This is a genomic window from Idiomarina tyrosinivorans, assembly GCF_003987475.1.
GTDB lineage: Bacteria > Pseudomonadota > Gammaproteobacteria > Enterobacterales > Alteromonadaceae > Idiomarina > Idiomarina tyrosinivorans.
The window spans coordinates 230,422-271,163 of the sequence record NZ_PIQH01000004.1 but is presented as its reverse complement, the minus strand read 5'-3'; the positions used below and the strand labels follow the sequence as shown (position 1 = coordinate 271,163).

Here is a 40,742-nt window from a genome sequence, read left to right as displayed (position 1 = left end):
AGAGGAAGCCTAGGTATGTTATTCAAAGAAAACCGACCGAGGCCATCAAGACCAAGGTCGGTTAAACTATCCAAAACCCGCTATCCGGTGAATCGCAATGCTGCTCCGCTTAAGTGAACAGCATTGCGCTGCTATAGCGGGCTTTTCGTTGGCGAGTCGCGAGTTAGGCGTCTAACACCGTGTCGGTTTTCGCGGCCATAATAAAATCGTTCTTGTGCAGGCCATTGATAGCGTGCGTCCACCAAGTCACTGTCACTTTACCCCATTCGGTAATCAATTCAGGGTGGTGCTTTTCTTGTTCAGCAATTTCACCCACACGGTTGGTGAACGCCAGCGCTTGTTTGAAGTTTTTAAAGGTGTACTCACGTTGTAGCATCATCACCCCATCTTTGGTGACAGGTGTCCAATCTGGGATTTCCCGCAGTAGTGACGCTAACTCGTCGTCGCTAACCTTTGGTGCGTCGGCGTGGCAAGCTTCACACTTCATGCTGTCTAAATCAGACATTCGATTTACTCCTCGTTATGTTCAATAAATACGTTATGCCGCGTCTTTAGGCGGGAACTTCGGCTCAAACAACCCGAGTTCCATGGCTTCACGAACCAGCGCCATGATATCCATGTCGGCAATTTCGAATAGCTCATCTACACTGTGAATGGTGTAGTAGACAGGCTGAATAATATCAATCCGGTAAGGGGTGCGCAGCGCATCCAACGCTTTTAAAGGATGGCGCTCTGGCTTGTCGCTGTTCACCGCGTACTCGGTTTCCGCCGGTGAAGACAAAATGCCACCGCCATAAATGCGCGTACCTTGCTCGGTTTGCAGCAGCCCAAACTCAACCGTAAACCAGTATAGGCGCGCCAAGTAGACCCGCTCTTTCGGGCTCGCCGCATAGCCTAACTTACCGTACTGGTGAGTAAAGTGGGCAAACGCCGGGTTGGTCAATAGTGGGCAATGGCCAAATATTTCGTGAAAGATATCCGGCTCTTGCAGGTAATCAAATTCTTCCCGCGTACGGATAAAGGTTGCTACCGGAAACTGCTTATTCGCTAACAGGCGGAAAAACTCATCAAATGGAATGAGTGCGGGCACCGCCGCAACTTGCCACCCCGTTTCACGCTCTAACACTTCGTTTAGCTCGTGTAACTGTGGAATCCGGTCACGCGGTAAGTCGAGTAACTCAAGTCCTTTCATGTACTCATCACACGCCTTCCCTGGAATACACGCTAACTGCCGTTCAACAAGGTCGTGCCATACTTGGTTTTCCTCGTCGCTCCAATGAATGATGCCGTCGGCATCCGGCTGCTTTGAGACATATTTACTTTGTTTACCCATAAAGTTGCCCTGTTGCTTCCTCTTGTTGTTAGAAAATTATTGTTATTATTCGTTCAATATTTATTCAGGTTACCAAATTTTGCTTCTACTTTCCTGCTAACGCCTGCTGCAGATCATCAATAATGTCATCTGCAGCTTCCAGTCCGACGGAAATCCGTACCAGCGTATCCGAAATTCCTGCTTTCGCTCTTGCCTCTGGCGTGTACGGAGAATGCGTCATCGACGCCGGATGCTGAATTAAGGTCTCGGCATCGCCCAAACTCACCGCTAAGGTGATTAATTGTAGCTTATCGAGAAATGCCCTTGCGGTGGCTTCATCGCCTTTGAGTTCAAAGCCGATGACGGCGCCAGCCGAACGCATTTGCGGATTGTCGCCCTGCATCAGTTTCTGCCCGGCATGGTCACTGCACCCAGGGAAGAACAAGCGCTCTACACTGTCGTGATTACGCAAAAAATCGGCGACAAATAACGCGTTCTCACAATGCCGTTGCATCCGCACATCAAGGGTCTTTAAGCCCCGTAAAATTAACCAGGCATCGTGTGGGCTCATGGTGGCGCCCATATCTTTTAACGTGGTTGATTTGATTAACGCGATATCGTCTTCGCTACCACAAATAACGCCGGCAACCACATCACCGTGACCATTCAAATATTTGGTCGCACTGTGAATCACAATATCGGCACCAAACAGCGCCGGCTGCTGGTATAGCGGCGTCAAAAACGTATTGTCGACCACCATCCGAATATCACGGCCCGCAATGGCTTTTTTCACCGCGGCAATATCGACCACTTTTAAATGGGGGTTGGCCGGTGTCTCTAAGAACACCAGCTTGGTATTTTCCTTGACCGCCTGCGCAACGTTATTGGCGTCGGTCATATCGACAAAATCGACGCTAATGCCAAAACGGGTAAACAGTTCAGAGAATAGCGCAAAACTGCAGCCGTAGATTGCTTCGGAAATTACCACATGGTCACCGTGGCGCAAAAATGCCAGCATGGCAGCAGAAACAGCCCCCATACCGGTTGCTGTTGCGGCAGCCGCAGGCAACCCTTCGAGCGCGGCAACCCGACGCTCTAGCTCGGTCACTGTCGGATTCCCTAAGCGACTGTAGATATAGCCGTCAGCTTCACCCGCAAATCGCGCTGAGCCCTGCGCAGAAGAATCAAAAGTAAAAGTAGAGGTTTGGTACAGTGGCGACACTAAGGCGCCGTGCGGGTCATCGTGAACGGCGCCCGCGTGAATGACTTGAGTCGCTGCTTGCCATTGTGAATTATGATTATTGTTTTTATTGGCCATAATAGCGCTTAACCTACCACGTTATTGTGCTGAGAATCGGGCTAAAGATTGCAGTGTTGCGCAGCCGATAGCAATTCCTTTCAGCGTTTCCCTGTCAACAATAACTGTAACGGTTATTTTCCACTATTATCCGCGTTGCTACGCGCCCGCCAAACTTGCGGTAACGCATTTTTCAGCGCGCCCAAGAGTGATGTTTGCACATCTGTCAAACGCGCTCGGCGTTCTTTCGGCACCGGCAATGGTCGGCATAATTGCCGGGCAGCGTAGCCTAAACGTGCAGTCAATAGGCCAGCACCCAAGCCCTGCCCCGCACGCATGGACAACTTAGCGGCCAATTCAGCGCTAAGAAGCTGGCTTCCAGCATCCGTTAACAACTCGCTGACGCCGGCATAGGCGATATTGGTGAGGATCATTCGCCACAAACGAATGCGACTAAAATATCCCAGCTCAACGCCATAAAGCGCGGCAACCTTACTGATCATGCGCTGGTTGCGCCAAAGCATGATCACGGCATCTAACAGACTATTACCACTAACCGCGACTAACACCGCCGTTTCGCTCGCCGATTTATTGATCACTCGCTGCGCGTCGCGGTCGACATTTTGCATAATATCCTGTTGCAACCTTTCAGCCCGCTCTTGCGGTTGCCAGTAGTCCTCATCTATACGTTGCCATTCACGCAATAAATCCGTTCGCTGTAACTGCTTCACCAGAGCTTGTGCGTAATCCGAGGTGCATTCATCGTGGCGCTTCAATTGCCTCCGATGCTTTAACCGGTAAAGCAACACACACTCGCGAATGACCCAATAACCCGATACAACGACCAAAATCACAATCGCCGCTAACCATAGTGCGCCGAGCCACCAGTGCGATTGCCACGCCTGATAGATTTGTAATACCGACTCGGCCAAAATCGCTGCAATCAGCAACCCAACGCCGAGTATCAACCAACGCCCACGTCCTGATTTTTGCTTGGCTGTTAGCGGTTCTTCAGCAACGACAAGCGTTTCCTGCTCGGGCTCGACATCAATCTCTTGCATAGGCTGCTGTGGATTAAATTCAAGCATTTCCTGCTCATCACTCATGTCAATTTATCTCCCACAAGATACTGCAACACCTTGTCTAAGCGCTGATGAGGCAACGGTATCTGTTGGCGACTAAAGTTGGGGGCGAAACGTAAATATTGGAAGCCTTTCTGCCACTGCTGCGCCATCGGTGTTGATTGTGGCAAAGCCGACGGCGCCACCCGACGTGTTTGGCCATTTTCGTCAACCCCTTGCACCACTTGTTGGCCATCCACTTCACCCGCGCTTGTCGCCGCCAATGAGGCCACGCTGAACACCTCGTGAGGAACGTTATCAAACTGCCATTGGCGTCGTTTATCCAGCAGCAACTGCCGCAACAGTTCGGCTAACGCGTGATGCTGATTCGGCGGCACTTGGTCAGCTTTCGTCGCCACCAAGGCGACGCGTTCAATGCGTGCCGAGAACAAGCGGCGGAGCCAATGGTTTTCCCCATAGCTAAAGCTTTCTAAGAGAGCGGCAAGGGCCTCTTGTCGGTCGGCAAAGGCTTGTTCACCCGCCTGCAGGGCATCGAGTAAATCCACTAATATCACTTGCCGATTAAAATGGCTGAAATAGCTTTGATAAAATGGCTTAATCACCTGTTGCTGATAGTGTTGATAACGTTTAACGAGCAACCGTTGCCAATGCTCTGGGCAAGAAAACTGTTGCGGCCACGGGAAGAAATGTAACGCTGGTGCGCCAGCTAACTCTCCCGGCATTAACATTCGTCCAGGTTGTAAAAAGCATAACTGTGATTGATCACGACAGGCGGCCAGGAATAGCTGATATTGTTCAGCAATGCGGCGAATACTCTCGTCAGCAGAATGCTCAGAAGCCAGTTCACTGCGAATACTCTGCAGCCATGCCTGAGCGTGTTGTTCACGTTCAGGACGTTCCAGTAACGTGCTTTGTTGCTGACTCCACGCCTCATAATCTAGGCTTAATAGGGGTAAATCCAGGAGCCATTCGCCAGGGTAATCGACAATATCTAAGGTTAGATCGCGATATGATAGCCAGCGCGAATACCAGTGTCCGGTTGGCTGATAGCGCAGGGTTAAACGTATTTGACTGAGACTATTGGTCGATTCTGGCCAACGCGAAGGTTGCCCGCAAAGGGCTTCTATAGCCTGTTCGTACTTAAACCGTGGTATTTGCCATTGCGGCGATGGGGTTAACTGGCTCGCCACTAACCGCCCTTCTCTGACCACGTCAAAGAAGCCTAGCGCAGCGCCTTCGTTAGCATGCAACAATTGCTCAATCAGGCCGGTAATAAATGCGGTTTTACCCGCTCTGCGTAATCCAGTTACCGCCAATCTTACATGACGATCAAGCCCACGGTGCAGAGCATCGTGGGCTTGTTGTTTAATACTGTTAGCAGTGCTTGTTACTGTGCTCTTCACTACAGCTGTTTAAACTCTCTGTTTAAGGTGAATTCGCTAGAGGTGACATAACGTTCCATCTTTTGTAGCGATTGTTCCATCTCTTGAAAATCTTGATAGATTTCCTGGAACGCTTGCTTGGGCGGCTCACCGGCGGCCCAAATTTTGTCCTTTACCCGAATTGGGCCATGCCCTTCACTCTTGTTATCAAACACGCTAGGTCCTTTATCCAAGATAAACCATAGCGCGAAATAAAGTACTGCAAAGAAACCGCTAGAGAATATCAGGCCGGTAAAAAACACTACCCGCACTAACCAAGTTTCAATGTTAAAGTAGTCCGCTAAGCCTGCACATACACCAGCAATTTTTCCTTTGTCCTGACGCCGTCTTAACTCGCGTTTGGGTAGTTCAAAGTTCATGCTTTTTCCCTCCACTGTGGGGCCTCAGCATCAAGAATCAGTTCCAGCGACTTAATGCGTTCGCGCATTTTTTCAGCCTGTACCGCGAGTTCTCGCAACTGGGCGTGTTCAGACTCCGACAAGCCTTGGTTCACCTGGCGTTTACTACGGTAATGCATGATGACCCAAAACGGCGCGACAAAAATCATAAATAAGATAATTGGCGCAATTAACATGCCGACGATTGACTCGATATCCATACCCTTTCACCTTAACGCGAGTAACGCGTATTACTCTGATTTGTTTGATTTCATGCGAGCTTTTAACGCTGACAACTCGTCTTCAACTTTGCCTTCGTTTTCTAGCTCTGCAAACTCGTCACGCAACGACTTTTTGCCTAAATCATAAGCATCGACTTGGGCTTCTAGATCGTCAATCTTCGATTCATAACGTTCAAAGCGGTACATAGCATCGTCAACTTTGCTGCTATCCACTTGCTTTTTCACTTCCAAACGTGAACTCGCCGCACGCTGACGCATAACAATGGCTTTTTGCCGTGCTTTAGCATCCGCCAGCTTTTCTTGTAGCTGAGCAATCTCATCGTTCATTTTACCCAAGCTATCATCAATCCGTTGCTGCTCGTCTTGCAGTTGGCGCACCGCTTGCTCCGCTTGTTGCTTCTCGACTAATGCAGCCCGAGCCAAATCTTCGCGCGCTTTGCTGAGTGCCAATTCTGCTTTATCTTCCCAATCCTTCACTTCCTGTTGCAGGCGTGTTTGGCGACGTTCAAATTCTTTTTTCTCGGCCAAAAGTCGAGCTGATGTTGAACGAACCTCTACCAACGTATCTTCCATTTCCTGAATAATCAGGCGGACCATTTTTTCTGGATCTTCCGCTTTATCCAACAAAGAGTTGATGTTGGAGTTCACGATGTCACTAAAACGTGAAAAAATACCCATCGTAATTACCTCTCATAGTTAACTTCATTGCGATGAATTGAGACGGGCGATGCCTGTCTTTGGCATAGAACATTCAGGAATCACGCCAACTTTCATATTTTTGTAACCATATGAATATAAAAGATTTATCCAGAAAATAAAGAATGCTTTATTTGTAAAGAATAATGAAATAGACTAACTCTTGGTGAAAGATACTAATAATTAGGTGAATTAATGAGTCGGTTCCGTCAAGCGGATAACGTCATTGGTCAAGCCAACAGTTTCGTTGAAGTGTTAGAACAAGTTTCACAAGCGGCACCGCTCAGTAAACCGGTACTGATTATCGGTGAGCGCGGTACCGGTAAGGAGCTCATTGCCGCGCGGTTACATTTCCTCTCGCAACGCTGGGAGCAAAACTACATTAAGCTCAACTGCGCAGCATTGAATGAAAGCTTGTTAGAGAGCGAATTATTTGGTCATGAGGCCGGAGCATTTACTGGCGCCAGCAAACGCCATGAAGGTCGATTTGAACGAGCCGATGGTGGCTCGCTGTTTCTCGACGAACTCGCGACAACCTCGGCACGTATCCAAGAAAAATTATTGCGCGTTATAGAATACGGTGAATTTGAACGCGTGGGTGGCAGCCGCAGTGTTAAAACCGATGTGCGTCTTATTGCGGCGACCAATGAAGACTTACCCACCCTTGCTGAACAAGGAAAATTCCGCGCCGACCTACTCGACCGTTTGGCATTTGATGTGATTACCCTGCCACCACTGCGAGAGCGACGTGAAGATATTATGCTATTGGCGGAGCACTTTGCCGTGGCGATGGCACGTGAACTGCAGTTTGAATTGTTCAGTGGCTTTACCGAAAAAGCCAAGGCGACATTACTGGATTACGATTGGCCCGGTAACATCCGCGAACTAAAAAATGTGGTTGAACGCGCGGTCTACCGCGTCGCCAGTGGGCATATGCCGGTTAATGATATTATCTTGGACCCGTTCGATAGCCCTTATCGACCGAAGAACAGCGCGCCAGCAGCAGCTTCAGAAGAAGCGCCAGTTGCCGCTGACAATGCACCGAAAAACGCGCAGAGTGAACCCCAACAGACACCAACACATTCCGCTTCTACGCCGCAGTTAGCATTGAAAGACCCCATAGATTTCAAGCAACAAAGCCAAGACTATGAAGTGAAAATGCTTAATCAGGCACTCAAACTTAACCAGTTTAACCAAAAGAAGACGGCAGAATTCCTTGGCTTAACCTACCATCAACTGCGTGGCTATTTAAAAAAATACCAATTGCTTGAAGGAACGAATAGTTAAATGCGTGAGCTGTTAGCACATCAGCGCTTAGCGTTAGGCGCACTCACTATCGTCTTCGGACTCACGGGTTGCCAGCCGGACACACCGCCAGCACCGTTACAAAATGGTTTGATCTATTGCTCAGAAGGCAACCCAGAGAGTTTTAATCCGCAACTCGATGCCTCCGGTACCACTGTCGACGCAACGGCAGCACAACTTTATGACCGTTTGATCGATTACGACCCAGAAAGCAAACGTTTCGTACCGGCGTTGGCAACAAAATGGCAAGCCTTAGATAATGGTACCCGATACCGCTTTACCCTGCGCCAACACGTTGCCTTTCATAAAACCGCATACTTTACCCCTAGTCGCACCTTTAATGCCGACGACGTGGTGTTTAGTTTTAATCGTTGGTTAAAAGCTAGTCATCCCTACCACGATGTAAATGGTGGTACTTACCCGTTTTTTACAGCCACCGGCTTGGACAAATTGATCACCGACGTCGAGCGCATTAATGCATATACTGTTGATATTAAACTAGCTCGCCCTGACAGTTCTTTTCTGGCAAACCTCGCCACCGACTTTCCTATTATTTTGTCGGCAGAGTACGCTCAACAACAGTTGGATAAAGGCCATCCGGAAAATATTGATCGCTTCCCTATTGGTACCGGTCCGTTCAAATTTGTCGAATACCGTAAAGATATTCTTATCCGTTACCTGCGTAACGAAAACTACTGGCGCCAACCGCCAGAGATTGAGCAGTTGGTGTATTCCATTACCCCAAATGCCAATAAACGCATGCTGAAGTTGCTCACCCGTGAGTGTGACGTCATCCCCTACCCATTGGTGAACGAACTGACGGCAATGAGCCAAGAAGAAAATATTCGTGTGCTCAGCGAGGTAAGTCCCAATGTGGCATTTTGGGCGTTTAATACTCAGCATCCGCCTTTTGATGACCCAAGAGTGCGACGAGCGCTGAGCCACGCCATCAATCGCGCCGCGATTGTGCAAGCGATCTATTTTGGCAATGCGCAGTTGGCAAGATCGATTTTACCACCGACTTCCTGGGCCTATACCGACGTCAATGCGTCTTACCAGTATGATCCCGCCAAGGCTCGCGCCTTGTTAAAAGAAGCCGGCTACGCCAATGGCTTTAGTATGGACATTTGGGCGATGCCAGTGCAGCGAGTTTACAACCCTAACGCCCAACGGATGGCAGAACTGATGCAAGCCGATCTGGCTCAAGTCGGTGTCGAAGCACATATTATCAGTTATGAATGGAATACCTTCCGTCGGCGCTTGGCCGAAGGCGAGCACGACTCAGTATTGATTGGTTGGTACGCCGATAATGCCGATCCTGATAACTTCTTTCGACCATTGCTGAGTTGCGCCGCCGTGCGAACCGGTAGTAATCGTGCCAATTGGTGTAACAAGTCATTCGATGAACTGTTAATTAAAGCCATTAGCGTGAACGATAACGACGCCCGTGCTGAAATCTATCGTCAGGCACAGCAGGTACTGCGTGAACAACAACCGTTATTGCCAATCGCGCACTCGGTACGCTATCAAGCGCAGCAGGACTATATTCATGGGGTTAAATTACCCCCCTATGGTGGCATTAGCTTTCGTAACGCCAGTAAAGACTTGGTAAAGAAGGCGGAGGATAAGCCATGATACGCTATACCTTGCGGCGCTTCCTGTTGTTTCTTTTTACACTGTGGCTCCTGACAATAGTAACCTTTAGTCTGGGCTTCTTATTTCCCGAATTCAAACATAGTGATCCAACTGTTGGTTCCTATTTGGCCTACTTGAGCGCAATCTTACATGGCGACTGGGGGGTATCTATGAGTACGGGCCAAGACGTTACTGAGCAGCTGTGGATCCACCTAGGTGCGACGATCGAGTTGTCGTTTTTAGCCATGCTGTTGTCGCTGGTTGTCGCCATTCCGTTAGGGATTTTAGCGGCAATGAATCAACGCTCAATGTTTGATCGTTGGGTGGTATCAGCGGCGATGACTGGGTACTCCATTCCAGTGTTCTGGTTAGCACAGTTATTGATTTTATTGTTTGCCGTGCACTATGACTGGTTTGCCATTACCGGACAAATCACTCCTTTGTACGATATTCCGACTCGCACCGGTGCGGTGCTCGTTGATGTCATGCTCTCCGACTCAGCCAATGCCAGCTTGGCATTTTGGGATGCGGTAAATCATATGGTTCTGCCGGTCATTGTCTTAGCCATGATGCCGCTAACCATGTTAATTCGCATCATGCGTGATGCAACTTTAGATGTACTGGATAAAAACTATATTAAAGCAGCACGTGCGCGGGGCTTAAGTGAGCTCAAACTGATGCGCCGCCACGCCTTACCGAACGCCATGCAACCCCTAATTAGGCAATTGGGCCTACAATTCAGTGTGTTGATGACCAACGCCCTACTCACCGAAGTCATCTTTAACCGCTTAGGTATCGGCAGTTGGTTGGTAAAAAGCATTTATGAACGGGACTACCCAGTGCTGCAAAGCGGGTTATTGGTCTTTGCTAGCTTTATCCTGCTCATCAACCTGTTGGTCGAGCTCTATCACGCGTGGCGTTATCCGCAAGTAAGGCAGGAACTCTATGCTGAATACTAACCTTTACTACCAAGAGCGTAATCCGTCACCGACGCAACAGCTTTGGCGCCATTTTAGTGCTAATTTGGCAGCTATGATTGCGCTATCTTTTCTGGCACTGGGTTTGTTGGTCATGTTGTTTTCGCCTTGGTTAGCGCCCTATGATGCTAATCAACAGTTTGCTCAAGCGTTGTCGATTCCACCTTCGTGGACGGAACCTGGCGATATGCGTTTTATTCTTGGCACCGATGACATAGGCCGCGACCTGTTGTCGCGGATCATCACGGGGATGCGCTATAGCTTGGGTTATCCGTTAGTGATTGTACTGGTGGCCGCTATTGTCGGCATCACTATTGGGGCTTTCGCCGGAATTACTCGAGGACTGCGCGCTTCAGCGCTGAACCATTTGCTTGATGTACTACTCAGTATTCCGTCGCTACTGCTGGCGTTGGTGGTCATTGCTATCCTCGGACCGGGCTTAGAGAATGCGGTTATCGCAACCACGCTGGTGTTAATTCCCCAATTCGTTCACAGCGTTCGCAACAGCTTTCACGACGAATGGAACAAAGATTACGTGATTGCTTCACGCTTAAATGGCTGCCCGACGTGGTACCTGATGCTGCGCGTCATCATGCCAAATATTACGCCGATGATAGTGATGCAAATTACCTCCGCACTGTCGATTGCGATTTTGGATATTGCCGCACTGGGCTTTTTAGGATTGGGCGTACAAGCCCCTGCGCCGGAGTGGGGGACTATGCTCGCGCGGTCGTTGGATCAAGTCTATCTATCGCCTTGGTCGATGATTCTGCCGGGTATGGCACTGTTTGTTTTAGTGTTGTGTGTGAACGTTGTTGGAGACAGTTTACGCACCGCCATTAAAGAACGGACGGAAAACTAATGTACCTTTTGGATATTCGCAACCTCAGTATTGAAATGACTTCGCCAAAAGGTAAACGGGTGAAGATTCTAGACAAGGTGAATCTGCGCGTACACGCTGGTGAAATTCATTCCGTGGTGGGTGAATCAGGGTCCGGTAAAAGTTTACTGGCAAAAGCTATTCTCGGCTTTATTAACCCGCGTTGGACAGTGACTGCCGATCGCCTTTGGTGGAATGGTAAAGATTTATTGAGTTTAACGCCGAAGCAACGGCGCCAAGTGTCTGGCCGCGATATGGCGATGATTTTCCAAAATCCGAATAGCTATTTAGACCCGAATAGTACCGTTGGCGAACAATTAGCGGAGGCAATTCCTGCGGGCGACGTTCGCGGGACGTTTTTACGCCGGCGCGTCGATCGTAGAACTCGGGTTAAGCGGCTGTTGCACCGGGTCGGCGTGCGCGACCATGAAGGTATCATGGAAAGTTATCCGTTTGAGCTTTCCGAAGGCATTGCGCAAAAAGTGAGTATTGCAATGGCAGTCGCTCACCGACCCAAATTATTGATCGCTGATGAACCCACTACCGCGATGGAATCCAGTACCCGTGGGCAGATATACAAACTGTTAGCGCGGTTGAGCTATTTGCAGGACATGTCAGTGTTGTTGATCACGCAAGATATTGGTTCAATCATCCCAGAGAGCCAGCACGTGACCATGCTGTACTGTGGGCAGTTAATGGAGTCAGGACCAAAAGACGCAATTCTCAATAATCCGCGCCATCCCTACACCGATTCAATGATACGGATGTCGATGCAACGTTTAGACGATTTACCGCACAAATCGCGCTTACCCACATTGCCCGGCTCTATTCCTACCCTCGAGCATATGCCCATTGGCTGCCGTTTAGGGCCGCGTTGCCCCAAAGCTCGCAAAGAATGCGTGCAAGTACCAAGGGTCAGCAAACATGAACAACATAGCTTTCATTGCCACTTTCCGTTAGCGGAGGATGATTCATGAGCCCCCTGCTGGAAGTCAAAAATCTGAGTAAAAATTATACCCATAAGGCGCACTTCTTACCGGGCAAGCAAGTCAGTGCCCTCAGTGATATTAGCTTCACTCTGGCGCGGGGTGAAATCCTCGCCATTATGGGCGAAACCAGTTCCGGCAAATCAACCTTAGCGAAAATCGTTGCCGGTGTCGAAACCCCGAGTAGTGGCGATATTTGGGTCAACGGTCAGCGCTTGGAAAAGCATAATTACCGTCAACGCTGTCAGGTTATTCGCATGGTGTTTCAAGACAGCGATGCCTCTCTGAACCGGCAATTAACCATTGGCGAACAATTAGATGAACCTCTGCGTTTTAACACCGACTTAGTCGCGACTGAGCGGCGCCGACGGATCCGAGAAGTACTGCAACGCGTAGGACTGTTAGCAGAGCATGCGGAATTTTTTCCGCACATGCTTGCGACAGGACAAAAGCAACGGGTCGCAATCGCCCGCGCAATCCTGTTAGAACCACAGATTGTGGTCGCTGATGAAGCACTGGCTGCATTGGATCCATCAGTTAGAGCACAAATTATTAATCTGCTATTGGATCTTCAACAAGATATGGGAATTTCATACATTTTCGTTTCTCATTCGGCGGAGATCGTGAAACATATTGCAGACAAGATTTTAGTGCTTCAGCATGGTAAAATAGTTGAGTTCAAAGAAACAGCGGCCCTGTTTGATGCACCAACAGATGATTATATTGAGCGTTTACTGGTGACCAGTGGGCATATCAAACAGCAGGTCGATAAATACGCAAAAGAACAGTGACACGTGCGCTAGACGTCACTATCAGAGCAACCAAAACAGGAGTTTATTGTGGAAACAGGCACGCTTATTTCTTTAGCGCTGTACTTTATCGCGATGCTCGGCATCGGCTTATACGCCTATAAGAAATCAACCGACGATGTCTCTGGCTATATGCTAGGTGGTCGTGGTTTAGGGCCAGCAGTAACGGCACTCTCCGCAGGCGCATCTGATATGAGTGGGTGGATGTTAATGGGCCTACCCGGGGCAATTTATATTGCCGGGATATCACAGTTATGGATTGCCGTCGGTCTACTGATCGGTGCTTACCTTAACTACATCATCGTTGCACCACGGTTACGGACATATACCGAGGTCGCTAACGACTCCATTACTATCCCAGACTACTTTGCTAACCGCTTCGATGACCGCAAACGTCATCTACGGCTATTTTCGTCAGTGGTAATTATTATTTTCTTTACCCTATATACCTCTGCTAGCTTAGTCGCGGGCGGTAAGCTATTCGACAGTTCATTCGGCATGGACTACAGCACTGGCTTGTGGGTTACCGCGGGGGTAGTTTGTGCTTATACCCTTTTCGGCGGTTTCCTCGCCGTGAGCATGACGGACTTTGTGCAGGGTTGTATCATGTTCGTCGCCCTAGTGATGGTGCCTATCGTGGCATATATCCACCTCGGTGGCATTAGCTCAGTGAATGAACAGGTCAGCGCAATTAACCCGGACTACCTTAAGTTCTTTACTGATGCGTCAGTATCCGACCCGCTACTGAAAAACATCTCAATACTAGGCGTGATTTCACTGTTGGCTTGGGGACTTGGTTACTTCGGCCAACCGCACATCATTGTTCGGTTTATGGCTATCCGCTCGGTACGCGACATCAAGAAAGCGCGCCGTATCGGTATTAGCTGGATGTTCGTCTCAATTATTGGTGCCATGGCAACCGGCTTTGTGGGTATCGCTTACGTGGCGGAAACTAAAATGACACTCAGTGATCCAGAAACGATATTCATTATTTTTTCACAGTTTTTATTCCACCCATTAATCGGTGGTTTTTTGCTCGCTGCGATTTTGGCAGCAATTATGAGTACGATTTCTTCGCAATTACTGGTGACATCAAGCTCTTTGACAGAAGATTTTTACAAAGCGTTCTTGCATAAAGACGCGAGTCAGAAAGAGCTCGTTTTTGTTGGTCGTATTTCGGTGCTCGTGGTATCTCTGGTGGCCATTGCGCTGGCTTGGAACCCACAAAACACGATTTTAACCTTGGTTAGTAATGCGTGGGCAGGTTTTGGTGCCGCATTCGGTCCAGTGATCATCCTCAGCTTGTTCTGGAAACGCATGAATCGTCAAGGTGCAATGGCTGGTATGTTAGTGGGGGCAGCAACGGTCTTATTCTGGATCTATGGCCCAGTAATGATAGATGGTCATCCTCTATCTGCCTACCTCTACGAAATCGTGCCAGGATTTATCTTAAGTACAATCGCTGTTGTAGTCGTGAGCCGTATGACTGAAGCACCTAATAAAGACCTTCAGGATACCTTTGAAGAGATGGAACGCGTTATCGAAACGCATGCAAAATAACCATCTCGGTAGGCACTGAAAACAACAATGCCAGTCAGGTTTCCCTGACTGGCATTTTTTAATCGCCATACGCTAGGTTTAGCGAATGTAGCTTAACCTCGGCGCTCTCGGTAAAGTTCAATTTCGTCTTGAATAAGGTCCTTCATTCTTGTGGTGGTTTCATAGCCAATCTCGATACCCTCGTCTCCCCGCTCAAACTCCATAATACCAATATGGCCGAGTTTCGGTTGAATGAGAATATCAGGCGGATCACCCGCCATTCGCGCTTTGGTGATCCGCTCTTGCATAATATCAATCGCCCCTGCCATTACGCCAAACATACCTGGTGCCTTGTGCTCGTTGCTTTTGAATTTCTGTACGATATTCTCGTAATAGTGTTGGCTGTGCGCCCAGAAATTCCCGAACATCCCTTGTTGATCATTGTCTTCTGACTGATGCTCAAGTTCCGCCTGCTCTACTTCTGTTTGCGGCGGAATACTGCGCGCACGGCTTTCAAGCGACTTGGTGTTGAGTTGTGAGTTGAGGTGCACTGCTATTACAAAATCTGCTCCCAGCGCCCGACATAGTGATACTGGCACTGGATTTACTAATCCCCCATCGACCAACCAACGGCCATCGTATGCGGTTGGCGCCAGTACACCCGGCATCGCGCTTGAGGCACGAGCAGCATTAAATATGTCACCTTTGCGCAACCAAATTTCGCGACCGCTATACAAATCAGTTGCCACTGCTCCGTAAGTGATCGGTAAGTCTTCTATACGGGTGGCGCCAAATTGCTCACGTGCGTAGTTAAAGACCTTCTCGCCACCAATCAGGCCGCCTTGATTAAACCCGAAATCCAACAGGTTAAATACCTCCCAACGGTTCATGCCTTTAACCCACTGTTCCATTTCAGACAGACGCCCTGATGCATAACCGGCGCCTACTAATGAGCCAATCGATGTGCCTGCAACCATGTTGATTTTAATACCAAGCTCTTCGAGTGCCTTAATCACACCGATGTGAGCCCAGCCGCGTGCGGCTCCAGAGCCCAGAGCTAGGGCAACATTTACGTCTGACATAGAACTCCTTTCCATAGCATTGATTAGGAAGTATGATGAACAAAATAACACACAGCTAATAGTTAATAACAAAATTCAGGGTCACACTGTGTCATTTTATGTTGCGCGCCAACCGATATTAAAAAAAGACAAATCGTTGTTTGCGTATGAATTGCTTTTCCGTAACGGACCGGAAAATGCCTTTCCTGATATCTCTCTTGACGAAGCCACCCAAAGACTCGTCGAAGGCAGCGAATTTAACTCAGGCATTCAACAGCTTACAGGAAATTCGTTGGCGTTTGTGAATTTTACCGCGCGCTCATTGAAGCAACGCCTGCCATTGCTTATGCCACACGACCAAATTGTGGTGGAACTTCTTGAAACCATTACACCGACCGCTGCCGTTGTTGAAGCTGTGCTAGAACTAAAACAAAAAGGCTATACCATCGCTTTAGACGACTTTGAGTATAGCGACGCGTGGCAACCATTAATTGAAATAGCGGATATCATAAAATACGATTTCCAAGCGTTAGGTGCAAACGGGCTGAAGCAGCAAATGGATCTTTTGCAAGGCTTTAGCGGCGTTTATCTCGCTGAAAAAATTGAAACCCATGACGAATTTACGCGTGCCAAAGAAATGGGGTTTAGCTTATTCCAAGGCTATTTTTTCGCCCGCCCAGAAATGGTTAAATCGCGCACGTTAAATGCCTCTCAGCAGATATACACCCAATTATTATCGCTGGTGAGCCAAAGCAATTTCTCCATTCCTGACGTGGTGAAAACGGTGGAAAAAGACACCGGAATGTCTTTCAAATTATTACGATTTGCGAATTCAGCCGTTTACCAACGCCGACAAAAAGTGGAAACGCTCCGGCAAGCTATTGTGTTTCTTGGGCAAAAAGAATTACAGCGCTTTGTTGCCATTATAGCCCTTTCAGAGCTGGGTTCGGGAAAACCGGAAGAATTATTAAAGCTATCAATACTACGCGCCCGCTTTTGCGAAATGATGGCAAATGATCTCAGTACCGCTAAGCTCGACCCCAGTCACGCATTTTTAACAGGTCTGCTATCCAACTTAGACGCTATAATGAACGATACCATTGAAAACTTGCTTGCACGTATTGCTATCAGCGAAAAGATTTCCGATGCATTAGTGGCAAAGAAAGGACCGTTGGCATTCCTCATCAGTTTGATCAACGCCTTTGAGCGAGCCAATTGGCCGGTCATTAAGCAGGCGTGTGAACGGTTGCAACGTCCTGAAGTAGAGGTTGCTAACATTTATAAACAAGCCGCAGACTGGGTAGAAACACTTAACGATTAAGTAACGCTGGAGTAAGCTCTAGAAGTGTTAACTTGCGTTGTGGCTCTTCTTTGCGCAGGAATGCACCAGTATCGATAAACAACAAATTGTTGCGATAACGAGGGACATCAACAATACAGTGCCCAACCAGAATGATGTCAACATCAGCAACGTCTTGCTGTGGTTTTACCGCTTGAAAGCGTTCTCGCGACCAAATTGCCGTCTCTATAGCGGCGTCTTCCGCTTGTTGCAGTTGGTGAATGAATTGACGCCATGAACTCCGCAGCGGCACGTCGGCATGGACAATCCCTACTCGCCCCCACTCATACAATACATCAATCGCTAGTGCGGTGTTGTGCTTGATCAGTTGGCTAAGTCGCTGCTGTTCATGGCTCGCTAACTGGAAAAACCAATCGCCACCAAAGCTGATCCAACGTTGTTTTAACGCGTTCGACGGTGAACGCATAAAGCGCAATAGCGTTGCTTCATGATTGCCCCGACAGCAGAAAAACCAGGGTTGATGCAGCAGTTCGAGCGTTTTGACTGATTCTGGGCCTCGATCAATTAAATCCCCAACGGCGAATAAACGATCTCGTGTTTGATCAAACTCCACTGCCGCCAACTGTTCTTTAAGTTGTTGGTACTCGCCGTGAATGTCACCGACAACAAAATCACGTCCAACGGCGTTACCCTTTTTAAATAGAACGCTCAGAAAGCGCCTCCCAACGGCACCAGCGAACCGTTTGCTGAAAATGTTGGCGCAGATGCTGGTTAAATTCTGCAAACGTTGTCAGTGGTTCATCCCGGCCGGTTAAGCAGTGCCAAGTAAAACGATGACAATTATTGCTCAGTGGATCGTAACCTCGTAAGTGAAATACCCACTCTAGCGCTCGCTTGACGGTTTCTTCTGGACGTTGACGGAGAGGCGTAGAGGTCGCTGAACAGGCGACCATAAAGTGTTCGCCACTGCGTTGTTGAATAAAGCGTTGATAGCTAACACGCCGCACTAAGCCACTACCGTGCAATTCCACGATACTCTCGTGGTCTACCACAACAGCGCTATGGTCGAAAAAACCATATACCTCACAACTGACTATGGCTCCCGGATTCACGGGGCCACATACAACAGGCTTATCTAACAACATTTATCCTTTTACTGCCAAGCGCCAATAATCGCGCCCATCAGAGTAAAGCCAAGGCTCAAATAACCACCGTTAATCGCTACATAACGCCAACTTCTCTGCTCATAAAGTGCTAACAGTAGTAGCGCCAAGGTTACCCAACCAAACCCTGCTAATAAACCATATAGTGCACCTAATTGCCAGTTGACATCTGTGCCACCAATGAACATCGCTAAGTTGAACGCCATTAATACACACAACAACAACGTGCCCAGCATTAACTTCGCCATATTGGCTTGAGCAAGCTGCTGTTCGGTTAACGCACAAGCTTGCATCCAAGCTTTTGCAAACATTATGGGCGAATACCAAATGGCTCCCAACATATGCATGGCAATAGCAGCCACAAGCACAGCCCAAACATTTAGGCTTTCCATAAAATACTCCAGTTTCGTTAAAGGCTTTGCTTTAGTTATGCTAGATTATGGAAAAAAAGCAATAGCAGCAGAGGCTTTTCATGGCTTGGCAAGACCGTATCGATCATCAATCGCCGGACCGTCCTAACGACCAACGCACCCCCTTTCAACGTGATAAAGCTCGGATCTTGCATTCCGCTGCGTTTCGCCGCCTACAAGCGAAAACGCAAGTGATGTATGTGGGCATGCACGACTTTCCGCGCACGCGCTTAACCCACTCATTAGAAGCCAGCCAAATTGGCAGTGGTTTAGTAAGCTTTTTGCGGCAACAGAATCAACACCCTGAACTCACTGAGTTGCTCTCCGAGTCTTTAGTTGAGTCATTATGTCTCGCACATGATATTGGTCATCCACCGTTTGGGCACGGGGGCGAAATCGCATTAAATTACATGATGCGAGAACATGGCGGCTTTGAAGGTAACGGCCAAACATTTCGTATTGTTACCCAGCTCGAGCCCTACACAGAGCACCATGGTATGAACCTAACCCGACGTACATTGTTGGGCTTAATGAAATACCCGGTACGCTATTCGCAAGTGAAGCAACATCAATTACCTACTGCTGTTGAACATTTTCGCCACTTACCTTCGCGTCAATGGCTGCCGCCAAAAGCACTTTACGACGACGACTGGCATTTAGTGGAATGGGTGTTTAGCGAATTTGATCGCGCTACAGCCGAACAATTTCAGTCGCTGCAGCAACCGCCTAGCGATAGCCAACACGGCTCGAGCAGGTTTCGCAGCATTGATGCCGGAATCATGGAAATCGCCGATGATATTGCCTACGGCGTACACGACTTAGAAGATGCCATTGTAGTGGGACTTATTGACCAAGCCCTTTGGCAACAGCAGGTCCTACCGATACTGAACGATCTCGCTGGGGACATCGCCAATCTGCAGCCAGAATCGCTTACTCAACGTTTGTTTGCAAAAGAGCACTACAGTCGTAAACAAGCGATTGGGGGACTGGTTAACTTATTGCTGACGTCAGTGACCATCACCGAATCGGGCATCGATACCAAACAGCCGTTGGTGAAATACCAAGCCACTTTGGGCAGCGCTGAAAAACAATTGCTGAAAACCTTAAAACAGTTCATTTTCCGCTGGGTCATTCGCAAACCAGAGATGCAACAGCAAGAATTCAAGGGACAACAAATCGTTATGGAGTTATTCGATGCCCTATCAGTAGAGCCCGAACGGCTGCTCCCCTATAATACTCAGCATCGTTATCAGCAAGCCATTGCGGAAGGTAAAAGTGGATACAGGGTTATTTCAGACTATCTATCAGGAATGACCGATGCCTATGCAGCTAGGTTGTATCGCGAACTATTCAACGTCAACAACACACTGCCATTGTAGTCGCCCAATAAAAATGACCCATATTCATTTGCTTAAATGAACATGGGTCACATTTTCTACAGTTCGGTATTTTTTAGCCGTTCGCTTACGATAGCGACAAGTCTTCGTCAGATCCCGCCTCTACTGCAGCTTTTTCCCCTTTCTTCACTTTTTCAGGCTTCGCCAACAACATTTCGCGTAAGGTCGTCTCTACTTCGTTAGCGATGTTGGTATTCTCTTGCAAATACTTCATTGCATTCGCTTTACCCTGGCCGATTTTATCGCCTTTATAGCTGTACCAAGCACCAGCTTTATCAATCAATTTGTGCTTCACACCTAAATCGATCAATTCGCCTTCTTTTGAAATACCGGCACCGTATAGGATCTGGAATTCCGCTTGCTTGAAAGGTGGTGCCACTTTGTTCTTCACCACTTTCACCCGCGTTTCGTTGCCTACAACCTCGTCGCCTTCTTTTAACGCACCGGTACGACGAATATCCAAACGTACTGATGAATAGAATTTTAGCGCGTTACCACCCGTTGTGGTTTCTGGGTTACCAAACATCACCCCAATCTTCATTCGGATTTGGTTGATGAAGATACACAGGCTGTTTGACTTTTTAATGTTCGCGGTTAATTTACGCAACGCTTGAGACATTAATCGAGCCTGCAAACCTACATGGCTATCACCCATCTCACCTTCGATTTCTGCCTTCGGTGTCAGTGCTGCAACCGAGTCAACAATAACGACGTCTACAGCACCAGAGCGCACCAACATGTCACAAATTTCTAATGCTTGCTCACCCGTGTCTGGCTGAGAAACCAATAGATCGTCAACATTGACCCCAAGACGCTCGGCGTAAACAGGATCTAACGCGTGTTCTGCATCGACGAAAGCACAGGTTTTTCCCGCTCGTTGCGCTTCGGCAATCACTTGCAATGTGAGCGTGGTTTTACCGCTTGATTCTGGCCCGTAAATCTCGACCACACGACCAAATGGTAAACCGCCAATCCCTAGCGCGATATCTAGGCTCAACGAACCGGTTGATACTGAAGCGATATCCATGGCTTGGTTATCACCCAATCGCATGATTGAACCTTTACCGAATTGGCGTTCAATCTGGCCGACTGCGGCATCTAGTGCTTTTTGACGATCATTACTCATATTCTGCTCCAGTGATGAATACTGTGTTTTTGAACAGTATACTGTACATTGGTACAGTATCAAGCTGTTCCACGACTTTTTTTAAAGATATTAGTTAAGGTGCTGATTTAATTTCATTTATTAAGTTATCAAGAGCGTCAATAATGGTTTTTTCGCGCACTGTTTGGCGATCACCAGTAAATTGTTGCTTCCACTGTCGCTCGATGCCTGGCCCAGCCAGTGCAAACCACACTAAACCTACGGGTTTATCTATAGTACCGCCGGCAGGACCTGCAACGCCGCTAACAGCGATACTCCAGTCGCTCGCTGTTTGTTGTCGAATACCTGCGGCCATTTGTGCCACACAGTCCCGGCTTACCGCACCCTCTTGCGCCAAGGTGGCTGGCGTAACCCCCAACCATTGCTGTTTGAGCTGATTAGTATAAGTCACCATCGCGCCATGAAACCACGCTGAACTGCCCGCAATGGCGGTTAACCAATAAGCGATGCCGCCGGCGGTACAAGATTCTGCCGTTGCCACCGTTTGTTGACGGCTGTGCAATAGTTGCCCTAACTGTTCAGCTAGGACTGCACATTGTCGCTGCTGTTGGTTATGATAGGCGTTATCGGTCATGCTAAAAACACTCCAAAATAAGTAGAACGCAAATTATGGATGAAACCGCGAAGGCGAAACAAAAAACTACATCACATACGCCAATGATGCAGCAATATCTGCGCATAAAGTCAGAGCATCCTAACATTTTATTGTTCTATCGAATGGGGGATTTTTACGAGCTGTTTTTTGACGATGCCAAACGCGCTGCCGAACTGCTCGACATCTCACTTACCCAGCGCGGGCAAAGTAATGGGCAGCCCATCCCTATGGCTGGCGTTCCCTACCATGCGGTAGAGAGCTATTTGGCGCGGCTAGTGCAACGCGGTGAATCTGTCGCCATCTGCGAACAAATTGGTGACCCAGCGACCAGTAAAGGTCCTGTTGAGCGCAAAGTGGTGCGGATCTTAACGCCAGGCACACTCACCGATGAATCGTTACTCAGCGATCGCCAACAGAATTTGTTGACCGCACTGAGTTACCACAACCAATGTTATGGCCTTGCCAGCATCGAGTTAAGTAGTGGCCGTTTTGTCGTTACTGAAGTGCAAACTGAAGAGCAAGTTGCGGCTGAGTTACAACGTCTAACACCCGCAGAATTGCTCTATCCCGAGGGTTTGGATATTAGCACGCTGCCGCTTGCACAAACGCGTAGCCGACGGAGACCCAGTTGGGATTTCGACAGTCAGACGGCTGAAACCTTATTAAATCAACAGTTTAATACCCAACACTTAGCCGGGTTTGGCGTCAGTCACTTGCACACGGCACTGGGGGCTGCCGGTGCATTACTGCAGTACTTACAAGAAACTCAGCGCACTGCGTTACCGCATATTCAGCAAATCACCCAGGAACACAGCAGTGATGCGATTATTTTAGATGCCGCGACACAGCGCAATTTAGAGCTAGTAGAACCGCTCAGTCGCGGGTCTAGCTGTTTAGCTGATGTCGTAGATGAAACCGTTAGCGCAATGGGCAGTCGCCAATTTAAGCGTTGGCTACAGCGGCCTATCCGTGACCGCCAGGTATTGAATCAGCGTTACGACGCCGTTGCCGGATTAACCCACGCACAGAGCTATGAAACGTTGCAACAACAGCTACGCCAGATGGGCGACATTGAACGTATTGTTGGTCGGTTAGGACTGCGCAGCGCCCGCCCCCGCGATTTCGCACGGCTGCGCGACAGTCTAATGCAACTTCCTGAACTACAACAACAGCTCTCCCATCCTGCATTGCAGCTCTGGCAACAACGCTTGCAACCTCTGCCAGAGCTGGCCGAACACCTGCAACGGGCTATCATTGAACAACCGCCAGTATTAATCCGCGACGGCGGCGTGATTGCCGAAGGTTACGACTCGCAACTGGATGAATACCGTAATTTAGCCTCTGGGGCCGAGGACTTTTTACGCCAGTTAGAACAGCAGGAACGCGAACGCACCGGTATCGCCACACTGAAAGTCGGATATAATAAAGTTCATGGTTATTACATCGAAACCAGTCGTAACGCTGCTGGGCAAATTCCCAGTGATTACCAACGTCGGCAAACGCTGAAAAATACCGAACGTTATATCGTACCGGCGTTAAAACAACATGAAGAAGAGGTACTGGGCAGCCAAGCAAAGGCTCTGGCTCGAGAAAAACTGCTGTATGAGCAGCTGTTTGATTTTTGCCAGCCATTTCTGGCTCGACTTCAAGATATCGCGCAAACGCTGGCCGAACTAGACACGTTAAGTGCATTCGCTAAGTTGGCGGAGCAACGTCAATACCACCGCCCAGAACTCAGCACCACTGCTGGTGAATTACACCTAACTGGGGCGCGTCATCCAGTGGTTGAACGGGTCAGCGACAGTCCGTTTATTGCCAACGATACGGTACTCAATAAACAACGCCGCATGCTGATGATCACCGGCCCCAATATGGGCGGTAAATCGACTTACATGCGCCAAGCGGCGCTTATCGTGATCCTCGCACACATGGGATGCTACGTTCCGGCATCAGCCGCAGTGATTGGTGAATTTGACCGTATTTTCACTCGCATTGGTGCCGCTGATGACCTCAGCTCGGGGCGTTCGACCTTTATGGTAGAAATGACTGAAACCGCCAACATTCTGCACAATGCTACGGCTTCTAGCCTGGTATTAATGGATGAGATTGGTCGTGGTACTTCGACCTATGACGGTTTATCGCTAGCATGGGCATGCGCGGTACAATTGGCTAGCAAGGTGGGTTGTGCGACCATGTTTGCAACACATTATTTTGAATTAACCGAACTCGCAGAGCAGTATTCAAATACCCATAATATTCACGTCGATGCCCATGAACACGGCGACACTATCGCCTTTTTGCACCAAGTTAAAGAGGGTGCCGCAAGTAAGAGTTTTGGTATTCAAGTCGCAAAATTGGCGGGAGTTCCCAAAGACGTAATCGCGTTAGCACAACAACAGCTTAGCGCCTTAGAGCAGCAACATCAGCAACCAACGCAGTTAGCTTCAGAAACTGTAACAGGCGACACAACGCGAGATGGCACGCATACCCCCGAGCCTGCGACGCCGTCAATGGCTGAACAATTAGCCGGCGAGCTACAACGCTTAGATACCGATAGTTTGACCCCGAAACAGGCATTGGATCTGCTCTATTCGTGGCGCTCGCGTTATTCGTGAGCGCCACCAGTGGCACCAATTTGTGCGTATTACTGCGGCGAGAATAGCGCGTCTAATGACAGCCCCTGCTGACGCAGAAACTCTCGTAGTTTGCGCAAGGCCTCAACTTGGATTTGCCGCACTCGCTCGCGCGTTAGGCCTATTTCTTGGCCGACATCTTCCAAAGTCGACGGTTCATAGCCCAGTAGGCCAAAGCGCCGAGCCAAGACTTCACGTTGTTTCGGATTCAACGCATCTAACCATTCGGTAATGCGCAGCTTCAGATCATCGTCTTGCAGCACACCTTCCGGACCTTGGTCATTTTCATCGGCAATAATGTCCAATAACGCTTTATCGTTATCGCCACCAATTGGCGTATCCACCGACGAGACTCGCTCGTTCAAGCGCAACATCTTGTTAACGTCTTTGGTAGGACGGTTCAAGCTCTGGGCGATATCTTCTGCCGTGGGCTCATGATCTAACTTGTGCGCCAATTCACGTGCTGCGCGCAAATAAACATTCAGCTCTTTGACAACATGAATAGGTAAACGGATAGTGCGAGTTTGATTCATGATTGCCCGTTCGATGGTCTGACGAATCCACCAAGTGGCATAGGTAGAAAAGCGGAAACCCCGTTCTGGGTCGAATTTTTCGACGGCGCGGATTAGCCCCAAGTTTCCCTCTTCGACCAAGTCGAGCAAGGCTAAGCCACGATTAGAGTAGCGTCGTGCAATTTTTACGACTAAGCGCAAATTGCTCTCGATCATACGTTTACGCGCCGCTTCATCACCGCGCAATGCAAGTCGAGAGTAGAAAACCTCTTCTTCAGCGGTTAGTAAGGGGGAAAAGCCTATTTCACCTAAATACAGCTGCGTGGCATCCATCCGCCGCTGATACTGATTCGGTGCTGCTAATGCGTCTTCCAGTTCTGTATCGTCGTCAACAGAGTCTTGCGCCTCTTCCGTTAGCGCTTGGTCTTCAACTGCTTCATCGACAACTTCTTCCTTTTTCCGGCTCATAACGATATCTCCTCGTCCAGAAACTCGTGTAACGTAACACGTCGACCTCCTTATCTATTATTATTATTCCCACTCGAAAACTATCGAGCTTAAGGCAAGTAGCGTTTTGGATTCACCGACTTGCCACGAAAGCGCAATTCAAAATGTAACTGCACGCGTTGGGCATCTGAATCTCCCATTGTGGCGATCGTTTGCCCAACATCTACCCACTGCTGCTCTTTGACTAACAGCTCCTCATTGTGGGCATAAGCGGTAATATAATCATCGTTATGTTTCAAAATGATTAAACGACCAAACCCGCGCAGTGCGCTTCCAACATAAACCACTTTTCCGGCTGCCGCCGCTTTAACGGCATCCCCTCGCTGACCCGCGAAGTTAATGCCTTTATTGCCTCGTTCTGCCAATGAGAAACCTTCAAGAATGGCGTTCTCTGTTGGCCACTGCCACTCGATGTCCGCATTCCTAATCTGCGGTTCTTGGGCGCTTTCAGGCAACGAAACAGCGCTTTTATGCGGCTGTTTTTTAATAGATTTTTGATTACCCTTATTGGCAACATACTCTTTATGACTAGGCTTGGCAACGGGCTTACTTAGAGCATTTTGAGATTGAGAGTTGGCGTTTTTATTACTTGACGAACTAGCCAACGAAGAACTGCGGTCTCCAGTGCGACGACGAGAATCGCTGTCTGGTAAGGTCAGAGATTGTCCAGGGAAAATGGTGTAAGGTTCGGACAGATTGTTGAGCTGCGCCAACTCACGAACATCAGTATTTGCTCTGAAGGCGATAGAATACAGTGTCTCACCCTTTTCAACAGTATAAGAATCGGTGTGCAAGGAGTTGGACTCGAAATCTTCGAACGTCTTTCCGGTATAAAGTTTGGTCACCGGTGCAGGTGCAGTACGGCTACTACAGCCGCTGGCCACGAGCACCGTACTGAAAACTACAGCAACACTGAGTCGAATCGTTATTTTAGGAACTGATAAACGCCATAGCCGATAACGACCAACGCCACCAGTGCCCAACCCAATGTGTCTATCCATTGTTGTAACTTCGCTTCCATTTTCGCGCCACCAAGCTTCATTAAGCCTGCCACAAGATAAAAACGCAACCCTCGACTGATCACCGATGCCAACAGAAACGGAATGAACGCCACACTCATCATACCGGCCGTCACAGTAAACAATTTGTAAGGGATTGGCGAAAAACCGGCAATAAAGACGATTGCCACGCCCCACGTTTCAAACCATTGTTGCACTTGTACAAAACCCTGTTGGTAACCGAAAGTTTCAACCATCGGTTGGACAACAGTATCAAATGCCCAGAAGCCCAATAGATACCCCGCCACGCCACCAAACGCTGAAGCCAACGTAGCAATCAATGCATAGTGCCAAGCCTTTTGCGGGCGTGCCAATGCCATCGGTGCCAACATGACGTCTGGCGGAATAGGGAAAAATACCGCTTCAGTACAACTTAACGCGGCGAGAAAATAACTGGCTTTCGGGTGTGAAGACCACTTTAGTACGCGTTGGTACAACGCCGAAAATATTTTCACAATAAGGCCCCTTTAACCAACGGCACAAAGCGAACATCACCAATCTTTTGCTGCTCAAATTGGTCGCCAAAGCGGCGAATCACATAAAGCGTTTGCTGCGCCTCACCGACAGGTAAAATCATCACCCCACCATCACCGAGCTGTTGCAGTAATGCCTCGGGCACATTATTAGGCGCTGCTGTGACAATGATTCCATCAAACGGCGCTTTACTCGACCAACCTTCCCAGCCGTCGCCGTGACGAGTGGCAACATTGTGCAAGTCGAGTTGCTTCAAACGCCGTTTAGCTTGGTACTGGAGGGCACCAATACGCTCAACACTGAACACTTTTTCAACCAATTGCGCGAGAATGGCGGTTTGGTAGCCTGAGCCCGTGCCGATTTCCAACACCTTATGGCATTGATGCTGCATCAGTAGCTGCGTCATCGTCGCAACCATAAGTGGTTGCGAAATCGTCTGCCCATTGCCAATGGGGAGTGCGGTATTATCGTAGGCTTTATGAGCCAGTGACTCGGGCATAAAACGATGGCGAGGCGTCGTTTCCATGACCGCTAGCACTCGCTCATTACTAATTCCCTGCGCTTGTAGCGCTTTAACCAGTTTACTGGCGACACCTTGGAAGCCTTGCATTGTCGTCATCACGCCGATAACCACTCCGCCAACGTCTGTTGATGGCGATTTGCCGTCATATCTAAGCTTAGCGGCGTAATCGATACGTAGCCGTCGCGAATCGCCGCAAAATCCGTTCCCGGCTCATCATCCGCATGCGGACCCAGCGGACCGTACCAATAGATATCGCGCCCGAATGGGTCTTTGTCGTGCACCATGGCTCCAGCGCGATGGCGTTGGCCTAGCCGGGTGACTCGCGTACCCTTAATTTGCTCGTAATCACCGTAAGGGACGTTGACGTTAAGGATGGTATCCAATTTTAATGGTTGCTGTTCCATCGCCTGTACTAACTCAGCGACCACTTTCGCGGCAGTATGATAGTAGTCATGGCCACGATCTCCCATCGATACCGCAATAGACGGCAAGCCCATGAAGCGCCCTTCCATTGCTGCAGCGACAGTACCGGAATACAACACATCATCGCCCATGTTCGGACCATCATTAATTCCAGAGACGACCAAATCGATTTCCCCGGCTAAGCGCGAATTTGTGCCTAAGTGTACGCAATCGGTTGGTGTTCCGTTCAGCGAATAGAAGCCATTTTCTAAACGGTGTACACGTAATGGGTTATGTAGCGTTAATGAGTTACTGGCGCCACTGCAGTTACGATCTGGGGCGATTACCGTGACCTTGGCAATTTCGCTCAGCGCTCGATACAGCGCATGAATGCCTGGAGCGTGCACACCGTCATCGTTACTCAGTAGTATGTTCATCATGCTGGTTGTTCTCTGTAGTTATCAATTCATCTAAAAAGGTTGTTGCAAAGGCGCCGCTGGGTAACCTAAACGTTAGCACGACATCGCTACCTTCAGCGGTTGCAGTAAATGCTTCAGGACGTAACCATAACACGCGTCGATCGGCCCTGACACCGGCATCAGCGAGACCTTCAAGCAACGCTTTATGGGGTTCTAAGGCCTGCTGCTCAAAAGCTAACGCCTCCGCATCACTGCCCCAGCTACCACTTCCTGGTAACGGTGCGGTTAAGGCAATATCTCCCGCCGCCAGGCGTGCTTGTTCTTCGGCTCCCCACTGCTCAACACTAAATTGTGAACGGGAACCCGCCAAACGTACACAGTCACCCGCTAACAAGGTGTTTGTCCCCAAGCCTAAACGCGCCGCAACCACATCGTTAAATAAGTAACTGCGTATGGTCGATAGCCACAAACTTCGTTGTGCCTTTTTTATCCGCTTTTGTCCGTTCAACAACCAGTCACTGGCGCGTTGAAAGTTATTACCACCATGGCCGAAACGTTGCTCGCCAAAGTAGTTTGGCACACCTTGCTGCGCCACTGCGGTTGCCCGTTCAACAAACGCTTCGGGCGCTGCCACGTCGCGCAACCGAATAACGAAGGTATTGGCTTTGTGTAATCCCGTGGGCAGCTTTTTGCTACGTTGTATCGCTTGTTCTACCGCAAACTCCGAGTGCTGCAAACCTTGCCAGTCCAGTAACGGTTGCCCCGGTAGCTGAATAGAAAACCATTGCCACGTCAGCGCCTGGCGGTCTTTCATTCCAGAAAAGCTCACTTGGCGAGCGGAGACGCCGGCAAATTTTGCCAATTGTTCCGCAACATAACGGGTGTTTGCGCCACGTTTTCTAATCCATAGCCATTGGTGTTCACCAGCCCCCTCATCGGCAACATCGAGTTGCTCGATCACTTGAAAGTCTTCCGGTTGCTGTTTAAAGGTGGCTTGCACTAACGCCGCGTTTGACGCTCTAGGCCATACTTTCATGAATGCTCCTGTAGCAATACCACTGCCTCGCACGCAATGCCCTCTTCACGCCCCACAAAACCGAGCTTTTCGGTCGTGGTTGCTTTCACACTAACCTGCGACACCTTCACCGCTAAGCAGTCAGCAATAGCTTCTCGCATAGCCAGTATATGCGGTGCCATTTTAGGCGACTGTGCCATAATCGTCAGATCGGCATTCAGCAAGTGGAAACCTTGTTGCTTAATTAAGCGATACACCTGCTGCAGCAACTGACGGCTGTCGGCGCCAGCAAACTGCGCGTCCGTATCGGGAAAATGCTGACCAATATCGCCCAGCGCCAGTGCGCCTAACAGTGCGTCGGCCAGCGCGTGCAAGGCTACATCACCATCGGAATGCGCCTGCAATGAACGCTCAGACGCAAGCTCTACGCCAGCGATTCTTAACGGTTTGGTTTTTGCTTCCCAACGGTGCACATCAAAGCCATGCCCTATGCGTAACGTCATTGTTGCTGTCCTTCTTGCTGATGCGTTAAATACCAAGACACCAGCGCTAAATCCTCAGGGTACGTGAGCTTGATATTCTGTTCACTGCCTAACACTAACAACGGTGAACCTCCGCAGGCTTCTATGGCGGAAGCCTCATCAGTGATTAGGGGGTTATCGGTACCAACCTTGCGTAGCGCCTGTGCAAGTGTGCTAGCGCCAAATAGTTGCGGGGTTTGGGCGCGCCAGAGATTTTCGCGCGCTACGCTGGCAGTAATCTGCTTCTGGCTATTCCCACGTTTTATCGTATCGGCTACCGGCAAAGCCAGGATCGCGCCATCCTTTGCCGCTAGGCCCTCATTGAGTAAGCGTTGCAAAGCGGCTTGCGGTAGGCACGGTCGAGCAGCATCGTGCACCAATACGTGCGTGGCATCCAAGCGTAACGCCGCCTCTACCCCAGCGAGCACTGAGGCAGCGCGAGTTGAGCCACCACTCACACAGTGAATGTCCGGCTGCTGTAATTGCGGGAATTGTTGTAAAAGATGCTCAGGCGCCTGCACCGCGATGACAACCGCGGCCACGTTAGGGTGTGACCGCAGCGCGTTAATGCTGTGCTCTAACACTGAGGCACCATGAATCTGAAGGTATTGTTTCGGAGTCTGTTGCTGAAACCGTGAGCCCTGACCTGCTGCAGGTATCACGCCAATAATGCGTTGCTGAGTATCCTCAGTCACCGGAACTGTCCTCTGGCGTTGGGGGTTTCATCGGCACTATACGGAAAAAGACTTCGCCTTTTTTGATCAGGCCAATCTCATTGCGGGCGCGTTCTTCTAGCGCGTCTTCACCGGCGTGCAGATTTTTTATGTCGGCGTACAATAGTGCGTTGCGGCGAGCTAGCTTTTCGTTACTTTCGCGTTGATGAGCCACTTCCTTTTGTAACTGCCAATAGTCAGGAAGGCTATTTTTACCTAGCCATAAGCGGTATTGCAGAGCCGCAAGTATTCCTAACAAGATGACCGTAACGAGCTTCATATCGACCTCAGCGCTGAATTCACTTCATTATGTCGACTTTAGCCGCCGCTGAAAAGCGCCACCGCTAAATTTCTTTCGTTGCCGTCATGGGCTACTCGGGAATCCGTACAACGTGTGCAAAACCTTTCCAATCTAGGGTTGCCACCAGCAGTAACTCGCGCAAACTCAACGGCGTTGGCGATAACCGCCCCTGTGCTCCCCAACGATGGCCACAAGCGGCTGCCGTCATCACTTTTTTATCCGGTTTTATCAACCGACAGGCCGAATCTATCGGATCTTCCGCGATGCCGTCGAAGCTGAACCACCCCTGGTAGTTCAGCCGCACTCGTTGTTGCTCACGATCAACTCGATCAACACTGTCCAATAAAATGCGCTGTTCCGTCGCAGAATAGACCCACACTGGTAGCACTAACCCCAGTGCTGCGTGGCGCTTCAGCCATTGGTTTAGCGCTGACGCTTGCGCGGTTGCACGTTCTGCATTGGCTGGGCACTGCTTCGCTTGGCGCTGTGACCAACTGGCGTTTTGCACATCCAAGGCAAGCGGAGACTTTGACGCTAACGAGCCGCGCGCAGCTCGTTGAATATAGAAAGGTAAACTGGCCAGCCGCTTCTGTAACGCTGTAGCAGAGACGGCTGGTATTTGCGCAAGCTGCTGCAACTCACGCTCATACAACGCGGTACATAATTCAGCGTACTGACCCTGCTGGGCCAGCGGTTGAAAAATGTCCGTTTGATCACTCATCAGTGAGCTTGACGCTTATTTTGCTGCCAACACTTCGGCACGACCGCGATAGACTGCGCGCTCGGCCAATTCTTGTTCAATACGAAGCAATTGGTTGTATTTAGCAACGCGATCAGAACGGCACAGTGAACCTGTTTTGATTTGCCCGGCTGCGGTACCCACTGCAAGGTCAGCGATGGTGGCGTCTTCCGTTTCACCTGAACGGTGGGAAATAACAGCGGTATAACCTGCGTCACGCGCCATTTTGATAGCAGCCAAGGTTTCTGACAACGAACCAATTTGGTTAAACTTAATCAGAATTGAATTAGCGATATGCTTATCAATACCCTGCTGCAAAATTTCGGTATTAGTAACAAACAGGTCATCACCGACCAACTGGACTTTGTCACCGAGCTTTTCGGTTAGAACTTTCCAACCATCCCAATCACTTTCATCCAGTCCATCTTCAATGGAGATAATCGGATAGCGATCACACAATTCGGCTAAATAGTCAGCAAATTCTGCGGCGCTGAAGGATTTCCCTTCACCGCTCAAATGGTACTTACCATCACGATAAAACTCGCTCGCGGCGCAGTCGAGCGCTAAAGTGATGTCACTCCCCATCCGATATCCAGCGTTTTCAACCGCTTCAATGATCACTTGCAGTGCTTCTTCATTAGAAGCCAAATCCGGAGCAAAGCCTCCCTCATCACCAACTGCGGTGCTTAAACCACGCTTCTGCAGCACTTTTTTCAACGCATGAAAAACTTCCGCGCCCATCCGCAAACCTTCACGGAAGCTCTTTGCGCCAACCGGCTGGATCATAAATTCTTGAATATCTACGTTGTTGTCAGCGTGTTCACCGCCATTTAAAATATTCATCATCGGTAGCGGCATGCTGTACTCACCCGCCGTGCCATTAAGCTCAGCAATATGCTGATATAGCGCTTTACCTTGGCTAATTGCCGCCGCTTTGGCCACTGCTAGTGAAACCGCTAAAATGGCGTTTGCGCCGAGCTTATCTTTGTTTTTGCTACCATCTAACGCCAACATCACGTCGTCAATCGCTTGTTGTTGGGTGGCATCTTTGCCAACTAGGGCCGGAGCAATAATGTCGTTGACATTACTAACAGCCGTTAATACCCCCTTCCCCAAGTAACGCGCTTTGTCGCCATCGCGCAGTTCTAGTGCTTCACGTGAACCAGTCGAAGCGCCACTAGGTGCCGCCGCACGACCCATAGCACCAGAGTCAAGCAATACGTCGGCTTCAATGGTTGGGTTACCACGTGAGTCCATAATTTCACGAGCAACAATCTTGGCAATTTTTGTCATCTTTTCAGTCCTAGTTCGATAAACCTTGATTAACCGCGACGCGCTTTTTGGAATTGCCCAGCAGCCGCGATAAAGCCAGAAAATAGCGGATGTCCATCACGCGGCGTAGAAGTGAATTCCGGATGGAATTGCGCTGCTACAAACCAACGATGTTTGGGAATCTCAATAATCTCCACCAAACGTTTGTCGTGTGACAAACCGGTGATTTTAAGGCCGGCTTTTTCTAACTTATCCAAATAATTGTTATTCACTTCGTAGCGGTGGCGATGGCGTTCTTCAATGGTTTCTGCACCGTAAAGCTCATACGCTTTTGAGCCTTTAATCAGGTGACATTGTTGTGAACCCAAACGCATAGTACCGCCAAGGTCGGATTGTTCGTCACGCAGCTCTTTTTGGCCACTGGCATCCATCCACTCGGTAATCAAACCGACGACAGGGTGTTCTGCCTTATCGTCGAATTCAGTACTGTTGGCGCCTTTCAGGCCAGCGACATTGCGGGCGTATTCGATCAACGCAATCTGCATACCCAAACAAATACCTAGATACGGAATATCGTTTTCACGGGCGTAGCGCGCAGCAATCATTTTGCCTTCAATACCACGCCCACCGAAACCGCCCGGCACCAAGATGGCATCAACATCCGCCAGTTTGTCGGTTCCTTTGGTTTCTAAATCTTGCGCATCGATATAACGGATATTTACCGTTAAGCGATTTTTCAAGCCCGCATGGGCTAACGCTTCGTTCACCGATTTATAGGCATCGGGAAGCTCTACATATTTGCCAACAAAGCCAACCGTGACTTCACCGTTTGGATTAGACTCCTGGTATAACACTTGCTCCCATTCGCCAAGATCGGCTTCTGGGCAGTCGAGGCGGAAACGGTGTACGACAATTTCATCCAAGCCTTGCGATTTCAACATCGCTGGAATTTTGTAAATGCTGTCAACATCGCGCAGGCCGATGACCGCCCGCTCTTCGACATTGGTGAATAACGCAATTTTAGCCCGCTCGTTGGCTGGCAAGCCTTGATCCGAACGGCAGACTAATACGTCGGGTTGAATACCAATGGAACGCAACTCTTTCACCGAGTGCTGGGTCGGTTTAGTTTTTACCTCACCAGCGGCACCTAAGAATGGCACCAGCGTCAAGTGCATAAACAGGGTACGGTCGCGACCGACTTCAGTACCGAGCTGGCGAATTGCCTCCAGGAAAGGTTGTGATTCAATGTCTCCCACGGTGCCACCGATCTCAATGATCGCAACATCGAAACCCTCACCGCCTTCAACAATCCGGCGTTTTATCTCGTTAGTGATATGGGGGATGACCTGAATGGTCGCGCCGAGGAACTCACCTTTGCGCTCACGTCGAATGATATCCTCATAGACACGTCCAGCGGTAAAGTTGTTTTTGCTGGTCATGCGAGTACGAATGAAGCGCTCATAGTGACCGAGGTCAAGATCCGTTTCAGCGCCATCAACCGTTACAAATACCTCGCCGTGCTGAATCGGGCTCATTGTCCCAGGATCCACGTTGATGTACGGATCGAGCTTTAAGATCGTTACCTTGAGCCCCCGCGCTTCTAGAATTGCTGCCAACGATGCTGCGGCAATACCTTTACCCAGCGAAGACACAACACCGCCGGTAACGAAAATATAATTTGTAGCCATGCGAAACCTAAGTCGTCAGGTGATTTATGGGATTGATTTAAGACGGGAAAATAGTATACCCAAAAACCCGCGATACGACAATGAGATTATCGTTGTTTCACCTGCTGCCAATATTCCTCTAATTGCGCTAAATCACAGTCCGCGGGGCTTTGCTGTTGCTCCGCCAAAACCCTTTCTATGGCACTAAATCGGCGACGAAATTTTTGGTTAGCGGTCTGTAACGCCGCTTCCGGATTTACTTGCAGGTGGCGGGCGAGATTGATCACCGCAAACAGGAGGTCGCCGACTTCCTCTTCTTGATGCGCACTATCTCGCGCCGTTTTTACTTCTTCGATTTCTTCAAAAATTTTGTCATACACCGGCGCGGCATCCTGCCAGTCAAACCCTACCGACGCTGCGCGTTTTTGCAGTTTCGCGGCCATCAACACACTCGGTAGTTGGCTGGGAATATCATCAAATACCGAAGCTTGCTCCGACTTTTGCTGGCGTTCTTGCTGCTTAATCGCCTCCCATTGTTGTTTGATTTGCTGGTTAGAAAGTGGCTGCTGCTGTTGTTGCTCCGCGGCTTCAGCAAACACATGCGGGTGGCGCCGAATCAATTTGTTGCTGGTACCCGCAGCAATATCATGCAAATCAAACCAGCCGTTTTCCTCTGCTAATTGGGCATAAAACACCACTTGAAACAACAGGTCACCCAACTCGTCCTTCATTGCTTCGGGCTCGCCTTTCTGGATTGCGTCAACGGCTTCGTAAGTTTCTTCAATGGTATAGGGGATAAGTGACGTAAAGCTTTGTTGCAAATCCCACGGGCAACCGTGTTGCGGATCGCGTAATGCACGCATTACCTCACGTAACTGTTCGATACCTTTATTGTTCTTTGGCGCTTTTTGCACGCAAACTCCTCGTTGGTTAATGTTGCCGACGCTCGACCCGTTGAATACCATTCAGTTGGCGCAAACGGTTGATCACACGCTGCAAGGCCTCGACGTCTTTCACCTGAACCGTAAGCCACAATTCCGCGGCTTGGCGAATAGGGTCACTGTGACTATCCAAACGCAAAACTGCGGCCTTTTCATTGGAGAGAACACTGGTGACATCGTGAAGTAAGTCGTTCCGATCTAGCGCACTCAGCCAAATACCCGCCTCGTACTGACTACCAGTTTGCGTTGACCAAGAGACCTCGATACCACGCTCGGGATGTTGCTTTAATAAATTCTGCAATTGCTCACAATCGCGCCGATGCACCGATACGCCGCGCCCTTGGGTAATGAAGCCACGAATCGGTTCACCCGCAATTGGTTGGCAACACTGCGCAAACTGCATCATTAGATTACCAATACCGTCGACAGTCACCCGGCTGGTCGAGGCTTTTGCTTTACCAGACCGCTTTTGCCGTTGAGTCACGCGCTCAATATCGGCCTGCTTTTTGTCGGCTTCTGGCCGCAACCAGTTGACGATTTGGTGTAAGCGGATGTCACCCGCACCAATGGCCGCCAGCAAATCTTCAATATTGTGCAAATTGACCCGTTCCAATATCTTGTTGGCATCGTTTAATGGCACGTTAATTTTATGTAGTTCCGCTTCCAGCAATTCTTTGCCGGCCTGTACATTCTTATCTCGGTCTTGCTTCTTAAAGTAGGTTTGAACTTTTGCCCGAGCTCGGCTGGAATGCAAATAACCCAATTGTGGATTTAGCCAATCGCGCCGCGGCTGTGCCGTTTTTTGGGTCAAAATTTCAACCCGATCACCGTTTTGCAACTGATAGGTAAAGGGCACAATACGGCCGTCGACTTTGGCGCCGACACAACGATGCCCTATTTGACTGTGGATGTAATAGGCAAAATCTAACGGTGTCGCGCCCGCAGGTAAGTCGATAACCTCGTCGCGTGGGGTGAAGACATACACTCGGTCTTCAAACACTTGTGAACGGATTTCATCTACCAAACTGTCACTCGTGGCCATGTCTTCTTGCCAGGCCAAGAGTTTACGGAGCCAAGCAATTTTTTCTTCGTAACCTTGGCGTTTACCACTGCTGCCCTCTTTGTAAACCCAATGCGCAGCAACGCCAAGTTCAGCATCTTCATGCATGTCATGGCTACGGATTTGAATCTCGACGTTCTTCTGCTCCGGGCCCCGCACTACGGTATGAATAGATTGGTAACCGTTCGCTTTCGGCGTCGCAATATAGTCATCAAACTCTGAGGCAATATGGCGCCAACGGGTATGTACCACACCCAATGCCGCATAACAGTCTTTCAGTGACTGGGTAACAATACGCACCGCGCGAATATCAAATAATTGCTCAAAGCTCAGGTGCTTTTTCTGCATCTTGCGCCAGATCGAATATAAATGTTTCGGGCGACCATACACTTCGGCGTCAATATGTTGCGCCTGCAATGCCTGCTTTAAGTCGCTAACAAATCGGTCGATGTACTGCTCTCGGTCAACACGTCGTTCGTCAAGGTAGTGAGCGATTTGCTTATACGTGGTCGGGTGCAGATAGCGGAATGCCAGATCTTCTAGCTCCCACTTTAATTGACCGATTCCTAAACGGTTTGCTAACGGCGCATAAATTTCCGAACAGGCCTTTGCTGCCAACACCCGCGTCTCTTCGTCAGCACGCTTTACTTCGCGCAAATAACAGATGCGTTCGGCTAATTTAATTAATACCGCCCTCACATCCTCTACCATGGAGAGCAGCATGCGTCGTACGTTATCGATTTGCTGACCGTCGGGTGCACCATGCTGAAAATGGTGTAGGTCGCTGATACTTTGCATTTGCTTCACCGCGTGCAACAGTGTTTGCAATGCAGGAGAAAGCGCTTCAAATGCCGCCTGGGTAATCACCCCAGCATCAAAGAATGGTGTGTAAAGGGCCGCTTGCAGGCAATCGTCATCGAGTTGCAGCTCGGCCAGAATTTCGACCATTTCTTGGCCTTTCAGAAGGCAGCCTGGAGCCTGTTGTTCGAGGGGTGCTAACTGGCTAGCGAGTTGCTGTAAGCGCTCACGGCTTTGCGGCTGAGAAATTGCACTAAGCCATGAGCCCGTTTGATGCTCAGGATCATCAACATGGGTACTGCGAATATGAACCATGGCAAATTACTCACTCTCCTCCAACAACATAATGGTTTCAATGTGATGCGTCTGGGGAAACATGTCAACAACCGCACAGCGAGAAATCCGATAATTTCCTTGGGTTAGCGCTGCGACATCGCGAGCGAGCGTATCCGCGGCACAGGAAACATAAACAATCCGTTGCGGTCTTTGGCCTTTGGGCAACCCTGCCAGCTTCTCAGCCACCACTTTAGCGCCCGCGCGTGCAGGATCTAAAAGGACTGCATCTACCGCAAAAGACAGCTGTTGCAAAGCCTGTGGTTGCAACAAGTCGAGCGTTTTTGCATCGATATTGGACAGCCCCGCCGCGCTCGCGTTACGGCTCAACTGTGCGGTCATCCGGGTAATGCCCTCTACCGCTACAAGCTGATGGCAGCGACGGGCTAACGGCAAACTAAAATTACCAATCCCGGCATACAGATCCATTACCGTGTCGTTGCTGTTGGGGGCTAACCACGCCAACGCACGTTCAACCAACTGTTGATTAACCATAGCGTTCACTTGGAAAAAGTCACCTGGAGTCAGGTACAGTGGGTCGCCGTCAATACTTCGAACATATGGCTTTTGCTGGGTTTCTACCAGCAGTTGCGGTTGTGCCTGACCGTCATCCAAGGCTATTTGTACCGAGTGCTGGGTTTGCCATTGCGTTAAATCTTGCCGTTGACTGTCACTGACAACACCATCAATGCGCAGCAGAATGAGCGGATAGGGTTGCACGGCGAGAATATCAACATGACCCAGTTGACGTCCCAACCCTACGTTTTCGATCAGCGCTGCAAGCTTGGGAAGGTGGTCGTTAATCGCTGGCTCGCAAACCCAACATTGGTCAATGCTGACAATTTTCTTACTGTGCCGTTGCCGTAATCCGATTGTCAATTGCTGACGTTTGGCATGCCAATGCGTGGCCAACCTAACCCGACGCCGATAGCCACTCTCTTGCGCGGCCACCATTGTTTGCCACGGGAGTTGCTGCAACTGCGCAAATTTGTTGAAGAGTTCAGAGACAACCTGCTGCTTATGGCGACGTTGTAAGCTCATTGATGCATGCTGAAAATCGCATCCGCCACACGTTTGATAGTACTGGCAAGGTGGCGTTTGACGCTGTTCAGCGGAACACAAGCGCTCAATCAAAATACCGTCATATTTGCCTTGTGGCGCAAAGCGAATGCGCTCTCCTGGCAGCACTCCCTCAATAAAGCGCACTTCTGGGGTTCGGACAATGCCTCTAGCCTGATGGTCTAACGCTATCACCTGTGCCATTTGGTGGCGCTGTTGAGGCTGGGGTTTGGCCCGCCGCGAGGGCTTAAAAAATTGCGCCATCAATTAACCTACGGCCGTTTCTAGAATCACGTAAGCAAGCGCGTAATCTTGTTCATCCGAAATCGATAAATGACTGGCAACGATGCTGTGTTGCTCACACCATTGCTGAGCCACTCCTGAGAACTGCCAATGCGGACGACCGAGGTCATCATGCTCGACTTGCATATGTTGAAAAGATAACCCTTGGCCGATACCTGTGCCGAAGGCTTTGGCACAGGCTTCTTTCGCCGCCCAACGTTTGGCAAGGAAGTGAACATCGCGGGTGGTTTGCCATTGTTGCCATTCGTGTTCGGTCAACACACGACGAGCTAGCTGATCGCCACGCTCTAACACTTTCGCAATACGGGCAATTTGCACTAAGTCGGTGCCAATACCAAAAATCGCCATTAACGCGCTCGCGCCTGAGTCATCAAAGTTTTCATGTCCGCCACCGCTTGCGCGAGACCACTAAAAACCGCACGGCCGATGATGGCATGGCCAATGTTAAGCTCAACAATTTCTGGAATTGCCGCAATCGCTGCGGTGTTGTGGTAATGCAAACCATGCCCGGCATTCACTTGCAACCCTTGCTGATGTGCGTAATGTGCCATCTCTTCCAGTTTCAATAAAGCCTGCTGCTGCGCCTGCCCCTGCTGCTCGGCGTAGTGGCCAGTATGTAACTCAATTAATCTCGCCCCTACGGCTTTTGCTGCGTCAATTTGCGCTTTATCAGCATCAATAAATAACGATACCGAGGTACCCACGTTATCTAAACGAGTAATTGCATCGGCGATTTTCTGCTGTTGACCGACCACGTCTAGTCCACCTTCGGTGGTTAACTCTTCACGCTTCTCCGGCACAAAGCAACTGTAGGTCGGCGCAATACGTTCGGCGATCGCCAACATTTCTTCGGTCACGGCCATTTCCAAGTTCATTGGCACTGTCAGCGTTTGCGCAAGCAACTCGACATCGCGATCGACGATATGGCGCCGATCTTCACGCAGGTGAATGGTAATACTGTCAGCCCCTGCCTGCTCAGCGATCGCCGCAGCGGTGACAGGTTCTGGATATGCAACCCCGCGGGCATTTCTCAAGGTCGCGACATGGTCAATGTTGACCCCTAATTTAATCGGTTGCATTCCCTCTCTCCTTAAGAACGAAATAACTGTCTTGAGTGTAGTGGTTTTTCACCTAAATGGATCGCCAATTCCGCACGCATGATATGCTTGAGCAGCTTTAGTAAGCGGCTATCTAAACGTTCGAATTGTGCTAACTGCTGCACATCTTTGCTCGCCAGTTTGATCGCTTTTTCGCTCGATTGTTGCGCGTTAAAGAAGCCTTGACCGGCAACAAAATAGCAAAACTCACTTTGCCCCAACGCTTCACCCGTGGCAGCGTCAACTTGCCAATCGAAGGCGACGCCAAGATGCCACAACAAGCGCCATTCAAAATGGCGTAGTAATGGCTCCACTTCGCTACTGTGGTGGAGTAATTCAAGCGTTTTTGCATACTCTTCGTAAAGGGGCTCCGCTTCGCCTTGCGGTGGTAACAGCCGGGTTAACAGTTCGTTGAGGTAAAAAGCACTGTAAAGCGCCGTTCCGGTTAGTGCGGGTGTGGCTAATCCCGTTTGTGTCTCGGCACTGATCAGCGTTTTTAAATCGCCACGCCCACGCCAATCCAGCAGCAACGGAATAAATGGTTGTAAAATCGCACGCCATGGGCTGTTGTTTCGCTTTGCCCCTTTTGCCACGATCCGTACCCGCCCTTGAAGGCGAGTGAATACATCAATAATTATGCTTGATTCTTGGAAGTCCCAACGGTGTAACACGAACCCTTCGTGCATACTCACTAGTCCTCGCGATACCCCAAGCTACGCAGAGCA

43 protein-coding genes (1 of these 43 running past the window's edge) are annotated in these 40,742 nt (G+C 49.5%); 10 read left to right on the top strand and 33 right to left on the bottom strand.

Annotation, left to right across the window (positions count from 1 at the left end):
* Nucleotides 1-163: 163 nt before the first annotated feature.
* From CWI84_RS06125 to pspA, 8 genes are all read right to left on the bottom strand, one after another.
* Nucleotides 164-505, bottom strand: coding sequence for a 4a-hydroxytetrahydrobiopterin dehydratase (locus CWI84_RS06125; protein ID WP_126841696.1), 342 nt, complete (start codon nucleotides 503-505; stop codon nucleotides 164-166).
* 33 nt (nucleotides 506-538) lie between these two features.
* Complete coding sequence (phhA, locus tag CWI84_RS06120) at nucleotides 539-1,333, bottom strand: phenylalanine 4-monooxygenase (protein WP_126841695.1); 795 nt, start codon at nucleotides 1,331-1,333, stop codon at nucleotides 539-541.
* 85 nt (nucleotides 1,334-1,418) lie between these two features.
* Nucleotides 1,419-2,630, bottom strand: a complete 1,212-nt coding sequence (locus CWI84_RS06115; RefSeq protein WP_126841694.1) for a trans-sulfuration enzyme family protein — start codon at nucleotides 2,628-2,630, stop codon at nucleotides 1,419-1,421.
* Between the two features lie 113 nt (nucleotides 2,631-2,743).
* On the bottom strand, nucleotides 2,744-3,715 hold the full coding sequence (locus tag CWI84_RS06110; RefSeq protein ID WP_126841693.1) for a TIGR01620 family protein: 972 nt from the start codon (nucleotides 3,713-3,715) through the stop codon (nucleotides 2,744-2,746).
* Nucleotides 3,712-5,094, bottom strand: a complete 1,383-nt coding sequence (locus CWI84_RS06105; protein ID WP_241968740.1) for a YcjX family protein — start codon at nucleotides 5,092-5,094, stop codon at nucleotides 3,712-3,714. Before CWI84_RS06105 ends, CWI84_RS06110 begins: the two co-directional genes overlap by 4 nt.
* Nucleotides 5,094-5,492, bottom strand: coding sequence for an envelope stress response membrane protein PspC (pspC, locus tag CWI84_RS06100; protein ID WP_126841692.1), 399 nt, complete (start codon nucleotides 5,490-5,492; stop codon nucleotides 5,094-5,096). The genes CWI84_RS06105 and pspC overlap by 1 nt, the downstream gene beginning before the upstream one ends.
* Nucleotides 5,489-5,731 carry an envelope stress response membrane protein PspB gene (gene pspB / locus CWI84_RS06095; protein WP_126841691.1) on the bottom strand — a complete coding sequence of 81 codons (243 nt, stop codon included), beginning with the start codon at nucleotides 5,729-5,731 and terminating at the stop codon, nucleotides 5,489-5,491. Before pspB ends, pspC begins: the two co-directional genes overlap by 4 nt.
* Before the next feature lie 30 nt (nucleotides 5,732-5,761).
* A complete protein-coding gene (pspA, locus tag CWI84_RS06090; protein WP_126841690.1) occupies nucleotides 5,762-6,430 on the bottom strand; it encodes a phage shock protein PspA in 669 nt (222 codons plus the stop codon).
* A gap of 213 nt (nucleotides 6,431-6,643) precedes the next feature.
* Between pspA and pspF the strand changes: the two genes are divergently transcribed.
* The 7 genes from pspF (at nucleotide 6,644) to putP (ending at nucleotide 14,600) form a co-directional block, all read left to right on the top strand.
* On the top strand, nucleotides 6,644-7,735 hold the full coding sequence (gene pspF, locus CWI84_RS06085) for a phage shock protein operon transcriptional activator (protein ID WP_126841689.1): 1,092 nt from the start codon (nucleotides 6,644-6,646) through the stop codon (nucleotides 7,733-7,735).
* Nucleotides 7,736-9,388, top strand: coding sequence for an ABC transporter substrate-binding protein SapA (sapA, locus tag CWI84_RS06080; RefSeq protein ID WP_126841688.1), 1,653 nt, complete (start codon nucleotides 7,736-7,738; stop codon nucleotides 9,386-9,388). It abuts the gene before it with no gap.
* A gap of 170 nt (nucleotides 9,389-9,558) precedes the next feature.
* Nucleotides 9,559-10,347, top strand: a complete 789-nt coding sequence (locus tag CWI84_RS06075; RefSeq protein WP_241968739.1) for an ABC transporter permease subunit — start codon at nucleotides 9,559-9,561, stop codon at nucleotides 10,345-10,347.
* Complete coding sequence (locus tag CWI84_RS06070; protein WP_126841686.1) at nucleotides 10,334-11,227, top strand: ABC transporter permease subunit; 894 nt, start codon at nucleotides 10,334-10,336, stop codon at nucleotides 11,225-11,227. Before CWI84_RS06075 ends, CWI84_RS06070 begins: the two co-directional genes overlap by 14 nt.
* A complete protein-coding gene (locus CWI84_RS06065) occupies nucleotides 11,227-12,222 on the top strand; it encodes an oligopeptide/dipeptide ABC transporter ATP-binding protein (protein ID WP_126841685.1) in 996 nt (331 codons plus the stop codon). The genes CWI84_RS06070 and CWI84_RS06065 overlap by 1 nt, the downstream gene beginning before the upstream one ends.
* A complete protein-coding gene (locus CWI84_RS06060) occupies nucleotides 12,219-13,022 on the top strand; it encodes an ATP-binding cassette domain-containing protein (RefSeq protein WP_126841684.1) in 804 nt (267 codons plus the stop codon). Before CWI84_RS06065 ends, CWI84_RS06060 begins: the two co-directional genes overlap by 4 nt.
* A 48-nt stretch (nucleotides 13,023-13,070) precedes the next feature.
* Entirely contained in the window at nucleotides 13,071-14,600 is a 1,530-nt protein-coding gene (putP, locus tag CWI84_RS06055; RefSeq protein WP_126841683.1) for a sodium/proline symporter PutP, read from the top strand.
* A 92-nt stretch (nucleotides 14,601-14,692) separates the two neighbouring features.
* Here putP and rssA read toward each other — a convergent pair whose 3' ends face one another.
* Complete coding sequence (rssA, locus tag CWI84_RS06050; RefSeq protein ID WP_126841682.1) at nucleotides 14,693-15,661, bottom strand: patatin-like phospholipase RssA; 969 nt, start codon at nucleotides 15,659-15,661, stop codon at nucleotides 14,693-14,695.
* An 88-nt stretch (nucleotides 15,662-15,749) separates the two neighbouring features.
* Here rssA and CWI84_RS06045 point away from each other — a divergent pair, with 88 nt between their 5' ends.
* Nucleotides 15,750-16,961, top strand: coding sequence for an EAL and HDOD domain-containing protein (locus CWI84_RS06045; RefSeq protein WP_126841681.1), 1,212 nt, complete (start codon nucleotides 15,750-15,752; stop codon nucleotides 16,959-16,961).
* Here the strand turns inward: CWI84_RS06045 and CWI84_RS06040 are convergent.
* From CWI84_RS06040 to CWI84_RS06030, 3 genes are read right to left on the bottom strand one after another with little or no spacing between them, the layout of a single operon-like run.
* On the bottom strand, nucleotides 16,951-17,724 hold the full coding sequence (locus CWI84_RS06040) for a metallophosphoesterase (protein WP_126841680.1): 774 nt from the start codon (nucleotides 17,722-17,724) through the stop codon (nucleotides 16,951-16,953). The two genes, CWI84_RS06045 and CWI84_RS06040, sit on opposite strands and share 11 nt — an antisense overlap.
* Nucleotides 17,636-18,085 carry a hypothetical protein gene (locus CWI84_RS06035; RefSeq protein WP_126841679.1) on the bottom strand — a complete coding sequence of 150 codons (450 nt, stop codon included), beginning with the start codon at nucleotides 18,083-18,085 and terminating at the stop codon, nucleotides 17,636-17,638. The genes CWI84_RS06040 and CWI84_RS06035 overlap by 89 nt, the downstream gene beginning before the upstream one ends.
* Nucleotides 18,086-18,093: 8 nt before the next feature.
* Nucleotides 18,094-18,495 (bottom strand): DUF1761 domain-containing protein, encoded by a 402-nt coding sequence (locus tag CWI84_RS06030; protein ID WP_126841678.1) that lies wholly within the window; start codon nucleotides 18,493-18,495, stop codon nucleotides 18,094-18,096.
* Nucleotides 18,496-18,575: 80 nt separating this feature from the next.
* Here CWI84_RS06030 and CWI84_RS06025 point away from each other — a divergent pair, with 80 nt between their 5' ends.
* A complete protein-coding gene (locus CWI84_RS06025; RefSeq protein WP_126841677.1) occupies nucleotides 18,576-19,892 on the top strand; it encodes an anti-phage deoxyguanosine triphosphatase in 1,317 nt (438 codons plus the stop codon).
* An 85-nt stretch (nucleotides 19,893-19,977) separates the two neighbouring features.
* Here CWI84_RS06025 and recA read toward each other — a convergent pair whose 3' ends face one another.
* Both recA and CWI84_RS06015 read right to left on the bottom strand, forming a co-directional pair.
* Nucleotides 19,978-21,036, bottom strand: a complete 1,059-nt coding sequence (gene recA, locus CWI84_RS06020) for a recombinase RecA (RefSeq protein ID WP_126841676.1) — start codon at nucleotides 21,034-21,036, stop codon at nucleotides 19,978-19,980.
* A gap of 94 nt (nucleotides 21,037-21,130) precedes the next feature.
* Nucleotides 21,131-21,649, bottom strand: coding sequence for a CinA family protein (locus tag CWI84_RS06015; protein ID WP_126841675.1), 519 nt, complete (start codon nucleotides 21,647-21,649; stop codon nucleotides 21,131-21,133).
* 35 nt (nucleotides 21,650-21,684) lie between these two features.
* Here CWI84_RS06015 and mutS point away from each other — a divergent pair, with 35 nt between their 5' ends.
* Complete coding sequence (gene mutS / locus CWI84_RS06010; protein ID WP_126841674.1) at nucleotides 21,685-24,285, top strand: DNA mismatch repair protein MutS; 2,601 nt, start codon at nucleotides 21,685-21,687, stop codon at nucleotides 24,283-24,285.
* A gap of 29 nt (nucleotides 24,286-24,314) precedes the next feature.
* Here mutS and rpoS read toward each other — a convergent pair whose 3' ends face one another.
* The 19 genes from rpoS to era all read right to left on the bottom strand — a co-directional run.
* Nucleotides 24,315-25,283, bottom strand: coding sequence for an RNA polymerase sigma factor RpoS (gene rpoS / locus CWI84_RS06005; protein ID WP_126841673.1), 969 nt, complete (start codon nucleotides 25,281-25,283; stop codon nucleotides 24,315-24,317).
* Between the two features lie 89 nt (nucleotides 25,284-25,372).
* The gene (locus CWI84_RS06000) at nucleotides 25,373-26,167 is read right to left on the bottom strand and encodes a peptidoglycan DD-metalloendopeptidase family protein (RefSeq protein ID WP_241968738.1); all 795 of its coding nucleotides are present in this window, start codon (nucleotides 26,165-26,167) and stop codon (nucleotides 25,373-25,375) included.
* Nucleotides 26,168-26,247: 80 nt separating this feature from the next.
* On the bottom strand, nucleotides 26,248-26,835 hold the full coding sequence (locus CWI84_RS05995) for a YqaA family protein (RefSeq protein WP_126841671.1): 588 nt from the start codon (nucleotides 26,833-26,835) through the stop codon (nucleotides 26,248-26,250).
* Nucleotides 26,832-27,473 (bottom strand): protein-L-isoaspartate(D-aspartate) O-methyltransferase, encoded by a 642-nt coding sequence (locus CWI84_RS05990; protein ID WP_241968743.1) that lies wholly within the window; start codon nucleotides 27,471-27,473, stop codon nucleotides 26,832-26,834. Before CWI84_RS05990 ends, CWI84_RS05995 begins: the two co-directional genes overlap by 4 nt.
* A complete protein-coding gene (surE, locus tag CWI84_RS05985) occupies nucleotides 27,473-28,219 on the bottom strand; it encodes a 5'/3'-nucleotidase SurE (protein WP_126841670.1) in 747 nt (248 codons plus the stop codon). The genes CWI84_RS05990 and surE overlap by 1 nt, the downstream gene beginning before the upstream one ends.
* Nucleotides 28,197-29,234 (bottom strand): tRNA pseudouridine(13) synthase TruD, encoded by a 1,038-nt coding sequence (truD, locus tag CWI84_RS05980; protein WP_126841669.1) that lies wholly within the window; start codon nucleotides 29,232-29,234, stop codon nucleotides 28,197-28,199. The genes surE and truD overlap by 23 nt, the downstream gene beginning before the upstream one ends.
* On the bottom strand, nucleotides 29,231-29,716 hold the full coding sequence (gene ispF, locus CWI84_RS05975; RefSeq protein WP_126841668.1) for a 2-C-methyl-D-erythritol 2,4-cyclodiphosphate synthase: 486 nt from the start codon (nucleotides 29,714-29,716) through the stop codon (nucleotides 29,231-29,233). Before ispF ends, truD begins: the two co-directional genes overlap by 4 nt.
* On the bottom strand, nucleotides 29,713-30,429 hold the full coding sequence (ispD, locus tag CWI84_RS05970; protein WP_126841667.1) for a 2-C-methyl-D-erythritol 4-phosphate cytidylyltransferase: 717 nt from the start codon (nucleotides 30,427-30,429) through the stop codon (nucleotides 29,713-29,715). Before ispD ends, ispF begins: the two co-directional genes overlap by 4 nt.
* On the bottom strand, nucleotides 30,422-30,727 hold the full coding sequence (gene ftsB / locus CWI84_RS05965) for a cell division protein FtsB (RefSeq protein WP_126841666.1): 306 nt from the start codon (nucleotides 30,725-30,727) through the stop codon (nucleotides 30,422-30,424). Before ftsB ends, ispD begins: the two co-directional genes overlap by 8 nt.
* Nucleotides 30,728-30,818: 91 nt before the next feature.
* Nucleotides 30,819-31,469 (bottom strand): hypothetical protein, encoded by a 651-nt coding sequence (locus CWI84_RS05960; RefSeq protein WP_126841665.1) that lies wholly within the window; start codon nucleotides 31,467-31,469, stop codon nucleotides 30,819-30,821.
* A gap of 15 nt (nucleotides 31,470-31,484) precedes the next feature.
* Nucleotides 31,485-32,780 carry a phosphopyruvate hydratase gene (gene eno / locus CWI84_RS05955; RefSeq protein ID WP_126841664.1) on the bottom strand — a complete coding sequence of 432 codons (1,296 nt, stop codon included), beginning with the start codon at nucleotides 32,778-32,780 and terminating at the stop codon, nucleotides 31,485-31,487.
* Nucleotides 32,781-32,809: 29 nt separating this feature from the next.
* On the bottom strand, nucleotides 32,810-34,447 hold the full coding sequence (locus tag CWI84_RS05950) for a CTP synthase (RefSeq protein WP_126841663.1): 1,638 nt from the start codon (nucleotides 34,445-34,447) through the stop codon (nucleotides 32,810-32,812).
* Between the two features lie 86 nt (nucleotides 34,448-34,533).
* Nucleotides 34,534-35,340, bottom strand: coding sequence for a nucleoside triphosphate pyrophosphohydrolase (gene mazG, locus CWI84_RS05945; RefSeq protein ID WP_275540936.1), 807 nt, complete (start codon nucleotides 35,338-35,340; stop codon nucleotides 34,534-34,536).
* A gap of 16 nt (nucleotides 35,341-35,356) precedes the next feature.
* A complete protein-coding gene (gene relA / locus CWI84_RS05940; RefSeq protein WP_126841661.1) occupies nucleotides 35,357-37,540 on the bottom strand; it encodes a GTP diphosphokinase in 2,184 nt (727 codons plus the stop codon).
* Between the two features lie 6 nt (nucleotides 37,541-37,546).
* A complete protein-coding gene (gene rlmD / locus CWI84_RS05935) occupies nucleotides 37,547-38,881 on the bottom strand; it encodes a 23S rRNA (uracil(1939)-C(5))-methyltransferase RlmD (protein ID WP_126841660.1) in 1,335 nt (444 codons plus the stop codon).
* A gap of 3 nt (nucleotides 38,882-38,884) precedes the next feature.
* On the bottom strand, nucleotides 38,885-39,268 hold the full coding sequence (acpS, locus tag CWI84_RS05930) for a holo-ACP synthase (RefSeq protein WP_126841659.1): 384 nt from the start codon (nucleotides 39,266-39,268) through the stop codon (nucleotides 38,885-38,887).
* Nucleotides 39,268-39,999 (bottom strand): pyridoxine 5'-phosphate synthase, encoded by a 732-nt coding sequence (gene pdxJ / locus CWI84_RS05925; RefSeq protein WP_126841658.1) that lies wholly within the window; start codon nucleotides 39,997-39,999, stop codon nucleotides 39,268-39,270. Before pdxJ ends, acpS begins: the two co-directional genes overlap by 1 nt.
* Before the next feature lie 11 nt (nucleotides 40,000-40,010).
* Complete coding sequence (gene recO, locus CWI84_RS05920) at nucleotides 40,011-40,703, bottom strand: DNA repair protein RecO (RefSeq protein WP_126841657.1); 693 nt, start codon at nucleotides 40,701-40,703, stop codon at nucleotides 40,011-40,013.
* A gap of 5 nt (nucleotides 40,704-40,708) precedes the next feature.
* A protein-coding gene (gene era / locus CWI84_RS05915) for a GTPase Era (protein ID WP_126841656.1) crosses the window boundary here: on the bottom strand, nucleotides 40,709-40,742 show its end. It continues 866 nt past the right edge of the window; the window shows 34 of its 900 coding nt (coding positions 867-900); its start codon lies beyond the right edge, outside the window; it ends in the stop codon at nucleotides 40,709-40,711.

Excerpts from the sequence above, each read along its gene's own strand:
- CWI84_RS06125 (WP_126841696.1), bottom strand. The coding sequence starts at position 505 with ATGTCTGATTTAGACAGCATGAAGTGTGAAGCTTGCCACGCCGACGCA.
- phhA (WP_126841695.1), bottom strand. The coding sequence starts at position 1,333 with ATGGGTAAACAAAGTAAATATGTCTCAAAGCAGCCGGATGCCGACGGC.
- CWI84_RS06115 (WP_126841694.1), bottom strand. The coding sequence starts at position 2,630 with ATGGCCAATAAAAACAATAATCATAATTCACAATGGCAAGCAGCGACT.
- CWI84_RS06110 (WP_126841693.1), bottom strand. The coding sequence starts at position 3,715 with ATGAGTGATGAGCAGGAAATGCTTGAATTTAATCCACAGCAGCCTATG.
- pspC (WP_126841692.1), bottom strand. The coding sequence starts at position 5,492 with ATGAACTTTGAACTACCCAAACGCGAGTTAAGACGGCGTCAGGACAAA.
- pspB (WP_126841691.1), bottom strand. The coding sequence starts at position 5,731 with ATGGATATCGAGTCAATCGTCGGCATGTTAATTGCGCCAATTATCTTA.
- pspA (WP_126841690.1), bottom strand. The coding sequence starts at position 6,430 with ATGGGTATTTTTTCACGTTTTAGTGACATCGTGAACTCCAACATCAAC.
- pspF (WP_126841689.1), top strand. The coding sequence starts at position 6,644 with ATGAGTCGGTTCCGTCAAGCGGATAACGTCATTGGTCAAGCCAACAGT.
- sapA (WP_126841688.1), top strand. The coding sequence starts at position 7,736 with ATGCGTGAGCTGTTAGCACATCAGCGCTTAGCGTTAGGCGCACTCACT.
- CWI84_RS06075 (WP_241968739.1), top strand. The coding sequence starts at position 9,559 with ATGAGTACGGGCCAAGACGTTACTGAGCAGCTGTGGATCCACCTAGGT.
- CWI84_RS06070 (WP_126841686.1), top strand. The coding sequence starts at position 10,334 with ATGCTGAATACTAACCTTTACTACCAAGAGCGTAATCCGTCACCGACG.
- CWI84_RS06065 (WP_126841685.1), top strand. The coding sequence starts at position 11,227 with ATGTACCTTTTGGATATTCGCAACCTCAGTATTGAAATGACTTCGCCA.
- CWI84_RS06060 (WP_126841684.1), top strand. The coding sequence starts at position 12,219 with ATGAGCCCCCTGCTGGAAGTCAAAAATCTGAGTAAAAATTATACCCAT.
- rssA (WP_126841682.1), bottom strand. The coding sequence starts at position 15,661 with ATGTCAGACGTAAATGTTGCCCTAGCTCTGGGCTCTGGAGCCGCACGC.
- CWI84_RS06035 (WP_126841679.1), bottom strand. The coding sequence starts at position 18,085 with ATGTTGTTAGATAAGCCTGTTGTATGTGGCCCCGTGAATCCGGGAGCC.
- CWI84_RS06030 (WP_126841678.1), bottom strand. The coding sequence starts at position 18,495 with ATGGAAAGCCTAAATGTTTGGGCTGTGCTTGTGGCTGCTATTGCCATG.
- CWI84_RS06025 (WP_126841677.1), top strand. The coding sequence starts at position 18,576 with ATGGCTTGGCAAGACCGTATCGATCATCAATCGCCGGACCGTCCTAAC.
- recA (WP_126841676.1), bottom strand. The coding sequence starts at position 21,036 with ATGAGTAATGATCGTCAAAAAGCACTAGATGCCGCAGTCGGCCAGATT.
- CWI84_RS06015 (WP_126841675.1), bottom strand. The coding sequence starts at position 21,649 with ATGACCGATAACGCCTATCATAACCAACAGCAGCGACAATGTGCAGTC.
- mutS (WP_126841674.1), top strand. The coding sequence starts at position 21,685 with ATGGATGAAACCGCGAAGGCGAAACAAAAAACTACATCACATACGCCA.
- rpoS (WP_126841673.1), bottom strand. The coding sequence starts at position 25,283 with ATGAGCCGGAAAAAGGAAGAAGTTGTCGATGAAGCAGTTGAAGACCAA.
- CWI84_RS05990 (WP_241968743.1), bottom strand. The coding sequence starts at position 27,473 with ATGACGACAATGCAAGGCTTCCAAGGTGTCGCCAGTAAACTGGTTAAA.
- surE (WP_126841670.1), bottom strand. The coding sequence starts at position 28,219 with ATGATGAACATACTACTGAGTAACGATGACGGTGTGCACGCTCCAGGC.
- truD (WP_126841669.1), bottom strand. The coding sequence starts at position 29,234 with ATGAAAGTATGGCCTAGAGCGTCAAACGCGGCGTTAGTGCAAGCCACC.
- ispF (WP_126841668.1), bottom strand. The coding sequence starts at position 29,716 with ATGACGTTACGCATAGGGCATGGCTTTGATGTGCACCGTTGGGAAGCA.
- ftsB (WP_126841666.1), bottom strand. The coding sequence starts at position 30,727 with ATGAAGCTCGTTACGGTCATCTTGTTAGGAATACTTGCGGCTCTGCAA.
- CWI84_RS05960 (WP_126841665.1), bottom strand. The coding sequence starts at position 31,469 with ATGAGTGATCAAACGGACATTTTTCAACCGCTGGCCCAGCAGGGTCAG.
- eno (WP_126841664.1), bottom strand. The coding sequence starts at position 32,780 with ATGACAAAAATTGCCAAGATTGTTGCTCGTGAAATTATGGACTCACGT.
- CWI84_RS05950 (WP_126841663.1), bottom strand. The coding sequence starts at position 34,447 with ATGGCTACAAATTATATTTTCGTTACCGGCGGTGTTGTGTCTTCGCTG.
- relA (WP_126841661.1), bottom strand. The coding sequence starts at position 37,540 with ATGGTTCATATTCGCAGTACCCATGTTGATGATCCTGAGCATCAAACG.
- rlmD (WP_126841660.1), bottom strand. The coding sequence starts at position 38,881 with ATGGCGCAATTTTTTAAGCCCTCGCGGCGGGCCAAACCCCAGCCTCAA.
- acpS (WP_126841659.1), bottom strand. The coding sequence starts at position 39,268 with ATGGCGATTTTTGGTATTGGCACCGACTTAGTGCAAATTGCCCGTATT.
- pdxJ (WP_126841658.1), bottom strand. The coding sequence starts at position 39,999 with ATGCAACCGATTAAATTAGGGGTCAACATTGACCATGTCGCGACCTTG.
- recO (WP_126841657.1), bottom strand. The coding sequence starts at position 40,703 with ATGCACGAAGGGTTCGTGTTACACCGTTGGGACTTCCAAGAATCAAGC.